This window comes from Micrococcus sp. Mcc89 (assembly GCF_024519795.1).
Lineage (GTDB): Bacteria > Actinomycetota > Actinomycetes > Actinomycetales > Micrococcaceae > Micrococcus > Micrococcus luteus.
Genome location: NZ_JALJRI010000015.1, coordinates 1 through 42,642 on the forward strand (window position 1 = coordinate 1; position 42,642 = coordinate 42,642).

The window sequence follows — 42,642 nt, forward strand, 5'->3', positions numbered from 1 at the left end:
CGCCGTCGGCGGACGGGTCGTCCACCCGGTCCACGGTGAAGCCGCGGTCGCGCAGCGTCTGGATCGCGCTCTCCACGGGTTGGCCCACGAGGCCCTCCGGGATGACGCCCTCCCCGGTGGAGACGGCCAGCGTGACGGTCTCACCGTGCCGCAGCGCCCCCACGGGGTTGATCTCCTCGACGGTGCCCTGCGGGCTCTGCGCGTCGCGGTCCTCCTCGCGCACCGCCAGGCCGAGGCCCTCGAGCTCGGTGCGCACCTCGCTCACGGGGCGACCCTTGTACGCCTCCGGGTCCACGTGCACGGACGACTCCTCCTGCGAAGTCGCCGGCGCCGAGCCGCCGACGCCGCGGCCACCCGTGAGCAGCGGCCACAGCAGCGCCCCCAGCAGGGCGAACACCACGAGCCCCAGCAGCGCCCACAGCGGCCAGCGGTTGGCGCGTCGCCGGCGGGCGGGCGCGGAGCCGCCCCCGGCGGGCGGGCCCGGGTCCACGACGTCGCCCGGGCGGGTCTGCTGGTCGCGCACGGCGGCGATCTCGTGGTCGCGCGTGCTCGCGCTCGCGGCGGCGCCGGCCGCACCGGCCGCGCCCACGGCCGCCGCACCGGCGGCGCCGGGGCCGCGGGCGTCGTCGTCGGTGCGGGGCTGGGCCGCGGTCACCGGCAGCGCCGCGGTGGCGGGGAAGCCGTCCGTCCGGGTGCCCTCGGCGCGGGGATGGGTGGTGCGCATGCCGTCGTAGTCCAGGGGGGCGGTCTCGGCGCCCGAGGGGTCGGCCACGCCCTGCTCCTCGAGGAAGGCGGCCAGGCCGGGCACGGCCTCCACCGCGCCGCGGGTGTCCTTGCGACGCAGCGCGTCGGCGGCCTCCGAGAGCGCGGTCGCGTCCGAGGGCCGCTCCTTGGGGTCCTTCGAGAGCATGCACATGATCAGGGCGCGCACCGGGGCCGGGACGGTGTCCGGCAGGGGCGGCGGGGTGTCGTTGACCTGGGCGAGGGCGATCGCGATCTGGGACTCGCCCGTGAACGGGCGATGCCCGGCGAGGGCCTCGTAGCCGATGATGCCCAGCGAGTAGAGGTCGGAGGAGCCGGTGGCCTGCTGCCCCGTGGCCTGCTCGGGCGCGAGGTACTGGGCGGTGCCCATCACCTGGCCGGTGGCCGTGAGCGGGACCTGGTCTGCCAGGCGCGCGATGCCGAAGTCCGTCACCTTCACCCGGCCGGTGGGCGTGATCATGAGGTTGCCGGGCTTGACGTCGCGGTGCACGAGCCCCTGGGCGTGGGCCGCCGAGAGCGCGGCCGCCGTCTGCGCGATGATCCGCAGGGTCCGCTCGGGGGAGAGCACCTTCTCCTTCTCGAGGATGGAGGACAGCGGCTGGCCCGGCACGAGCTCCATGACGAGGTAGGCGGAGCCCTTCTCCTCGCCGTAGTCGTAGACGTTGGCGACGCCGGGGTGGTTCAGCAGCGCGGTGTGCTGGGCCTCCGCCCGGAAGCGGCGCAGGAAGTTGGGGTCACCCGTGTACTCCTCCTTGAGGATCTTCACGGCGGTGATCCGGCCCAGGACCTTGTCCCGCGCCTTCCACACCTCGCCCATGCCGCCGATCGCGATGCGATCGGTCAACTGGTACCTGCCGCCGAGGGTGATGCCCGATGTCGGCCTCATTCCGTGACCACCGCTTCCATGATTGCCTTCATGCCACTGACGACTGTCTGATGTCCAACCCCCGGCGGCTCGTCCTCCACCACGATCGTCACGGCCGCCCGGGGGTTCTCGCTCGCGTCGAAGCCGGTGATCCAGGAGTGCACGTTGCCCGTGTCCCCGACCTCGGCCGTGCCCGACTTCGCCGCGATCCGCACCGTGTCCGACTGCACGGATCCCAGGATGCCGTCCTCCACCGCCGAGACCATCATGTCCGAGACCTGCCCGGCCACCTCGGGGGTCGTGGCCCGGCCGCGCTCACGGGGGCTGAACTCCTGCACCGTGGTGAGGTCCGAACGGCGGACCGCCTTGATCAGCTGCGGCTCCATGACCACGCCGTCGTTCGCGATGCCGGCGGCCACCATGGCCATCTGCAGCGCGGTGGCCTGCACGTCCCGCTGGCCGATCGAGGACTGCGCCAGCGCGGCGTCGTCCAGGTCGGAGGGGAACACGGAGCCGGTCACGGGCAGCGGGTAGTCGAAGGAGTCATTGAAGCCGAACCGCTCGGCGACCTCCCGGATCCGGTCCTGGCCCAGCTCGACGGCGGCCATGGCGAACGGCGTGTTGCAGGACTGCGCCAGCGCCCACGTGAGGGTCTGACGCCCCACGGTGTTGCACGGTGAGCCGTCGTAGTTGGGCAGCTCCGTGGTCGTGCCGGGCAGCGTCCACGCGGCGGGGATGTCCACCGTCCCGTCCGGGGTGTAGTCACCGGACTCGAGCATGGCCACCGCGTCGATCAGCTTGAACGTGGAGCCGGGGGACACGAGCTGCTCCGCGGCGCGGTTGAGGTACGCGCTGGCACCGGGGATCTGGTCGATCGCGGCCATGGCCGCCTGCGCCTCGGCCGGGCTGTGCGAGGAGAGCGCGTTGGAGTCGAAGCCCGGCTTCGACACCATGGCCAGGATCTCGCCCGTCGTCGGGTCCGTGACCACGGCGGAGGCGCGCACGCCGTCCGGGAGCGCGTCGTACGCCAGGCGCTGCAGCTCGGGGTCGATCGTCAGCTCCACCTGGTCGCCCTCAGGCGTGGCACCCGTGATGATCTCCATGGCGCGGTCCACGAACTGGGACGTGGGGGTGCCGGAGAGCTGCTCGTTCATGGCCGCCTCCAGCCCGTCGGTGCCGTAGGTGAGCGAGTAGAAGCCCGTGAGCGGGGCGTACAGCTCGGTCTCGTGGTAGACGCGCTGGTAGTGGTACGCGTCGCCGGAGGGGACGGACTCGGCGATCGGCTCGCCGTCCACGAGGATCGGCCCGCGCGGGGCGCCGAACTCCAGGAACATCTGCCGCGAGTTCAGGGCGTGCGTCTTGAGCTGGTCCGCGGCCAGCACCTGGATGACGGACGCGGCCAGCGCGAGCACCAGGATCATGGCCGCCATGACGGTCCACGTGCGTCGGATCGCCTCGTTCACCGCTCCTCACCTCCTCCCGGGGGCACGGCCGCCGCCGGGAGCGCCGTGCCGGGGTCGAGGTGGCCGGCGCCGGGCCCGGACGCGTTGACCATCCCGTCCACGACCACGGGACGGCGGGCGGCGTTCGAGATGCGCAGCACGAGCCCCACGATGATCCAGTTGGCCAGCAGCGACGAGCCGCCGGCGGCGAGGAACGGCGTCGTGAGGCCGGTGAGCGGCAGCACGAGGGTCACGCCGCCCATCACCACGAACACCTGCCACGCCATGGTGAAGGCCAGGCCGGAGGCGAGCACCTTGCCGAACGCGTCGCGCACGCCGAGGGCGGCGCGCATCATGCGGGTGACGAGCAGGAGGTACAGGACGAGCACGGCGGCCAGGCCCACGAAGCCGAGCTCCTCGCCGATGGCCGTGAGGATCATGTCCGAGAAGGACAGCGGCACCTGGGTGGGGTTGCCCGCGCCCAGGCCGGTGCCCATCAGCCCGCCTGAGGCCATCGCGAACAGGCCCTGGACCACCTGGTAGGAGCCGCCGAAGTCGCGATGGTAGATCTCGGGGTCGAAGGCCCTCAGCCAGATCTCGAACCTGGCGGTCACGTGCGGCATGAACAGGAACGCCAGCGCCGCGCCGAAGGCGATCAGGCCCAGGCCGAGGAGGATCCAGGAGGCGCGGGACGTGGCGATGTAGAGCATCGCCATGAACATGCCGAAGAACAGCAGGGCCGAGCCCAGGTCGCGCTGGAACACGAGCACGCCGAGCGCCAGGAGCCAGCCGGCCAGCAACGGGCCGAGGTCCCGGGCTCGGGGGAAGGTCACCGGGCCCACACGGCGGCCGGCCAGCAGGATCAGGTCGCGGTTCGCGGAGAGGTAGCCGGCGAAGAAGATGGCCAGCGTGATCTTGGCGATCTCGCCGGGCTGGAAGGTGCCGAATCCGACGTCGATCCAGATCCGCGCCCCGTACATGCTCAGGCCCAGCCCGGGCACGAGCGGCAGGAGCAGCAGCACGCCGGACGCGGCGAGGAACAGGTAGGGCCAGCGCCGCAGCACCCGGTGGTCGCGCACCAGGAACACCAGGGCGGAGGCCACCAGGACGGCCAGGACGGACCACACGAGCTGCGAGGTGGGGTTGGCCATCGCGGCGTCCTGGCTCAGCCGGTGGATCATGGCCAGGCCCAGCCCGTTGAGCAGGGCGGTGATCGGCAGCATGAACGGGTCCGCGTAGGGGGCCCGCAGCCGCAGGACCACGTGCAGCACGAGGGTGGCGGCGCCGAAGACGCCCAGCGGCACCCAGGCGGTGGAGTCCAGCGGGGCGTCCGTGCCGATCATGCCCAGCAGGTCCGCCCCCAGGGCGATGGCCAGGGCGGCCAGCAGCAGGACCAGTTCGATGTTCCGGCGCGGGCGTGCGGGGGAGATCACCTCGGTCACGGGGCCTCACCTCCCGTCGCGCTCGGGGACGACGCCGGGCTCGTCGGCGCGGCGGAGCCGGACGCGTCCGAGGGGCGGGCGGAGGACGACGACGGCGTCGTGCTCGGCCGGGCCCGCTCGGAGGGCTCACCGGCGGGGGCGGGGGCGTCCGGGTGCAGCGAGTCGCGCAGCTCGGCGACGATCTGCTCCGCGTGGTCCACGTCCCGGGCGGGCATGCCGGCGTTCACGCGGTCGCGTGCGTACGCGGGCAGCGCGTCCACCGGGAGGTCGGTCTGCCGGTCCACGTGGGACAGCTCGAGCGGGCCCAGCCGCTGGGAGACGCCCTTGAACACGGCGATCCGGCCGTCGTTGGCCCCCACGTAGTACTGCGTCTGGGTCCACAGGTAGCCCCACACGGCCACGGCCGCGAGGGTGAGGGCGAGCAGCGTGGTGAACACGGGGATGAACCAGCCGCGGCGGTACTGCACCGGGCGGTCGTCCTTCCCACGCCGCCGACGCGCGGCCCCGTCCTCGGAGCCGCCGGCGGGCCCGGAGGTCACCGGGGACGGGGTGGCGGCCGTGGTCGACGCCTCGGCGGCCTCGTCGGACGGGCGGTCGGCGGCGGTGGCGGCCGGTGTGGCGGCGGCGGAGGAGCCGGCCGCGGCCGCGGTGCCGCTCGGCGCGGCGGGCGGGGCGGACGCGTCCGGACGCGGGGCGGCGTCGGCGGCGGGGCCCGGCCCGTCGGTGAGGACGGCCGCGGTGCGCCGGGGACGGTTCTCCGGCACGGGCGTCTCGCCGAGCAGGGCGGCGGCGCGGCGGCGCGTGGAGCTGCGCGTGACCACGGGGATGCGATCGGTCTTCACGGCGTTGGAGGCCGCGCCGACGAGCAGGTGGGGCCGTGCGTCGAGGTCCTCGCGCAGCAGCAGGCCGGAGACCGGGCCGACCTCGGGCGGGTGGGCCGCGGCCAGGGCCTGCTCGGACAGGTGGACGTCCGGGACGGGGGCCAGCTCCTCCGCCGTGCCCTCCGCGATCTCGAACGCCACCACGGTCACGTTGTCCGGGGCGCCGCCCTTGAGGGTGAGGTCCACAAGGGTGTCGACGGCCTGGTTGAGAGCCTCCGAGTCCCGCAGCACCTCGTGGATCTTCTCGGGGGAGACCACGTCCGTGAGGCCGTCCGAGCAGAACAGCCAGCGCTCTCCGGGGGCGACGGGCACCTCGAACACATCCAGCTCGGGGGAGGCGTCCACGTCGCCGAGCACGCGCATGAGCACGTTCTTGTTCGGATGGAACGGGGCCTCCCCGGCCTCGAGGCGCCCCTCGTCCACGAGCTTCTGCACGAACGTGTGGTCCGTGGTGACCTGGCAGAACTCGCCGTCCGCGAGCCGGTAGGCCCGGGAGTCGCCGATGTGCGCCATGTGCAGCGTGGTCCCCGCGAGCAGGCCGGCGGTGCACGTGGTGCCCATGCCGGCGAGCTTGGGGTTGGCGTGCACCAGCTCGTTGAGGATCAGGTTGGCGTTCTGGATCTCGTCCGGCAGCACCGTGGCCGGGTCCTCGTAGCCCACCGCATCCAGCGGGGCCAGGTCCAGCACCGTGGACGCGCTCGCCACGTCGCCGCCCACGTGCCCGCCCATGCCGTCCGCGAGCACGGCCAGATGACGGCCCACGTAGGCGGAGTCGTCGTTCTTGGCACGGACGCGGCCGACGTCGGAGCGGGCGGCGTAGCGGAGGACGAGGGTCATGGGTCAGGCCTCGAGCTCCATGACGGTCTTGCCGATGCGGATGGCCGTGCCGGGGCCCACGGGCAGCGCGCGGGTCACGGGGGCGCCGTTCACGTAGGTGCCGTTCGTGGAGCCGAGGTCCTCGAGGAACCAGCGGGTGCCCTGCGGGAACAGCCGGGCGTGGCGGCCGGAGGCGTAGTCGTCCACGAGCACCAGGTCGGCGTCCTGGGCGCGGCCCATCAGCAGGGGACGGCCCTCCAGGGCGATGGTCTGCCCGGCCTTCGGACCCTCGACCACCCGCAGCGTGCGGGACAGCCGCGGGGCCGGCGTCGTCGGCGCGGACGCGGCGGGGGACGGCGTCGACGCGGGCGCGGGTCGGTCGGCCGCGGACGAGCCCGCCCCGGCGACCCCGGCCGCGGGCACCGCGGTGACCAGGCCGGCGTCGCGCTGGGCCTGCTGGAGGCGTGTCTTGTTGCGTCGGCCGACCACGAGGTCGCGGCCCTGCGCCATGACGATGGAGATGATCAGCACCCACAGGGCCAGCAGCAGGCCCATGCGGAGCACGGCGACGGCGAGCTCGCTCATGCGCGGCCCCCCGTCCCGCCGAAGAACAGCAGCTCGGTCTGGCCGACGGTCACCACGTCCCCGTCGCGCAGGGTGACGGAGCCGTCCACGCGGCGGCCGTTGACGAGCACGCCGTTGCGGCTGCCCAGGTCCAGGAGCGTGACCGTGGAGCCGACGGTGAGCAGGCGCAGGTGTTCGCGGGACACCGAGGAGTCCGGGATCACGAGGTCGGCACGCTCGGCCGAGCGGCCGAGGATGAGGTCGTCCCCGTCCAGGGGGAGCATGCGGCCGTCCAGCTCGAGGGCCGGCCCGGCGGGATCGGTCACGGGGCGGCCCATCACGACGGTCGGCTGGTCGGCATGGGCGGGGGCGGCGGGCGCGGTCGGGGCGGCGGCCCGGCGGGGCGCCGGACGGGGCCCGACGCGCGGGGCGGGGGAGGGCTTGCGGGGCGCGGCCGCCGGCAGGTCCTCGACCAGTCGGTCCGGCGCCGCGGCCGAGGCTCCCGGGCCGTGGGCGGTGGCGGGCGAGGCGCCGTCGTCGTGGGGGGCCGGGGCGGTGAGCGAGCCGTCGTCCAGGCGGGTGACGACGCGCAGGTCCCCGGCGCGCACGTCCGCGTCCGGGTGGAAGGCGACCCGGACCGTGCCGGGCAGCGCATAGCCCTGGGAGTCGGCGTGGCGGATGACCTCGTCGCACAGCTCGCTGGCGAGGGTGGACCCCCACGAGCGGGCGCGCTCGAAGTCGGCGGGGGAGAAGTGGACCACGTAGCTGTTGGGCGCGACCGTGTGGCCCTCGGACAGCGCGAACGACTCGTCGTCCATCGCCTGTCGCAGGGCCGAGGCGATCTCCACCGGCTTGACCGCCCGCGGACCGCCGGCCGAGAAGGCCGAGCGCACGGCCCGCTCCAGGCCGCGTTCGAGGTTGTCCAGAAGTCCCACGACGGGGCCCCTTTCCACAGTTGTCCGTCCCGATACTACGGGCCGGGCTGGGAGACCGCCGAGAACAGCGGGATTCTGCGGGGTGGAGCGCGGGTGGGAGAGGTGCCGGAGGGGCGAGCTGCCGGCGTGGCGGGGACGCGGGGGTGGGCGTCGGGGCCGATTTGCACGCCCGGGCGGGCGGGGGTTAGAGTATTCCTCGCTGCCTGTGACGGTCGCCGGATGCCCGGAGCCGAGAGCAGGAAGCCGCTCGCGCGAGTGGCGGAATTGGTAGACGCGCTGGCTTCAGGTGCCAGTGTTCGCAAGGACGTGGGGGTTCAAGTCCCCCCTCGCGCACCGAGGACGAAGGCCCCGGAACCGTGTGGTTCCGGGGCCTTCGGCGTTCCCGGGCTGGTCCCACTCGCCCGTTGGGGGCGGTTTCGGGCGGTATCCACGCCGAATACCGCCCGAAACCGCCCCCAAACGCCGCGGGGTGGGCCGGGTGCGGGGCCGCGCGCCCGACGCCGGCCCTCACGGCTTGACGCACACCACCGGGACGCGCGCCTCGAGGATGATCTGCTGCGCGGCCGATCCCAGCAGCAGCTTGCCCACGGGGGAGCGGTGCTTCACGCCCACGACGATCCGGCTCGCGCCCACGCGCTCGGCGTGCTCGAGCAGGTCGCCGACGGCGTCCCGGCCGCGCTCCTGGGCGTGCGCCACGGACGCGACGACGCCGGCCTCGCGCGCCTCCGCCTCGTCCGGCTCGGTCCCGTCGAGGGAGAACCAGACCACGTCCTCTCCGCGCAGGGCCGCCTCGGCCAGGGCGGCCCGCCAGGCCGCGGCGCTCTCGGGGGTGCTGGTTCCGGTGCTGATGATCGTCATGGGGACCACTGTGCGTCATGGACGCGGCCCCCGTCACCACCCGGGCCGATTGTCGTCGGCGACTCTGCGGACGCGGAGCGCACGCAGCCTCGTCGCGCTGTTACGGTGACCTCCACCACTCGCACCTGTCCCCGGCGCCACTCCCTGGCGGCGGGGTGTCTCTGTTAGGAACCGCCATGTCCTCCACCTCCCCCGACGGCCCCCCGCGCCGACGCACGGGGATCGGCCGGATCGTCTTCAGCGTGATCGCGGTGCTCACCGTGCTCGCGGCCTCCGCCTTCTCCATCCGCTCGGCCTCGGGAGGCAACGACATCCGCACCAACCTGACCCTCATCGCTCCCGCGGCCGCCGGCGGCGGCTGGGACTCGTTCCAGCGCGAGCTGCAGCAGACCATGCGCGTCAACGGGCTCGTGAACAACGTCCAGGTTGTCAACATCCCCGGCGCCGGTGGCACCATCGCCCTCGGTCAGCTGACCACGCTCGAGGACGCGAACAACCTCATGGTGGGCGGCACCGGCCAGATCGCCGCCCACGCGGCCCGTGGCACCGGCCCCGAGCTCTCCCAGGTCACCGCGGTCAGCCGCGTCGTCGAGGAGTACAGCCTCGTGGTGGTCCCGGCGGACTCGCCGTACCAGAGCATGGACGACCTGGTGACCGCCTGGCGCGCCGATCCCGCCCACGTGGCGTGGACCGGCGGCGGCTCCTTCGACCAGCTCGTCATGGCGGACATCGCCCGCACGGCCGACGTGCCGGTCGCGGACACCACCTACATCCCGTCCGACGGCGGCGGTGAGGCCATCCAGGCCCTGCTCAACGGCACCGCCCAGGCCTCCGCCGGCGGCTTCGCGGACATCTACCCGCAGGTCGAGGCCGGCCGACTGCGCGCCCTCGGCGTGGTGGCGGCCGAGCCGCTGGCCGGCGTCGAGGAGATCCCGACCCTGCGCTCCCAGGGCTACGACGTCACGCTCACCAACTGGCGCGCCCTGTTCGTGCCCCCGGGCGTCTCCGCGGAGGAGCGCACCGAGCTCGAGGCCCTCATCGCCGAGGCGGTCGACACCCCCGAGTGGAAGGAAGCGGTGCAGCGCAACTACTGGAACCCCGTGCCCCTCTCCGGCGCCGAACTCGAGGAGTTCATCGCCGCCGAGAAGGAGCGCATCGGCACGCTGACGGAGGAGATCAAGTGAGCCACGCATCCACCGTCCCCCCCGCCGCCGACGCCCCCTCCCGCTGGGGGCGCGCCGCCGGGCTCTCCGCGCTCGTCATGCCGGCCGTGCTGGCCGCGTTCAGCCTCTACCTGCTGCTGGGATCCCTGGCCATGGACACCGAGGGCGCCGACTTCCCCGGCCCGGACTTCTTCCCGCTGATCCTCGCGGTCGCGGGCCTCGTGATCGCCGCCGCGCTCGCAGTGGAGGTCGTGCGCGTGCGCCAGGCCCCCGAGGGTCAGGCCGACGCGGACGGCGAGGTCGGCCAGGCGGCCGGCCCGCTGACCCTGTTCCACTCGGACTTCGGTGCGCTGGCCTGGTGCTTCCTCGGCTTCCTCGCGTTCGCCGTCCTGCTGCCCTGGCTGGGGTGGATCCTCGCCGGGGCGCTGCTGTTCTGGTGCGTGACGCGCGCGTTCGGCGCCCCGCACCCCGTGTTCGACATCCTCGTCGCCCTGTTCGTCTCCTCGCTGGCCTACCTCGGCTTCGCGGTGGCCCTGGGCCTGACCCTGCCCTCGGGCATCCTGGGAGGTGGCTTCTGACATGGAGACCCTCGGACTCCTCATGGAGGGCTTCGCCGGAGCCCTCACCCCCATGAACCTGCTCTGGGTGGTGCTGGGCTGTCTGCTCGGCACCGCGGTCGGCGTGATGCCTGGACTGGGCTCCTCGATGGCCGTGGCCCTGCTGCTGCCCATGACCTTCGCCCTCGAGCCCACCGCCGCGTTCATCATGTTCTCCGGCGTGTACTTCGGCGGCCTCTTCGGCGACTCCACCATGGCCATCCTCATGAACACCCCCGGCCAGGCCTCGGCCATCGCCTCCACGTTCGAGGGCCACCGCATGGCCCAGGACGGCCGGGCGGCCCAGGCCCTGGCGACGGCGGCGCTCGGCGCCTTCATCGGCGGCATGGTGGCCTCGGTGTGCGTCGTGTTCCTCGCCCCCGTCCTGGCGGAGTTCTCCACGAGCTTCGGGCCCGCGGAGTACTTCGCGCTCGCGCTCTTCGCGTTCGTGGCCACCTCCTCGGTGGTCGCCGACTCGGTGCTGCGCGGCCTGGCCTCCCTGGTGCTGGGACTGGGCATCGCCGTCGTCGGGATCGATGCGGTGACCGGCACCGAGCGCTTCACGATGGGCTCCCCGCAGCTGTTCGACGGCATTCCGCTCGTGACCGTCACGGTGGCGATCCTCGCGCTCGGCGAGGTGTTCCACGTGGCCTCCCGGGTGCGCCGCGAGCACGAGGACCTGCGCATCCGTCGCACCGGCCGGCCGTGGCTGTCGGGCGCCGAGTTCCGCGAGGCCGCCCCGGCGTGGCTGCGCGGCACGGCGATCGGCCTGCCGTTCGGCATCGTGCCGGTGGGCGGCTCCGAGGTGCCGACGTTCCTGGCGTACTCGGCCGAGCGGCGCCTGGACCGGCGCCGGGCGCATCCGCAGTTCGGCCGCGGCGCGATCCGCGGGCTGGCGGCCCCCGAGGCCGCGGGCAACTCGACCACCGGCATGGCGATGGGTGCCCTGCTCACGCTCGGCCTGCCCGTCTCCGCGACGGCGGCCATCATGCTGGCGGCGTTCCGTCAGTACGGGCTGCAGCCCGGCCCGCTGCTGTTCGACCGCAGCCCGGACCTCGTGTGGGCGCTGCTGGCGAGCTTCTTCATCGCGATGATCGTGCTGCTGGCGATCAACCTGCCGTTCGCGCAGCTGTGGGCCAAGCTCCTGCTCATCCCGAAGCACTACCTCTACGCGGGGATCACGCTGTTCTGCGGGCTGGGCATCTACGCCACCACGGGCGCGGTGTTCGACCTGCTGATGCTCCTGGGGATCGGCGTGCTGGGCTTCCTGATGCGGCGGTACGGCTACCCGCTGGCCCCGCTGATGATCGGCATGGTGCTCGGCCCGCTCGCGGAGACCAGCCTGCGCGACGCCCTGCTCAGCTCGGTCGGCGACCCGGCCGTGCTCGCCTCCACCCCCATCACGTGGGTGATCTACGGGATCCTGGCGATCGTGCTGGCGTTCTCCGTGCGGGCCGCCGTCGTGCGCCGGACGCGTCAGGACGTGTGAGCGGAGGAGGGATCCACGTCCCCCGAGGCAACGCGGGTTGAGTTGTCACCGGTGTGCGGCCTCCGCACCCGTGACAACTCAACCCGCGTTTCTGGTGGGCGGCGGCCCCGCTCAGTAGTGGTACGTGTCCGACGGCGCCGTGATCGCGTTGTCCTGGTCCGGGTACCGCGTGGAGCGCACCCCGAACGCGGTGGCCAGCCCGAGGATCTTCTCCGCGCGCGCCTTGCGGGGCAGGTCGGAGCCGTTGCGGATCTCGCCGCCGTCGGCCTCGAAGTCCGCGAGGAACTCGTGGGCCCACGCCAGCTCCTCCTGGGACGGGCTGAGCCCCTCGTTCACGGCCGCGCACTGCTCCGGCGCGAGGCACAGCTTGCCGGTCATGCCGAACTCCGCGGTCACCGCCGTCGCCTCGGCGAGCTTCACGCCGGTGGAGCCCACGGTCGGCCCGTCGATCGCGCCCGGCAGCCCCGTGGCCCGCGCCGCGATCGTGAACTGGGACCGCGTGTACGCCAGCGCCTGCGGCGACTCGCCCAGGCCGGTGTCGCGGCGGAAGTCGCCGATCCCGAAGGCCAGCCGGAACGTGCCCTTCGCGGCGGCGATCGAGTCGATCCGCTGCAGCCCGCGCGCCGTCTCCACGAGCGCCACGACGGGCACCCCGGGCAGCCGCCGGGCGGTCTCGTTCACGTGGTCCGTGGACTCCACCATCGCCAGCACGACGCCGGCCAGGCCGCCCTCGGCGACCGGCCCGCCCAGGTGCGCGGGCAGGGCCGCGGCGAGCGCCTCGACGTCCTGCTCCCACCACCGCGAGCCGTAGCCGTTGAGCCGCACCCAGCCGGTGTGCCCGGAGGTCAGCCAGGCGACGGCGTCCCCGCGGGCCTGGTCCTTGTCCTTGGGGGCCACGGCGTCCTCGATGTCGAGGATGACGATGTCCGCGGCCGAGTCCTCGGCGGGCTGGAACCGTTCGGGCTGGGCGGCGTTGACCAGCAGCCAGGAGCGGGCGAGCTCCGGGTCGATGCGCTGGCCGGGCACGGGCTGGAACGCGGGGGAGGGGGTGATCGCGGCGGGCAGGGTCACGGTCATGAGGGGCTCCTTCACGGGGCTGGGGCGTCGGGCCGACGTCGCGGGCGGGGTGCCTCGCGCGGCGGACGGCCGGGGGCCGGACCAGGTGGGCCCTGAGCGAGCGGCGTCGGTTCGACGCCGAAGGGCGCCGCGGGTGTGCGGCGCGTCCACAGCACAGTACACGCCACCGTGTCCGACGTCACCCGGGTGGGCGTGGATCTCGGCTCAGAAGGGGTGACGGGTGCGGGGGGAGCGCGTAGCGTTCATCGGGGTCCGGACGACGTCGGCCGCGCAATGGGGCGCGGCCCTCCGCGCGTCGGTCGGGCCGCGACACATCCCTGCCCACCGGACCACGAGGACGCTCAATGACGAGGATCCCCGCCGAGGACGAGGCCGTGACGGCCCCGTCCTCCCCGCTCGACAACGCCCTGGCCCAGCTCTCCGCCGCCGTGAAGACGCTCGGCTACGACGAGGGCCTGCACCAGATGCTCGCCGCCCCCCGCCGCGAGATGGCCGTCTCCATCCCCCTGCGCCGCGACGACGGCTCCACCGAGGTGCTCCGCGGCTACCGCGTGCAGCACAACTTCTCCCGCGGCCCGGCCAAGGGCGGCGTGCGCTTCAGTCAGGACGTGGACCTGGACGAGGTCCGCGCGCTGGCCATGTGGATGACCTGGAAGTGCGCCCTGTTGGACGTGCCCTATGGCGGCGCCAAGGGCGGGGTGGCCATCGACCCCCGCCAGTACTCGAAGGCCGAGCTCGAGCGCGTCACCCGCCGCTACACCTCCGAGATCCAGCCGATCATCGGCCCCGAGGTGGACATCCCCGCCCCGGACGTGGGCACGGACGAGCAGACCATGGCCTGGATGATGGACACCTACTCGGTGAACGTCGGCCACACCACGCTCGGCGTGGTCACCGGCAAGCCCGTCTCGCTCGGCGGCTCGCTGGGCCGCGCCTCCGCCACCTCGGCGGGCGTGGTCCACGTGGCGCTCGCCGCGCTCGAGCACCTCGGCATCGAGCCGTCGCAGGCGACGGCGGCGGTCCAGGGCTTCGGCAAGGTCGGCGCCGGCACGGTCGAGCTGCTCGAGGCGGCCGGCGTGAAGGTCGTGGCCGTGTCCGACCAGTACGGCGCCGTGCGCGACGACGAGGGCCTGCACTACGACGCCCTGCAGAGGCAGCTCTGGGACACCGGCTCCGTGAAGGACACCCCCGGCACCGCGCCCATGGACGCGGACGAGCTGCTCGAGATGGACGTGGACCTCGTGGTCCCGGCCGCCGTGCAGTCCGTGCTGACCGAGGACAACGCCCCGCGCGTGCGCGCCCGGCTGGTCGTGGAGGGCGCCAACGGCCCCACCACGGGCGAGGCCGACCGCATCCTCTCCGAGAAGGGCGTCCTGGTCGTCCCGGACATCCTGGCCAACGCCGGCGGCGTGATCGTCTCCTACTTCGAGTGGGTCCAGGCGAACCAGGCCTACTGGTGGAGCCGCGAGGAGGTGGACGAGCGCCTGAAGCGGCGCATGGTCGCCGCGTGGCAGGCCGTGCTGGCCACCTCCGAGAGCCGCCGCGTGAGCCTGCGCGAGGCCGCCACCCTGACCGCCGTCCAGCGCGTGGCCGAGGCCCACCGCACCCGCGGCCTCTACCCGTGACGGGGGGCGGCCCCGCCGCCTGACCCCGTCCGGCCGCCCGAGCGCGGCCCCGCTGCCCGCCCGCGGGCCGACGGCCCGGAACCCCCGGAGGTTCCGGGCCGTCGTCGTGGGCGGACTCGTCCCTGATGTGCCCCCGGACCGTGACGTCCGTCTCTATTTCGAATTTTGACGATCAGGCGTGGACGGCCTGCCCGGATGATGTTTGAATTTGAAACAAGTTCGGAGGCCCAGGAGCCATCGCCCCCGCGACGGCCCACCCCGGACACACCAGACAGACCCGCTTCAGAAGGAGCACCCCATGCACGCCATCACCCCCGGAACCTGGAACCTGGACCCCGCGCACTCGGACGTCGACTTCGTCGTCCGCCACGCCGGCATCTCCAAGGTCCGCGGCACCTTCCACGCCGTGGAGGGCCAGCTCGTCATCGCCGAGCAGTTCACCCAGTCCTCCGTCGAGGTGACCGTCGACGTCGCCTCCATCAGCACCAAGAACGAGGGCCGCGACGCCCACCTGCGCTCCGCCGATTTCTTCGACGTGGAGCAGTTCCCCACCATGACCTTCCGCTCCACCGAGGTCCGCGGCGAGCCCGAGGAGTTCACCCTGGTCGGCGAGCTGACGCTGCACGGCGTCACCCAGACCGTGGAGCTCGAGGCTGAGTTCGGCGGCCAGGACAAGGATCCCTTCGGCGTGACCCGCGTGGGCTTCGAGGCCACGGGCGAGATCTCCCGCAAGGACTTCGGCCTGACCTGGAACGCGGCCACCGAGGCCGGCGGCCTCCTGGTCTCGGACAAGGTGAAGCTCGAGATCGGCGCCGCCTTCGTGCTGCCCGAGGCCGACGCCCAGGCCTGAGCCTGAGTCGACCTCGCGCGTCGAGACCGGGTCCCTCGATGAGGGGCCCGGTCTGCTCGTAGGGTGGGGCCCATGATGGCTTCGAAGACCCCGCACCAGAACGTCACGTTCGACCTGCCCACCAAGGACGCCGGCCAGGACGGCGACCGGACGGGCCACGGCTACCTCGCGCTGCCCGCCTCCGGGAAGGGCCCCGGCGTGATCGTGATCCAGGAGTGGTGGGGCCTGGTGGACCACATCAAGGATGTGTGCGACCGCCTCGCCGACCTCGGCTTCGTCGCGCTCGCCCCCGACCTCTACGGCGGCTGGATCGCCCACGACGGCGACGAGGCCGGCGAGATGATGCAGAACCTGCCCGCCGAGGAGGGCGCCCGCCAGCTGGCCGGCGCCGTCGACTGGCTGCTCGCCCGGGACGAGGTGACCTCGCAGACCGTGGGGGCGATCGGCTTCTGCATGGGCGGCGGCTTCGTGCTCGCCCTCGCGGCCCAGCAGGGCGACAGGGTCTCCGCCGCCGTGCCCTTCTACGGCGTGGGCCAGGGCGTGCCCGGCGACTTCTCCGGCGTCACCGCCGCCGTCCAGGGCCACTACGCCGAGCAGGACGATTCCTTCCCCGTCGAGGACGCGCGGCGGCAGGAGCAGCAGATCCGTGAGGAGTCCGGGGCCGACGTCACGTACTTCTACTACGACGCCCCGCACGCCTTCCACAACGACGAGAACCCCCAGGGCAACTACCGGCCCGAGGCCGCGGCCCTCGCCTGGGATCGCGCGGTCTCCTTCCTGAAGGAGAAGGTCCGCTGAGCGGCTCCCGTGGCGGCCGGGGTGGGAAGTCCCGCGCGAGCAGGGGCGGCCCCGCCCGGTCCACCCGCTTCGGCGGCGGGCGCGGCGTGGCCAAGGGCGTGAAGCCCGCGGGCCGTGCCGGGGGTGAGGGCCGGCGTCGTCCCGCGCCCGCGCCGCCGGCCGACCTGCCCGTCCCGCCCGAGACCCTCTTCCTGGCCACCATCCCCGGGGCCACGCCGTCCACGTGGGTGGAGCGGTTCACCACGCGCCAGCGCACGGTGCAGCTCGTCAACCACGACGACGCCGCCCAGCTGGCCCACCTCGCCCACGACGACGCCGGTCAGCCCCGCCACTTCCTGCCGCAGCTGGGCTACGTGCGGCGCCGACGCGACGTGTCCGCCGAGGAGTTCCTCCGCGCCGGCGGCGTCGAGCCGCGGCACGTGCACCTCGTGGGCGTGTACTCCGAGCTGCCGGTGATGTGCGTGGGCAGGGACCACCTGCTCGCCGCGTGGGACGTGGACGCGGACGGCCCCGTGCCGCCCGCCGAGCTCGACCCGGACGAGGAGCTGGATCCCGCCCGCTTCGCCCCGGCCCCCAGCGCAGAGCCGATGGACGCCGCCGAGCCGCCCGGCGCGGGCGAGCGGATGGCCCTGGAGATCGCCGCGTCCGGCGCCGGCCACGTCGTGCTGCCGATGTCCGTGGCCCGCATGTTCGGCCGCAAGGACGTGATCGTGCTGCCGCTGGCCTCCACCCTCGACGACACCGTGGGCCTGTCCCGCGCCGACCGCGAGGCCGCTGCCACGCGGTCCGCGCTCGCGGACGAGCAGGCGCGGGCCGAGGCGGAGGCGGGCGCCGCCGTCGTCGTCGACGGGCCGGATCCCGCGCGCCACGGCGACGACGACGCCCGCCACCCCGGCTGGGACGTCGCCCTGGCCTGGCTCAAGGCGGCCGACTCGGAGCTCGTGCAGGCGTTCGTGGGGGTGGCGCGCGGGCGGCGGGGCGCCAGCTCGCGCTGAGGGCGGGCGCCCGGACGTCGGGGCACGGATCGGGGGCGAGGTCATCAGCCGGACGCGCCGGGACGCGCCCCGGCGGGCCTGCCTATGCTCGGAATGACCCGCATCACACCAAGGAGGGCGCATGTCCGAGCATCAGCAGCACGTCGGTCGCCGGGACCCCCGGATCAGCGACGAGGCCATCGAGCGGGGCCGCCGCGCCCACGAGCTCGACCGCGCGCACGTGTTCCACTCGTGGAGCGCGCAGCGCGATCTGAATCCGATGACCATCCTCGACGCCGAGGGGTCGTGGGTGTGGGACGGCGAGGGTCGGCCCATGGTCGACTTCAGCGGGCAGCTCGTCTTCACGAACGTCGGCCACCGCCACCCGAAGATCGTGGCCGCGATCCGCGAACAGGCCGAGACGCTCGCCACCGTGGCCCCGCAGCACGTCAACGACGCCCGGTCCGAGGCGGCCCGGCTGATCACGGAGCGGCTGCCGGAGTCCATCAACCACGTGTTCTTCACGAACGCGGGCGCGGAGGCCAACGAGCACGCGGTGCGGATGGCACGCCTGCACACGGGCCGGCACAAGGTGCTCTCCGCGTACCTCTCGTACCACGGCGCCACGCGCCTGACGGCGAACCTGACCGGCTCCCTGCGGCGCGTGGGCTCGGACTCGGCGTCCGACGGCGTCGTGCACTTCCAGCCCGCGTACACGTACCGCTCCGCGTTCGGCTCGGAGAGCGACGAGCAGGAGGCCGAGAGCGCGCTGGCCCACCTGCGCGACGTGATCGAGCTCGAGGGCCCCTCCACCGTGGCCGCCGTGATCCTCGAGGCCGTCCCCGGCACCGCGGGCATCTTCCTGCCGCCGCCCGGCTACATGGCCGGCGTCAAGGAGCTGTGCCGTGAGCACGGGATCCTGCTGATCATCGACGAGGTCATGGTCGGCTTCGGCCGCGTGGGCGAGTGGTTCGGCCACCAGCTGACGGGCGTCACCCCGGACATCGTCACGTTCGCCAAGGGGGTCAACTCCGGGTATGTGCCGTTGGGCGGCGTCGCCATGAGCGACGACGTCTACGAGAGCTTCGCGACCACGCCCTACCCCGGCGGCCTGACCTACTCGGGCCACCCCCTCGCGTGCGCGGCCGCCGTCGCCGCGATCACCGCGATGGAGGAGGAGGGCATGGTCGCCCACGCGAAGCGCATCGGCGAGGAGGTCATCGGGCCGCGCCTGGCCGAGATCGCCGCGGCCCATCCGAGCGTGGGCGACGTGCGCGGCGCCGGCGCGTTCTGGGCCGTCGAGCTGGTGAAGGACCGGCAGACCCGGGAGCGGCTGGCCCCGCTCGGTCAGGTCGCGCCCGTGATGGGGCGGATGATGGCCGAGGCCAAGGACCGCGGGCTGCTGCTGTTCATGGCCGAGAACCGGTTCCACCTGTGCCCGCCGCTGAACATCTCGGACGAGGACCTGCGCTTCGGCCTCGACGTGCTCGACCAGGTCCTCGCCCTCGCCGACGAGGAGGTCGCGGCCGGCTGACGGGACCCGCCCCCCAGCCCCGCCCGGCCCCGCCCCAGTCCGCCCACCCCGCGTTTTCGAACGTGAAATGGGGGTTCTCAGCGCTTTCGGTCGTGAGATTGGCCCTATCTCACGACCGAAAGTGCGCGTGGCGCGGGGATGCGCGAGGCGGGGCGCCCGGGGCCGGGGTCAGCCGAGCCGGCCGGCCTCCGAGGCCTCGAACTGCTCCTCGTCCTCGGGCACCGGCTCGGTGCCGCGGGCGCGGGCGATCGCCGTCATGAGGTGGTACACCACCAGGGCGGCGACCGTGCCGAGCGTGATGCCGCCGAACACGAGCCCGCCGACCACGAGCTGGGGGTCGGCGATCGCGATGATCAGGCCCGCACCCGCCGTCATGAGGTTCACGGTGTTGGAGAAGTCCACGCGGTTCTGCACCCAGATGCGCACGCCCATCATGCCGATCATCCCGTAGAGGATGATGCCCGCGCCGCCGGCCACCCCGGCCGGGATGGTGGCGACGGCGGCCCCGAACTTCGGCAGGAACGCGAGGGCGATCGCGGTCAGGCCGGCCACCCAGTACGCCGCCGTCGAGTAGACGCGCGAGCTGGCCATCACGCCGATGTTCTCCGCATACGTGGTGGTGCCGACGCCGCCGCCCGCGCCGGAGAGCATGGTGGACAGGCCGTCCGCGATCAGGGCACGGCCGGTGAGCGGGTCCAGGTCGCGCCTGGTCATCAGCCCGACGGTCCTGACATGGCCGATGTTCTCCGCGACCAGCACGAGCACGACGGGCAGGAACAGGGGCAGCAGGTCCCAGCGCAGCTCCGGGCCGTGGAAGGGCGGCAGCCCGATCCAGGCGGCCTCCCCGACGGCGGCGAAGTCCACCTGGCCCTGCGCGAGGGCCAGCACGTAGCCCACCACGATGCCCACGAGGATGGACAGGCGGCCCAGGAGCCCCCGGAACGTCACGGCCGTGAGCACCACCGCCAGGGCCGTGCCGAACGTGGTGACCGGCACCTCCTGCATGGCCGTCGTCGTGGCGCCGGCGAGGTTGAGGCCGATCAGGGCCACGATCGTGCCCATCACCGCCGGCGGCATGAGCGCGTGGATCCACCCGGTGCCGGCGCGGTGCACGATCGCGCCGATCACCGTGAGCAGCAGGCCCGTCACCAGGATGCCGCCGAGCGCGGCCCCCGTGCCGCCGATCGCGGCGGCGGCCGTCAGGGGTGCGATGAACGCGAACGAGCTGCCCAGGTACGAGGGCAGGCGGTTGCCCGTGATGACCAGGAAGAGCAGGGTGCCCAGGCCGGAGAAGAGCAGCGCCGTCGTCGCGGGCATGCCGGTCAGGGCGGGCACGAGCACGGTGGCGCCGAACATGGCCATCACGTGCTGCACGCCGATGCCCACGGTCCGGGGCCAGCTCAGCCGCTCGTCCGGGGCGACGACGGTGCCCGGGGTGATGGTGCGGCCGTCGCCGTGGAGGCGCCAGCCGGGGCCGCGCGAGGGCCGGGTGGGGGTGGGGGACATGGCCGCCTGCCGAGGGGTCGGGGATGGGGGTGTCGGGCGTTTCTCGGGGGCCTGGAAGCCTGAGCACAGCCCCGGTTCCGCGCCGGTGATTAGGGTACCGTGGGGCGCGTGGCTCAGTACTGTGGTGTGATCGGAGAGGCGCTCGTCGACGTCGTGGTCTCGGACACCGCGACCCCCCGCGTGCACGTCGGGGGCAGCCCCCTGAACGTGGCCGTGGGCCTGAGTCGGCTGGAGCGGCCCGTCCTGTTCGCCGGCCGCCTCGGCCGCGATGCGCACGGGGACATGATCGCCTCGCACCTGCGGGAGAACGGCGTGCGCTGCCTGCTCGAGCCGGATGCCGCCGCCACCTCCGTGGCCACCGCCCGCCTGGACCCCACGGGCGCCGCCAGCTATGAGTTCGAGCTGGACTGGACGCTGCCGCCCGCCGCCGCGCTCGCCCGGGACTTCGACGACGCCGCCGGCGGCCCGCTGCACCACATGCATGCCGGCTCCATCGCCACCATGCTCGCCCCCGGCGACGCCGAGGTGATGGCCCTGCTCGAGCGGATCTCCGCGGTCACGACCATCAGCTACGACCCCAACGTGCGGCCCACGATCGTGCCGGACCGGGCGTTCGCCCGCGCCCGCGCGGAGGAGTCCGTGCGGCTGGCGGACGTGGTGCACGCCTCGGACGAGGACATCGCGTGGCTGTACCCGGACCGCCCGCTGCGCGAGTCGCTGCAGGCGTGGCAGCAGATGGGCCCGGCGTTCGTGGTGATGACCCGCGGCGCCGAGGACATCGTGGCCGTCACCGCGCACGGCGTGGTGGAGCGCCCGATCGTGCCCGTGGACGTCGCGGACACCGTGGGCGCCGGCGACTCGTTCACCGCCGCCCTGCTCGCCGCCCTCGACGACCGCTCCCTGCTCGGCGCCGCGAACCGCGGCCGCCTGCACGCGATGGACCCGGCCGACGTCGAGTCGGTGCTGATCTACGCCTCCCGCGCGTCGGCGATCACGGCCTCCCGCCCGGGGGCGGACCCGCCCACGCGGGCCGAGCTGGCGGACTGACCCCACGCCCTCCCGTCCCCGCACGAATCTGTTGCGCATCCGACCCTTCCGGCGGGCGGGGACGCCCCCAGAAGGGTCAGAGACGCAGACGATCCCGGCCGCCTCAGAGCAGGCCCAGCCCTCGCACGGCGTCGCGCTCGGCCTCCAGCTCGGCGACGGTCGCGGCCAGCCGCCCGCCCTCACCCGGCAGCACGGACTCGTCCGGCTCCAGCCCCGGCACGATCCGCCACGCGGTGCCGCCGTCGGAGGTCACGGGGAACGAGCTGATCAGCCCCTCCGGCACCCCGTAGGAGCCGTCCGAGACCACCGCGGCCGACGTCCGGCGCGGCGCACCGTCCGCGTCCACACCGGTGCCGAGGGTCCAGTCGCGCATGTGATCGATCGCCGCGGACGCCGCCGACGCCGCCGAGCTCGCCCCGCGCACCTCGATGATCTCCGCGCCCCGCCTCGCCACGCGCGGCACGAACTCCTCGCTCGCCCACACCGGGTCCACCACCTCGAGCGCCGGCCGCCACGTCCCGTCCACCCGCACGCGGGCGTGGGTGAGGTCCGGGAACTGGGTGGCGGAGTGGTTGCCCCAGATCGTCACGCCGGACACGTCCGTCACCGCGACGCCGGCCCGCGCGGCCAACTGCGCCACGGCCCGGTTGTGGTCCAGCCGGGTCAGCGCCGTGAAGCGCGCGGCCGGCACGTCCGGGGCGTGGGCGGCGGCGATCAGCGCGTTGGTGTTGGCCGGGTTCCCGACGACGACGACCCGCACGTCCTGCGCCGCGTGGTCGTTGATCGCCCGGCCCTGAGGCCCGAAGATCCCGCCGTTCGCCTCGAGCAGGTCGCCGCGCTCCATGCCCTTCGTGCGCGGCCGCGCGCCGACGAGCAGCGCGTGCTGGACCCCGTCGAAGGCGCGGGCCGGGTCGTCCGTGACCTCCACGTCGGCCAGCAGCGGGAAGGCCGCGTCGGCGAGCTCCATGGCGGTGCCCTCCGCGGCGCCCAGGGCGGCCGGGATCTCGAGCAGGCGCAGCCGGACCGGGGTGTCCGGGCCGAGCATCCCGCCGGCGGCGATGCGGAAGAGCAGCGCGTAGCCGATGTTGCCGGCGGCGCCGGTGACGGTGACCGTGCGGGGCGTCGTCGACGCGGGGTCCGGGGCGGTGTCCTGTGCGGTGGTCTGCTGTGCGGTGTCCACGCCCCCATCGTGCCCCCGCTCGCCCGCGGAGGACACCCCGGCCCGCCGCACGGCCCCGGCCTAGACTGAGCGCATGCCCGCCCTGCCCCTGCCCTCGCGCCGTCCGCGGATGATCGCGACGGACCTGGACGGCACCATCATCGGGTACCGGCACACGCGGTCGGGGCGCCTGAGCCCGCGCACCATCGCGGCGCTGCGGGACGCCCACGACGCCGGCGTCGAGGTGGTGTTCGTGACCGGCCGTCCCCTCCGCTGGCTCGGCCCGCTGAGCGCGCAGCTCGGCCCCGTCGGCCCGGTGATCTGCTCCAACGGCGCCGTCCTCGTGGACACCGCCACGGACGACGTCCTGATCGCCCACCCCATGCCCGTCGAGGCCGTGTGGACAGCCACGGACCGGCTGCGCGCCCTGGACCGCACCGTGTCCTTCGGCGCCGAGACCCTCGAGGGCTTCTTCTGGGAGCACGCGTTCTCCGAGCGCGCCGAGTTCCGGGCCGAGGTCCACGCGGCGGCCACGCTCGAGGCCGCGCTGCCGGGTCGGCTGGGCGTGGTGAAGCTGCTGGCCCGCTCGGACACCCTGGCCCCGGACGCCTTCCTCGCCGCGGCCCGCGCCGAGCTGGACGAGCTCGTGAGTGCCACGCACTCCGCGCCCGGCATCGCGCTCGTGGAGATGTCCGCCCCGGGCGTGCACAAGGCCGCGACCCTCGCCGAGTTCGCCGCGAGCCGGGGGGTCGCGCCGGTCGACGTCGTCGCGTTCGGGGACATGCCCAACGACCTGGAGATGCTCCAGTGGGCTGGTCTCGGCCTGGCCGTGGCCTCGGGCCATCCGTCGCTGCTGGCCGCGGCGGACGGCGTGGTCGGGGCGTGCGACGACGACGGGGTGGCCGCCACCGTCGAACGCCTGCTGGAGCTGCCCACGGACTGAGCCGCGGGCCGCCCCCGGCGGGTCAGAGGAACTCGTTCGGGTCGAACGCCTCGACGTCGATCACGCGCAGGCGCGGCAGGGACGAGTCGAACGCGCCCACCGCGTGCTCCAGGTCGAAGAACTCGACCCCGGGGATGCGGCGCAGCTCGTGGGAGAGGAACTCCTCGAAGCCCATGATCCCGGTGCGTCGGCCCGGCGTGGCCGCGAGGTCGGTGAGCTGGGGGGCGAAGTCGGCGTCGTGGCTGACGAGGATGACGTCGTCCTCCCGGCCCAGCAGCGCCTCCGCGGTGCGCTGGATGCCGATGTCCACGACCTTGCCCTCGCCCCGCAGCATGATCGGCTGGAAGCCGAGGGCGGTGAGCGCCTGGACGAACGGGATGGGGATCTCACCGTCGATGGCGAGGAAGAACAGGCCCTTGACCGGCTGGTCCCAGCGGTCCTCGAGGTAGCCGAGCAGGCGCTTCCAGCGTGGCCGCTCGTCGGGCTGGGGGCGCCGCTGCAGGATGGACGTGCCGAGGGTGGCGTCGATGTTCTCGCCGTCGATCAGCAGGTAGGTGGTTCGCTCGCTCACGCTCTCGAGGCTACCCGCTGGGGTGGACGTCGGTCAGCGCGCGCGGTCGAACGGGGCCGTCAGCAGGCGGACGACGCCCTCCAGCGGCCCCGCGCGGAACGGGCCGATACGCACGACGGCCCGCCACAGCAGCGGCAGCAGCAGCGCGCCGGCCACCAGCACGGCCAGGGTGAACCACGTGTCGTCCGCGCCGGTGGCGCTGCGCCACGGCCCGGGTCCGAGCCGCCGCACCCAGCCGAGGTACCACAGGTGCGCCACGTACACGGACAGCGTCATCGCGCCGGGCACGGCCAGCAGCCCGGCCCGCCGCGGCGCCAGGGCCGCGCACGCGCCGAGCACGATCAGCACGAGGCCCGTGTCCAGCAGGGCCTCCGCCGGGGTCGCCGTGTAGGGCACGGGGGCGGCGCCGGTCTGCGTCCGGGACAGGGCGAGCACGACGCCGGCCAGCGCGATCCCCCCGGCCGCCCAGGCGAGCCCCGTGAGCCGTGCGCGCCGGGCCGGGGCCGCCGTCGTCGTGCCGTGGACGGTGGCGACCAGCACCGCCCCCAGCAGCGCCCACGCGAGGAACAGGGGGAGACGGTACGGGCCGTCCGTGAGGAACGCGGAGACCCACGGGGTCAGCGTCGCGCGGCTCAGCCCGAGGGCCTGAGCGAGGGGGACGAGCCGGTCGACGACGTCGGCCGTCGGTGTGGCGGCGAGCAGGAGGCCGCCTCCGCCGGCCAGGACGGCGAGCACGAGGTGCGCGGCGAGGGGGAGGGCGGCCAGCAGCGCCATGATCACTGTGAGCACGGCCAGGTGTGCCAGCACGTTCACGACGGCTGCCCCGAAGTGCCCGGCCAGCCACACCGCCCCGCACAGGGCGGCCGCCCGCACGAGCGCGCGAGGCACGGCCCGGCCACGGCCCAGCCACTCCGCCTCGAGGCGCGCGCCCACGCCCACGAGCGCCGCGAACAGGGGCGCGGTGAGGTACTCGGAGAGGTGGAGCACCCCGCCCGGGCCGCCGGTGGGCGCCGTGTGGGCGACCATCATCGAGACCAGGGCCAGGCCGCGCGCGACGTCCACCCAGACCAGGCGGCTGCGTGCGGTGTGGGTGGCGGCGGGGACGTGGGACGAGCGGGCGGACACGGCGACCTCCGGGGTGGGGGACTCAGTCCAGGACGCGGGTCAGGTCGGCATCCTCGTAGCGGACCGGCTTCGAGCCGGTGACGAGCTTGTGGCCGAGCCACAGCGCGAGGAACAGGGGCAGGCCGATGTAGGCGCTGGCCACGGCCACGAGGTCTACGTCGCCCATGAACGCCTGGTAGTTCTGGCCGAGGATCACGACGGCGCACATGACCAGCGCGACGATCGGGCCCAGGGGGAACAGGAAGGCGCGGTAGGGCAGATCCTTCGGATCGTGGCCCTGCGCGACGTAGGCCTGCCGGAACCGGTAGTGGCTCCAGGCGATGCCCATCCACACGATGAACCCGGCCAGGCCCGAGGCGGAGACGAGCCACACGTAGGCGGCGCCGTCCCCGATGAACGTGGTCAGGAAGCACGCCGCGCCCACCGCGGTGGTGGCGTAGAGGGCGTTCATGGGCACGCCGCGCCGGTTCACCTTCGCCAGGAAGCGCGGGGCCTTCCCGGAGTCGGCCAGGGCCCAGAGCATGCGGGTGGAGGCGTACAGGCCCGAGTTGCCCGCGGAGAGGATGGCCGTGAGGATCACGGCGTTCATCACGGAGGCGGCGGCGAGCACGCCCGCGTTCTCGAAGACGAGCGTGAACGGGGAGATCGAGATGTCCTCGACGTCGCTGCCCAGCAGGTGGGGGCTGGTGTAGGGGATGAGGAAGCCGACGACGGTGATCGCACCGACGTAGAAGAGCAGGATGCGCACGAACACGGTGCGGATCGCCTTGGGCACGTTCTTCTCCGGGTCCTCGGCCTCGCCCGCGGCCACGCCGACCAGCTCGGTGCCCTGGAAGGAGAAGCCGGCCACCATGAAGATCGCCAGGATGCCGGCGCCGCCGCCCACGAAGGGGGCCTCGCCGTCGGTCCAGTTGTGGAAGCCGGGGGAGGAGCCGCCGAGGATGCCGACGATCATCAGGACGCCGAGCACCAGGAAGATCACCACGGTGGCGACCTTGATGAGCGAGAACCAGAACTCGCTCTCGCCGTAGGCGCGCGTGGAGAGGGCGTTGAGGCCGAAGAGCAGCGCGAGGAAGGTCGCGGACCAGATCCACGAGGGCACGTCCGGGAGCCAGTACCGCATGATCAGGGCCGCCGCGACGAGCTCGGCGGCCACCGTGATCGCCCAGTTGTACCAGTAGTTCCAGCCGATGGCGAAGCCGAACGAGGGGCTCACGAAGCGGGTCGAGTACTCCTCGAACGCGCCGGAGACCGGCAGGTACGTGGACATCTCACCGAGCGACTGCATCAGCAGGAACACCATGAAGCCGATGGCCACGTAGGCCGCAAGGGCGCCACCGGGGCCGGCGGTCGCGATGGTGTTGCCCGAGGCCACGAACAGGCCCGTGCCGATGGCGCCGCCCATCGCGATCATCGTCAGGTGCCGGGATTTGAGGGTGCGCCGCAGGGAGCCGCCCTCGGGGGTGATGTGGGCGGCGGAGGCGGGCGGCGTCGACGGGGACGTCCGGGGTGCGCTGTTGTCCACGGTGGCCTTTCGGTGGAGGAGCGGTCGGACGCGCGTCGAAGGCCGCGGCGTCCCACCCTGCTGCACGGTGGTAGAAGGGTATCCCGGCCGGGCGCGTCCGTCAGACGGCGGGGACGAGTTCGGCGCGCAGCGCCGCCGTGAACGCGTCCACGTCCTCCTCGGTCGTGTCGAAGCCGCACACCCAGCGCACCTCGCGGCGCGCCGCGTCCCAGTCGTAGAACCGGAAGCGGGCGCGCAGCCGGTCGGCCACGCCCTCGGGCAGGACGGCGAACACGGCGTTGGCGTCCGTGGCCTGCGTGAACTCGACGCCGGCCAGCGAGCCGTCGGCGACCCCCGCCTCGATGCCGGCGCGCAGCCGGGCGGCCATGGCGTTGGCGTGGCGGGCGGAGCGCAGGTACAGGTCGCCGTCGAACAGCGCGAGCAGCTGCGCCGAGACGAAGCGCATCTTCGAGGCCAGCTGCATCTGGTTCTTGCGCAGGTACACGAGGCCGTCCGCGGCGTCCGGGTCGAGCACGACGACGGCCTCGGCCAGCAGCGCCCCGTTCTTGGTGCCGCCGAGGGAGAGCACGTCCACGCCGACGTCGGTGGTGAAGGCGCGCAGCGGCAGGCCCAGGGAGGCCGCGGCATTGGCGATGCGGGCGCCGTCCATGTAGACGCGCATCCCGTGCTCGTGGGCGTAGTCCGTGATGGCCTTGACCTCGTCCGGGGTGTAGACCGTGCCGAGCTCGGTGGACTGGGTGAGGTAGACGACCAGGGGCTGGGCGCGGTGCTCGTCACCCCAGCCCCAGGCCTCGGCGGCGATCAGCTCGGGGGTGAGCTTGCCGTCGTCGGTGGCCACGGGCAGCAGCTTGATGCCGGCGGACTTCTCGGGCGCGCCGCCCTCGTCCACGTGGATGTGCGCGGTGTCCGCGCAGATCACCGCGCCCCAGCGGGGCAGCATGGCCTGGAGCCCGACGACGTTCGCCCCGGTGCCGTTGAACATCGGCCACACGGTGGCGTCCTCGCCGAAGTGCTGGGCCACGACCTCCTGGAGGCGGGCCGTGTACACGTCCTCGCCGTAGGCGACCTGGTGGCCCCCGTTGGCCTCGGCGATCGCCGCGAGCACCTCCGGGTGGACGCCGGAGTAGTTGTCCGAGGCGAAGCCCCGCTCCTGCGGATCGTGGATCCTCTGCATGTCAGTCCGTTCCCTTCTCCTGGAGCGTGAGGACGGCGTCGTTCAGCGCGCCCGCCTCAGCCTCCCACAGTCGCGTGTACTCCTCGGCCAGCCGTGCCTCGAGCCCGGCGAGGGAGGTCACGCGGAACACGACGGCCGCCGAGCGCAGCGGGGTCCCCGCGTCCCGGGCGGCCTTGGCCCAGCCCTGCGCGACCGCGCGGGTCCATGCCTCGCTCGCCGCCTTCACCGCGGCGTAGTTCGCGCCGCCGGCGAGCGGCCGGGTCACCGCCGGGGACGAGACGATCGCGAGGCGACCGGCGGACGAGGCCCGCAGGTCGTCGTCGAGGGCCCGGCTCACGTGCCGCAGCGCCGTGAACGAGGCCTCGAGGGCGCGGTAGTCCTCCTCGGACTGGCCGGCGAGGCCCCCGCCGCCGCGCCAGCCGCCCACCAGGTGGAGCAGGCCGTCGATCCGGGTGCCGCGGGCGTGCAGGTCCTCGACGAGGCCGCGGACGGCGGCCTCGTCCGTGAGGTCCAGGGCCGCGGTCTCGGCGCCGAGCGCGGCGAGGGGGGCGAGCTTCGCGGCGTCGCGCCCGGTCGCGACGACGTGCGCGCCGGCGTCGAGGAGCGTGCGGGCGGCGGCCCGGCCCGAGGCGCTCGTGGCGCCCGCGATCAGGACCGCGCGGTCGGTCAGGGCGGCCACGGGTCAGTCGCCCGTGCCGCGGATCCCGGCGGTGGACTCGATGACGCCGCGCATCTTCTTCTCAAGGGCCTCGAAGAACATGGACAGCGGGAACTCGTCGTCGAGCACGAGGTCGGTGTAGCCCTTGGGCGGGCCGGCGAGCACCTCGCGCGGCAGGCCCTGCGCCCAGACGGAGGCCGGGTGCGGGGTGACCACGGAGGCGACGAGCTCGTAGGCCTGGAGCCAGTGCACGGTCTTGGGGCGGTCGATGGACTCCCAGTAGAGCGTGTCGATGGCGTCGCCCAGCTCGACGACGGCGTCGGCGAGCCGGTCCCAGTCCACGCTGAGCTCGACGTCGCGCCACTGGATCACGTCCTTGCGGTGCAGCCAGGCGAAGAGCAGCTGGCCGCCGAGGCCGTCGTAGTTGCGGACGCGGGAGCCGGTGAGGGCGAAGCGGAAGACCCGGTCGAAGAGGACGGCATGCTGCACGAGCCCGGCGTGGCGGCGGGTCTGCTCCTCGAGCGCGGTGAGCTGCTCGCCGGCGGCGGCGCGCGCCGTGAGGCGGCGCTCGATCGCCACGCACTCGCGGAAGGCGGTCATGTCGCAGCGCATCTCCTCGAGCGTGTAGAGGAAGAAGGGCATGCGCTGCTTGATCATGAACGGGTCGAAGGGCAGATCGCCGCGCATGTGCGTGCGGTCGTGGATGAGGTCCCACATCACGAAGGTGCCCTCGGCGAGCTCCTGGCTGGAGAGCAGTTCGGCGAGCTCGGCCGGGAGCTCGAGTTGGGTGATCTCGGCGGCCGCGGTGACGACCCGGCGGAAGCGGGCGGCCTCGCGGTCCTGGAAGATGGCGCCCCACGTGAAGGTGGGGATCTCGCGCATGGCCACGGTCTCGGGGAAGAGCACGGCCGAGTTCGTGTCGTAGCCGGGGGTGAAGTCGATCAGGCGCAGGGAGACGAAGAGGCGGTTGCCGTAGTCGCCGGCCTCGAGTGCGGCGATGAACTCCGGCCAGATGGTCTCGACGACGAGGGCCTCCACGTGCCGGTCGGGGGAGCCGTTCTGCGTGTACATCGGGAAGACCACGAGGTGCCGGACGCCGTCGACGCGGTGCTCCTGCGGCTGGAAGGCGACGAGGGAGTCCAGGAAGTCGGGCTCGGCGAAGCCGCCGTCGGCCCAGCGGGCGAAGTCGCGGGGCAGGGCGGCGAGGTAGGCGGCGTCGTGCGGGAAGAGCGGGGCGAGCTCCTCGACGGCGGCGACGATGGTCTCCACGTGCTCGCGCGCGGCGGCGTGGTCCGCGGGGTCCGGGATGGAGCCGTCCTTGACCTGCAGGGGCTGGAGGGCGGTGGCGGCGGCCTTGAGGCGGAGCCAGGCCGGGTGGGTCTCGACGGTGCGCGCGTCGGCCGGGGTCTCCGGGACGACGACGTCGGTCCGGGCGGGCTGCAGAGCGGTGGACATGGAACCCCTCCTGAGGTCGAATCGCCGGAAAATATCCGGTGACGCGGATCACTTGCCGGAAGGGTTCCATGCGGGCACGGGGCTGTCAACCCGGCGGCCGGGGCCGGCTGATAGCGTGCCGCGCATGGACGACCCTGTCGATACGCGGCTCGCGGCCGCCGTCTCCCATGACCCGCGCGCCACGCTCGCCCAGCTCTCCGAGCGGGTCGGCCTGTCGACGTCCGCGGTGCAGGCGCGCCTGCGCCGGCTCGAGAGCACGGGCGTGATCACGGGCTACCGCGCGTTGCTCGACCCCGAGGCCGTGGGCAAGCCGCTCTCCGCCTTCATCGAGATCAGCCCGCTGGACCCGCGTCAGCCCGACGACGCCCCCGAGCTCCTCGAGTCCATCGCGGCGATCGAGGCGTGCCACTCCGTGGCCGGCGACGCCGCGTACATGCTCTTCGTCCGCGTCGGCTCCCCGCGGGAGCTCGAGGCGCTGGTGACGGAGATCCGCCAGACGGCGTCGGTGTCCACCCGGACCACCGTGGTGCTGCAGACCTTCTACGAGCACCGGCCCATGCTGGAGCTCCCGGTCGAGGACTGAGGGCGGGCGCTTCGGCCCCTCCGGTCACGCGAGAGGTCGGAATGAGGGCGGATCTGACGCTCATTCCGACCTCTCGCGTTCCCGGCTGCGGCAGCGGGCACTCGGCCGTCCGTCCCCGCTACGGTGATCCCGTGCGTCCGACCTCGCCCCGTCCCGCCCCCGCCTACCTCACCGACTCCGTCCCCGCCCGTCGCGGCCACCCGCTGGGGTTCGCGCACCGGGGCGCCGCCGTCGACCGGGAGAACTCCCTGGCCGCGTTCGTGGACGCCCACGCCGCCGGATTCACCTACCTCGAGCTGGACGTGCGCACCACGGCGGACGGCGAGCTCGTCGTGTTCCACGACGAGACCCTGGACCGCGTCAGCACGGGCCGCGGCCGGCTGCGCGACCACACGTGGGAGCGGCTGGAGGACGTCACGGTCGGCGGGGAGCCGCTGCTGCGCTTCACCGAACTGCTGACGGCACTCCCCGAAGCCCGCCTCAACGTGGACCTCAAGGACCGCGCGTCGGCCCCGGCCCTGGCCCGCATCCTCGCCGAGCACGGCGCCTGGGACCGCGTGCTCGTCGCCTCGTTCCACGACTCGCGGCGCCGCCTCTTCCGGCGCGCCCTCGCCCGCCTCGGCCACCCCGAGCGGGCGTACGGGCCGGAGCGGGTGGCGACGTCGGGCGGGGCGGCCGCCATCGCGGCGCTCGTGACGCTGGGCCCGCTGGGACTGACCCGCTGGCTGCGCCGGTACGCCCTCGACGTCGACTGCGTGCAGGTGCCCGTCCGGCACGGCCGCGTGCCCGTGGCCACCACCGACTTCGTGCGCCGCTGCCACGCGGCGGGCCTGCCGGTGCACGTGTGGGTCGTGGACGAGCCCGCGGAGATCGAGCGCCTGCTCGACCTCGGCGTCGACGGCGTCATGACCGACCGCGCCGACGTCCTCGCTGAGGTCTACGCCCGACGCGGCTTCTGGCCGCAGCGCTGATCCCCGCCCCCGGCCCGCGGCCCGCGGCCGACTTTCGAACGTGACATCGGGGCTATGGGCGCTTTCGAACGTGAGATAGGCCCCATCTCACGTTCGAAAGCGCGGGGCGCAGCGGGGCGCAGCCGGGCCCAGCCGGCCAGCCTCGCCCCCACCCCTCAGAGCATCTTCGGCAGCAGCGCCCGCTTCATCCGCCCGTACGGCGGGTACGCGGTCTTGAGCGTGTCCACCTGGTCCGACTTCGTGATGGACGGGCGCAGGTGGGAGAACGTCTCGAACCCGTGGATGCCGTGGTACACGCCCATCCCGGACGCGCCGATCCCGCCGAACGGCAGCGTCGCGATGCCGGCGTGCAGCAGGCCGACGTCGTAGCCGAGGCCGCCGGCCTGCACCTGGTCGTCGAACGCGCGGTGGTAGCTCGGCCGGTCCGTGAAGAGGTAGGCGGCCAGCGGGTGCGGGCGCTCCGCGATGAAGTCCAGGGCGTCCTGGAAGGTGTCCACGGTCAGCACGGGCAGGATCGGGCCGAACAGCTCCTCCTGCATGAGCGCGCCGTCGGGCCGCACGCCCGTCACCACGGTCGGCGCCATGTACCGTCCTGCCACATCCACGTCGCCGCCGACGAGCAGCTCGGCGCCGGCGTCGAGGTCCGTCTGGAGCATCTCCCGCAGCCGCTCCGCGTGCTCGGCGGAGATGAGCCGGCCGTAGTCCTTCGACGCGCGGGGGTCGTCGCCGTAGAACTCGCGCAGGGCGGCGGGGATCTCGGCGGTCACCTGGCGCAGCGCGGCCTCGCCGACGGCCAGCACGTAGTCCGGGGCCACGCACGTCTGGCCCGCGTTGGTGAACTTCGCCCATGCGATGCGGCGGGCCATCGCGCCCGTGTTCCGCGACGGCGTCACCACCGCCGGCGACTTGCCTCCCAGCTCGAGCGTCACGGGGGAGAGGGTCTTCGCCGCCGCCTCGTAGACGATCCGGCCCACGCGCTCCCCGCCGGTGTAGAGGATGTGGTCCCACGGCTCCGCCAGCAGCGCGGTGTTGCACTCCTTGCCGCCCGCCACCACGGAGACCAGCGCGGAGTCCAGGTACTGCGGCACCAGCTCCCGCAGCGCCGCCGCCGTGGCCGGGGCCTTCTCCGACGGGCTGAGCACCACCGTGTTGCCGGCCGCCAGCGCACCCACGACCGGGGCGAGCGCGAGCTGCACCGGGTAGTTCCACGCGCCGATGACCAGCACGAGACCCTTGGGCCGCGGCCTGACCTCCGCGCTCGCGGGCCGCAGGGCCAGCGGCAGCTTCACGGGCCGCGGCTCCATCCAGTCGGTCAGGTGCAGCAGCGCGTGGTCCACCTCGGAGCGCACCGAGACGATCTCCGTGATCAGGGCCTCGGTGGCCGGCTTGCCCAGGTCCGTGCCGAGCGCCGCGACGAACCGGTCCGCGTGCTCGGTCAGCATCCGCTTCAGGCCCTTGAGCTGGCGCACCCGCACCGCGCGCGGGTGGGCGGCGCGGGAGCGGGCGGCGGCGCGCAGCCGCTCGACGGCGGCCCGCGGCTCCTCGGGTCGGGGCCCGGCCGGCGCGATCGGCAGGGCCTCGGTGGGCAACGGCTCGCGGACCGGATCGTCGGCGGGGGAGTCGGGGGAGTCGGTGGTCAGACCGGGGGGCTGCGTGCTCATGCCGGCCACGCTACCGAGCGGCCCTGTGCGGCGGCAGGGCGGGGCGCCGTCGTCGTCCTCCGGCCGCTGGTGCCGCCCCGACGGGCGCCACGGCGTTTTCGTTCGGGAAACGGCGCACGCGCCCGGCCGTTTCCCGAACGAAAGCGGTGCGACACGCCGCCGTTTTCCGAACGAAAGCGGACGGGGGGGAGGGCTCAGCCGATGACCGCGTCCACCAGCTTCTGGGCCTCCGCCTGCACCTGCGTCAGGTGCTCGGGGCCACGGAAGGACTCCGCGTAGATCTTGTAGACGTCCTCGGTGCCGGAGGGCCGCGCCGCGAACCACGCGTGCTGCGTGACCACCTTGAGCCCGCCGATCGGGGCGTCGTTGCCCGGGGCGTTGGTCAGCGTCGCGAGGATGGTCTCGCCGGCCAGCTCGGTCACGGGGACGTCGTCGGGGGAGAGGGTCTTCAGCTTCGCCTTCTGCTCGGCGGTCGCGGGGGCGTCGATGCGCGCGTACGCCGGGTCGCCGTGCAGGGCGACGAGGTCGCGGTACCGCTCGGACGGGGACTGGCCCGTCACGGCGATGATCTCCGCGGCCAGCAGGCACAGCAGCAGCCCGTCCTTGTCCGTGGACCACGGGCTGCCGTCGAACTGCACGAAGGACGCGCCCGCGGACTCCTCGCCGCCGAACACGCCGGTGCCCGTCAGCAGGCCCGGCACGAACCACTTGAAGCCCACCGGCACCTCCACGAGCTCGCGGCCCAGATCCCCGGCCACGCGGTCGATCATCGAGGAGCTCACCAGGGTCTTGCCCACGCCCGCGCTCTGGGGCCACTGCTCGCGGTGGCGGTACAGGTAGTCGATGGCCACGGCGAGGTAGTGGTTCGGGTTCATCAGCCCGCCGTCGGGGGTGACGATCCCGTGCCGGTCCGCGTCGGCGTCGTTGCCGGTGGCGACGTCGAAGGGCGCCTGCCCGTCCGCGTCCGGGGTCATCCGCTCGATCAGCGAGGCCATCGCGTTCGGCGACGAGCAGTCCATGCGGATCTTGCCGTCCCAGTCCAGGGTCATGAACCCGAACCGCGGGTCCACCTCCGGGTTCACCACGGTCAGATCCAGCCCGTGGCGGTCGGCGATCTCGCCCCAGTACGCCACGGACGCCCCGCCCATGGGGTCGGCGCCGATGCGCACGCCCGCCTCGCGGATCGCCTCCACGTCGATCACCTGCGGCAGATCGGACACGTACCGGTCCAGGAAGTCGAAGCCGCCCAGCTTCGCGTGGCCGGCGACGTCGGCGCTCGCCACCCGGTGCACGCCCGCCAGCCCGGCGGCGAGCAGCTCGTTGGCGCGGTCGGCGATCCACGTGGTCGCCTCGGTGTCCGCGGGGCCGCCGTGGGGTGGGTTGTACTTGAAGCCGCCGTCCGCGGGCGGGTTGTGCGAGGGGGTGATCACGAGGCCGTCCACGAGGCCGGCGTTGTCCCCGTCCACCGCGAAGCCCGACGGCGACAGCTCGCGCCCGGCGTTCAGGTGCAGGATCGCGTGGGAGACGGCGGGGGTGGGCGTGTAGCCGCCGCGGGAGTCGACGAGCACCTCGACGTCGTTGCCCAGCAGCACCTCGACGGCGGTGTCCTGCGCGGGCCCGGACAGGGCGTGCGTGTCCCTGCCGACGAGGACCGGCCCCGTGATCCCGTGGTGCGCGCGGTACTCGACCACGGCCTGCGTGATGGCGGCGATGTGGTCGTCGTTGAACGAGGTCGTGAACGCGGAGCCGCGGTGGCCGGAGGTGCCGAACACGACCTTCTGCGCCGGGTCCGTCACGTCCGGGTGACCGGTGCGGTACGCCTCCAGGAGGGCGTCGACGTCGATGAGGTCCTGCGGCAGGGCGGGGGTGCCGGGACGCTCGGCGGCGGGCAGGGCGGCGGTGTTCTCGGTCATGTGCCACACCTTGGCACGGGCGGGCGGACGGGGGAAGACGCGCGGCCCACCGGGACGACGCCGGCGGTCACTCCCGGCAGCCGGCGCACAGCCCCCAGTAGTAGACCTCGGCCTCGTCGACCGCAAAGCCGTGGTCCTCGGGGGCGTCGAGGCACGGGGCGGAACCGGTGCGGCACGGCACGTCCACGACCGTGCCGCAGCCGCGGCACACGAGGTGGTGGTGGTTGTCGCCCGTGCAGATCTCGTAGCGGGCCGGGGAGCCGGCGGGCTGCAGGGAGCGCACGAGCCCGGCCTCGGTGAGCGCGTGGAGGCAGTCGTAGACGGCCTGGTGCGAGGTGCCGGGCAGGGCCCGACGCACGGCGGCCAGCACGGTGGACGCGTCCGCGTGGGGGTGGTCGGCGAGGGCGGTCAGCACCGCCAGGCGGGGGCGGGTCACGCGCAGGCCGACGCCGCGCAGCAGCGTGCGCTCGTCCTCGTCCTGCGTCGTGGTCTCCATGCCAGTCGATCCCATCCGGTTCTCTGGAACATGTCAAGAAAGAGCGGGCCGCTTCGCCCCCGGCGCACCGGCCATTCCCCGCCGTGCCCGTGCTGACTACGGTGAATCCTCGACCCCGGGGCGCACCGGCCCGGGCGCCGTCGACGAGGAGGTCCCCACCCATGGCCCAGCCCGAGCCCGTCCGTCTCGTCCCGGGTGGAGCCGTGGACCGCCCGGCCGAGCAGGCCCTCCTCGCGGCCGCCGCGGCCTGCGACGGGGACGTCGACGCGATGGTCGAGCTGCTCCGTGCGGCGTCCGGCGCCGCGTCCGACGAAGACGCCGCCCCGCTCGACCTGCCGCTGACCGGCGCGGGGCGCACCCGGGAGCAGTGGGAGCTACTCGCCTCCGTCGCCGCGCAGGACCTCTCGGCCGCCCGCGTGCTCGAGCCCCATCTGGACGCGCTCTCGATCCTGTCCCAGGCCGGCGTCCCCGCCCCGGCCGGGCTGCTCGGCGTCTACGCCTCCGAGTCCGGCGGCCGCACCCCCGCCCTGCGCCCCGTCCCGGACGGCCCCGACACCGCCTGGCTGCTCGACGGCGAGAAGCCGTGGTGCTCGCTCGCGGACCGGTGCGCGGCCGCCGTCGTGACCGGCCGGGAGGCGGACGGCACCCGCCGCGCCGTGCTCGTGGACCTGTCCCACCCCGGCGTGGCCGAGACCGACTCGGCCTGGCCCGCGCTCGGCCTCGCCCCGATCCGCACGGTGGGCCTGGCCTTCGACGCCGTCCCCGGCAACGCCGTCGGCGGCGCCGAGTGGTACCTGCGCCGGCCCGGCTTCGCGTGGGGCGGCATCGGCGTGGCGGCGGTGTGGTTCGGCGGCGCCGTCGGCATCGCCCGCACCCTGCGGAACGCCACCGCCGCCCGCGCGGCCGCCGAGGCCGAGGGCCGCGGACCGGGCCCGGACCAGATCGGCCAGGCCGCGCTCGGCCGCGTCGACCGGCTGCTCCACGCGATGGCCGCCCTGCTCGCCCGTGCCGCCGACGACGTGGACGCCGGCCGCCTGGACCACGGCCGCGGCATGGTCGAGGCCGACCGGATCCGCGGCACCGTGGCACAGCTGTGCACCGAGGTGATGGACGTCGTCGGGCAGGCCACCGGCCCCGGCCCGCTCACCGGCAGCGCCGCGCACGCCCGCGCCGTGGCCGACCTGCAGGTCTACCTGCGCCAGCACCACGGACACCGCGACGACGCCCGGCTGGGCGCCGCGCTCCTGACCGGCGAGACCGACGGCGGCTGGACGTGGTGAGCTTCTCCCACACCGACGACGGCACGTCCGAGGCGGCCTGGGCCGAGGGCGGCGTCGGCGAGCTGCCGGAGCTGCGCCTGCCCGTCTGGGACGCGCAGACGCTGCTGCTCGTGGCCGTGGCGCACCCGGACGACGAGACCCTCGCCGCCACCGGCCTGATCCGCTCCGCCCTGCGCGACGGGGCACGCGTGCACGTGCTGGTCGCCACCGCCGGCGAGGCCTCCCACCCGCACTCGCCCACGCACACGCCCGAGGACCTGGTCCGGCTGCGCCGGGACGAGATGGAGCACGCCCTCGACGCCCTCGCCGCCGGCCTGCCCGCCTCCGCAGGCCCCGGCTCCCCGGCGCGGGACCGGCTGACGTGGGCGTCCCTGGCCCTGCCCGACTCCGGCGTGGCCGAGCACGAGGACGCCGTGCGCGACGCCGTCGCCGCGGCCCTCGACGCCCACCCCGGCCCCGCCGTGCTCGCCTCCCACGACCCCGGCGACGGCCACGCGGACCACGAGGCCGTGGGCCGCGCCGTCGGCGCGGTCGCGGGCGAGTGCGACCTGCCGCTCTACGCCTTCCCCATCTGGTTCTGGCACTGGGCCGACCCGGCCGACCTGCCCGCCCGCCGCTACCGACGGCTGCCGCTCACCGACGACGACCGGGCCGCCCGCCGTGCCGCCCTCGACGCGCACGCCTCCCAGGTCCGGCCCCTCTCCGACGCGCCCGGCGACGAGGCGATCCTCGGCCCCGCCGTGCTCGCCCACCACGAGCGCCCGTTCGAGGCCCACCGCGTCTCCGGCCCCGACGACGCCGACGCCCACCGGGCCGCCGCCGTCTTCGACCGGCTCTACCGGGCCCAGGAGGACCCGTGGCGCTACCTCAGCTCGTCGTACGAGGCCCGCAAGCGGGCGCTCACCCTCGCCGCCCTGCCCCGGCCCCGCTACGGGACCGTGGTGGAGGCGGGCGCGTCCATCGGCGTGCTCACCGCGGACGTGGCCGCGCGCGCGGACCGCGTGGTCGGCCTCGAGGCGTCCCCCACCGCCGTCGAGCGCGCCGCCGCCCGGCTGGCCGGCGCGCCGCACGCCGAGGTGCGCCGAGCCGTGCTGCCCGCGGACTGGCCGGCCGACGTCGCCGGCGCGGACCTCGTGATCGCCTCTGAGATCGGCTACTTCCTGCAGCCCGAGGAGCTCGACGCGCTGATCGACGACGCCGACGCCGCGCTCGCCCCCGGCGGCGAGCTGCTGCTGTGTCACTGGCGCCACCCCATCGAGGGCTGGCCGCTGGACGGGGACGCCGTGCACGCGCGCGTCGCCGCCGACCCGCGCTGGCGGCTGCGCACCGAGCTCGTGGAGGACGACTTCCGGCTCAGCCTCCACGTGCGGGCCGCCGCCGCGACCCACGCCGTCGTCGTGGTGCCCGCCAAGGACGAGCAGGAGCGGCTGCCGGCCGCGCTCGCGGCCCTCACCGCCGCCCTGGACCGCTGGGAGGAGCACCACGCGCAGGGCACGGCCGCGGTCGTGGTCGCCGCGGACCGCTGCGACGACGCCACGGTGGCCGCCGCCCTCGAGGCCCGCGCCGCCGACCCGCGCATCCACGTCCTCGAACTGGGGGAGCCGACCGCCGGGCAGGCCGGCGTCGGGCGGGCCCGCCTCGAGGGCGCCCGCCGGGCCCGCGCGCTGTTCCCCGACGTGCCCGCCGAGCGCCTCTGGCTCGCCTCCACCGACGCGGACAGCCGCGTCCCCGCCGACTGGCTGCTGGCGCAGACCGTGGCCGCCGGCCGCGACGAGGCGCTCGTGCTGGGCACGGTGGACGTGCGCCAGGGGCCGCTGCGGCAGGCCTGGCTCCGCGGCTACCGGCACGAGGAGGGGCACGCGCACGTGCACGGGGCGAATCTGGGGCTGCCGTGGTCGCTGTATGAGGCCGTGGGCGGGTTCCCGCCGGTGGCCGAGCACGAGGACGTCGGTCTGGCCGAGGCCGTGCGGGCCCTGGCGGGGGAGCGCGACGGCGGTGACGGCCGCCGGGTGCGCGTGATCGCCACCGACACCACCCGCGTGCTCACCTCGTCCCGCCTGGAGGGGCGGACCCCCGGCGGGTTCTCCGGGTACCTCAAGGCGGTGGGCCGGCCCGGGTGAGGCCGGCCGGGGAGCAGGGGCGCGGGGCCGGGCCGGGTCCGGGGGGCACCGCCTAGACTCGGCACCGGACCGCGACGCCCCGAACCGGAAGGACCGTCATGACCGACCCCCACGCCTCCCACGACCCGCGCCGTGAGGCCGCCCGGCCGAGCTGGTACGGGTCCGAGGCCGGTGCGGGCTCCTCCGGCACCGGCTCCTCGGCCGCCGGCTGGCCCGCCGCCCCGACCGGCGACGCCGACCGCGCCGCCTGGGACCGGGCCCCCTCGTACGCCGAGCAGGAGGGGCAGACCCGCCCCGCCTACGGGCAGCCGTACGGCTACGGCCAGGACGCGAACACCGTCCCCGCCTACGGCTACGGGCAGGGCACGCCCGGCCACGGCTTCGGAGCCCCGCTGCAGCCCGGCCAGACCGACGGCGTCGGCCGCTCGGTGGCGTCCATGATCCTCGGCATCATCTCCGTGGTGGGCGGGTTCACGTTCCTCCTCCCGCCGATCGTGGGCGTGGTCCTCGGCCACATCGGCCTCAAGCGCGAGCCCCACGGCCGCGGCATGGCGATCGCCGGCCTCGTGATGAACTACGTGTCCCTCGCCCTGCTGCTGCTCGCCGTCGTGTTCCTCGTGATCCTGGTGATCGCCGGGATCTCCCTGGGCGACTACACCTCGACCTGACCGGCCGGCTCAGCCGGCCAGCAGCAGCTCGAGATGTGCGGCCAGGGCGAGCAGGGGCGCGGACGTGCCGGGCCGACCGATGAGCTGGACGGACCAGTTCAGGCCCCGCTCGTCCCGGAGCACGGGCACCGCGACCGCGGGCAGGCCGAGCACGTTGACCATCGAGGTGTAGGGCGTGAACGCGCACTGCGCCTCGTAGTTGGCCTCGGGCTCCATCGCCAGGAAGTGGCCGACCGGCGGGGGCGCGGTGGCCAGCACCGGGGTCATCACCACGTCGACGGCGGCGAACTGCGCCCGCACCCCGCGCGCCCACTCCTCGAGCCGGTGGGCGGCGTCGTCGAGCTCGGCGCGCCCTGCGGCCCGGGCCGTGCGCAGGAAGTGCGCGGCCACCGCGCCCACGTGGGCCTCGGCGTCCTCCGGCAGCGGCGCCCGGAGCAGTCCTGCGGTCCACACCGTGCGGAAGTCCCGGTGGTAGTCCTCGCCGTAGTAGGGGGAGAGGTCCTCGACCGCGTGGCCGCCCGCGTCCAGGGCGGCGGCGGCCTTCGTCAGGGCGGTGAGGGCGGGCCGGGCCAGGGAGATCTCGAGGTCGGAGGTGAAGGGCGAGGCCGTGGTGACGCCGATCCGGCGGACGTCGACGGCGCCCCCGGCCCGCGCGGTCTCCACGGTGCGGCGCAGGTCCGGCAGCACCCGGCCGGGCAGGCCCTCGGGGGAGAGCAGCACGTCGTAGAGCAGGGCGGCGTCCTCGACCGTGTGGGCCAGCGGGCCCGACACCGTGAGGTTGCGGACCGTGTCCGCGTGCTCGTCCATCGGCAGCTCCCCGCGGCCGGGCTTGAGGCCCACGAGCCCGCACGCGGCGGCGGGGATGCGGATGGACCCGCCCCCGTCCGAGCCCGGGGCGAACGGCAGGATCCCCGCGGCGACGGCGGCCGCGGCCCCGCCCGAGGAGCCACCCGCGGTGCGGGCGGGGTCCAGGGGGTTGCGGGCCGGCGCCGTGACGAGGTTCTCCGAGTAGGAGTCCAGGCCGAACTCGGGCACGGTCGTCTTGCCGAGGGTGACCGTGCCGGCCGCGCGCAGGCGGAGCGCGAGCGGGTCGTCCTGCGCGGCCGGCGGCGCATCGGCCAGCAGGGCGGAGCCGAACCGCGTGGGCATCCCGCGCACGTCGATCAGGTCCTTGTACGCCAGCGGAAGGCCGTGCAGGGAGGCGGGGGCGCCGTCGTCGTCCGGGGCGGGGGAGGTGCGCGGACCGGGCACGGCCCGGGGTGCGACGCGCGGGTGGGCCGCGTCCAGCTCGGCCGCACGGGTCCGGGCGCCCTCGGCGTCGAGGAGGGCGAACGCGCCGAGGTCCGCGTGGGCCTGGGCCGCGGCGAGGGCCGCCTCCGTGACCTCCCGGGCGCTCAGCGCCCCGGCGGCGAGGTCCTCCCGCAGGCGCACGGCCGAGCGGTCCAGGAGCCGGGCCGGGCCGGGGGCGGAGGGGGTGCGGTCGTCGTCGGCGGCGGGTGCGGCGTCGGAGGTCTGCATGCGGCCGAGCCTAACGGGCGTGGGCCGGGTCATGGACGGCGGGGCCTTCCTGGGACGTCCGGGCGGGTGGCTACGCTGAAGCCATGAGCGCCTTCGAGACCGTCGATGTGAACGAGATCCCCGCCGATGCGGCCATCCTGGACGTCCGCGAGGACGACGAGTGGGCCCTGGGCCGCGCCGCCGGCGCCCAGCACATCCCGCTGGGCCAGCTGCCGGACCGGCTCGAGGAGCTGGACCCGGACACGGACTACTACCTGATCTGCCGCACCGGCGGCCGCTCCGCCCGCGCCGCCGAGTTCATGACCGGCCGCGGCTACTCGGCCATCAACGTGGCCGGCGGCTCCGGCGCGTGGCTCGAGGCCGGCAAGCCGATGGAGGCCGACGGCGACGCCGAGCCCACCGTCAAGTGACGGGGACGGACTCCGCTGACGCGACGCCGTCGCGCCTGCGCTACGCCTTCCTCGGCCCGGCCGGCACCTTCACCGAGGCCGCCCTGCGCAAGGTGGCGGACCCGGCCGAGGCCGAGTTCGTGTCTGCGGGCTCCGTGCTGAGCGCCGTGGCGGCGCTGCGCAGGGGGGAGGTGGACCGCGCCGTCGTGCCCATCGAGAACTCGGTGGAGGGCGGCGTCTCCGCCACCGTGGACGAGATCGCCCTCGGGGAGACGCTGCAGATCCTCGCGGAGGTGCACGTGCCCATCAGCTTCGTGCTCGTGGGCCGGCCCGGCGTCGCGATCGAGGACGTGCGGCGCGTGACCACGCACCCCCACGCCTGGGCGCAGGTGCGCGGCTGGGCCGAGACGGCGCTGCCGGGCGTGGAGTTCACGCCCGCCCCGTCGACGGCGGCCGGGGCCGGCCTCGTGGCCCAGGGCGACTTCGACGCCGCCGTGTGCGCCCCGCTCGTGGCCGAGCAGACCGGGCTGCCGGTGCTCGCCGAGCGGATCGAGGACGTGCCGGGCGCCGTGACGCGCTTTGTGCTGCTCTCCCGGCCGACGGCCCTGCCCGCGCCCACGGGAGCGGACAAGACCACGCTGGTGGTGCCGCTGCCGGAGGACCGGCCCGGCGCCCTCGGGCAGATCCTGGCCGAGTTCACCACGCGCGGGGTGAACCTCTCCCGCATCGAGTCCCGGCCGACCGGCGAGGGCATCGGGCGGTACTTCTTCTCCCTCGACCTCGAGGGGCACCTGGCGGAGGCCCGCGTGGGTGATGCGCTCGCGGCCCTGTACCGGGAGTACCCCGACCTGCGGTTCCTGGGCTCCTACGCCCAGGCCGAGCCCGTGCCCACGAGGGTGCCGGCCGAGTTCACCGACGCCGCGTATCGCTCCGGCCGCGCCTGGGTGGAGTCCCTCCGCTCCCGCTGAGGCGGTGCAGCACTTTCGTTCGGGAAACGGCGGCCCCCGGGCCACTTTCGTTCGGGAAACGGCGGCCCCCGAGGGACTTTCGTTGACGAAACGGGAGGTTCCTAGGCCCCTTTCGTGGCCGAAACGGGACGATCACCACGACGACGGGCCGTCGTCGCGCTTCCCGTCCGCGCGTCGCCCCGGCGCCCGTTTCCCGAACGAAAGCGCTGGGGAAGCCGCCGTTTCCCGAACGAAAGTGCTG

Annotated in this window: 37 protein-coding genes and 1 tRNA gene; 18 read left to right on the plus strand and 20 right to left on the minus strand. The window is 74.4% G+C overall.

Annotation, left to right across the window (positions count from 1 at the left end):
* From NR072_RS01245 to NR072_RS01270, 6 genes are all read right to left on the minus strand, one after another.
* A partial coding sequence (locus NR072_RS01245) for a protein kinase (protein ID WP_256835878.1) occupies positions 1-1,648 on the minus strand: 1,648 nt, incomplete at its 3' end.
* A complete protein-coding gene (locus NR072_RS01250) occupies positions 1,645-3,090 on the minus strand; it encodes a penicillin-binding transpeptidase domain-containing protein (protein ID WP_256835880.1) in 1,446 nt (481 codons plus the stop codon). The genes NR072_RS01245 and NR072_RS01250, both read right to left, overlap by 4 nt.
* Entirely contained in the window at positions 3,087-4,511 is a 1,425-nt protein-coding gene (locus NR072_RS01255; protein ID WP_036314455.1) for an FtsW/RodA/SpoVE family cell cycle protein, read from the minus strand. The genes NR072_RS01250 and NR072_RS01255 overlap by 4 nt, the downstream gene beginning before the upstream one ends.
* Positions 4,508-6,229 (minus strand): PP2C family serine/threonine-protein phosphatase, encoded by a 1,722-nt coding sequence (locus tag NR072_RS01260; protein WP_256835882.1) that lies wholly within the window; start codon positions 6,227-6,229, stop codon positions 4,508-4,510. Before NR072_RS01260 ends, NR072_RS01255 begins: the two co-directional genes overlap by 4 nt.
* Before the next feature lie 3 nt (positions 6,230-6,232).
* Complete coding sequence (locus NR072_RS01265; RefSeq protein WP_041103487.1) at positions 6,233-6,793, minus strand: FHA domain-containing protein; 561 nt, start codon at positions 6,791-6,793, stop codon at positions 6,233-6,235.
* Complete coding sequence (locus tag NR072_RS01270) at positions 6,790-7,707, minus strand: DUF3662 and FHA domain-containing protein (RefSeq protein ID WP_256835885.1); 918 nt, start codon at positions 7,705-7,707, stop codon at positions 6,790-6,792. The genes NR072_RS01265 and NR072_RS01270 overlap by 4 nt, the downstream gene beginning before the upstream one ends.
* A gap of 249 nt (positions 7,708-7,956) precedes the next feature.
* Here NR072_RS01270 and NR072_RS01275 point away from each other — a divergent pair.
* Positions 7,957-8,040: transfer RNA gene (locus tag NR072_RS01275), tRNA-Leu, on the plus strand.
* Positions 8,041-8,214: 174 nt separating this feature from the next.
* On the opposite strand, the gene NR072_RS01280 is transcribed toward NR072_RS01275, so the two are convergent.
* Positions 8,215-8,565: a universal stress protein gene (locus NR072_RS01280; RefSeq protein ID WP_041103511.1), complete on the minus strand. Its 351-nt coding sequence runs from the start codon at positions 8,563-8,565 to the stop codon at positions 8,215-8,217.
* A gap of 176 nt (positions 8,566-8,741) precedes the next feature.
* Between NR072_RS01280 and NR072_RS01285 the strand changes: the two genes are divergently transcribed.
* From NR072_RS01285 to tctA, 3 genes are read left to right on the plus strand one after another with little or no spacing between them, the layout of a single operon-like run.
* Complete coding sequence (locus NR072_RS01285) at positions 8,742-9,749, plus strand: tripartite tricarboxylate transporter substrate binding protein (protein WP_221848121.1); 1,008 nt, start codon at positions 8,742-8,744, stop codon at positions 9,747-9,749.
* Positions 9,746-10,306 (plus strand): tripartite tricarboxylate transporter TctB family protein, encoded by a 561-nt coding sequence (locus tag NR072_RS01290; protein ID WP_115165582.1) that lies wholly within the window; start codon positions 9,746-9,748, stop codon positions 10,304-10,306. The genes NR072_RS01285 and NR072_RS01290 overlap by 4 nt, the downstream gene beginning before the upstream one ends.
* Position 10,307: 1 nt before the next feature.
* Positions 10,308-11,813, plus strand: coding sequence for a tripartite tricarboxylate transporter permease TctA (gene tctA / locus NR072_RS01295; RefSeq protein WP_256835892.1), 1,506 nt, complete (start codon positions 10,308-10,310; stop codon positions 11,811-11,813).
* A 111-nt stretch (positions 11,814-11,924) separates the two neighbouring features.
* On the opposite strand, the gene NR072_RS01300 is transcribed toward tctA, so the two are convergent.
* On the minus strand, positions 11,925-12,890 hold the full coding sequence (locus NR072_RS01300) for a CoA ester lyase (RefSeq protein WP_073116395.1): 966 nt from the start codon (positions 12,888-12,890) through the stop codon (positions 11,925-11,927).
* Positions 12,891-13,234: 344 nt separating this feature from the next.
* Here NR072_RS01300 and NR072_RS01305 point away from each other — a divergent pair, with 344 nt between their 5' ends.
* The 5 genes from NR072_RS01305 (at position 13,235) to NR072_RS01325 (ending at position 18,671) form a co-directional block, all read left to right on the plus strand.
* The gene (locus NR072_RS01305) at positions 13,235-14,515 is read left to right on the plus strand and encodes a Glu/Leu/Phe/Val dehydrogenase (protein ID WP_073116392.1); all 1,281 of its coding nucleotides are present in this window, start codon (positions 13,235-13,237) and stop codon (positions 14,513-14,515) included.
* Positions 14,516-14,813: 298 nt separating this feature from the next.
* Entirely contained in the window at positions 14,814-15,365 is a 552-nt protein-coding gene (locus NR072_RS01310) for a YceI family protein (protein WP_073116390.1), read from the plus strand.
* 72 nt (positions 15,366-15,437) lie between these two features.
* On the plus strand, positions 15,438-16,163 hold the full coding sequence (locus NR072_RS01315; protein WP_073116387.1) for a dienelactone hydrolase family protein: 726 nt from the start codon (positions 15,438-15,440) through the stop codon (positions 16,161-16,163).
* 86 nt (positions 16,164-16,249) lie between these two features.
* Positions 16,250-17,158, plus strand: coding sequence for a hypothetical protein (locus tag NR072_RS01320; protein WP_256835899.1), 909 nt, complete (start codon positions 16,250-16,252; stop codon positions 17,156-17,158).
* A 121-nt stretch (positions 17,159-17,279) separates the two neighbouring features.
* Positions 17,280-18,671, plus strand: coding sequence for an aspartate aminotransferase family protein (locus NR072_RS01325; protein WP_163721348.1), 1,392 nt, complete (start codon positions 17,280-17,282; stop codon positions 18,669-18,671).
* A 168-nt stretch (positions 18,672-18,839) separates the two neighbouring features.
* On the opposite strand, the gene NR072_RS01330 is transcribed toward NR072_RS01325, so the two are convergent.
* The gene (locus NR072_RS01330; protein ID WP_230278095.1) at positions 18,840-20,177 is read right to left on the minus strand and encodes a uracil-xanthine permease family protein; all 1,338 of its coding nucleotides are present in this window, start codon (positions 20,175-20,177) and stop codon (positions 18,840-18,842) included.
* A gap of 126 nt (positions 20,178-20,303) precedes the next feature.
* Here NR072_RS01330 and NR072_RS01335 point away from each other — a divergent pair, with 126 nt between their 5' ends.
* Positions 20,304-21,224 carry a carbohydrate kinase gene (locus NR072_RS01335; RefSeq protein WP_010079702.1) on the plus strand — a complete coding sequence of 307 codons (921 nt, stop codon included), beginning with the start codon at positions 20,304-20,306 and terminating at the stop codon, positions 21,222-21,224.
* A gap of 103 nt (positions 21,225-21,327) precedes the next feature.
* Here the strand turns inward: NR072_RS01335 and NR072_RS01340 are convergent, their stop codons facing one another.
* Positions 21,328-22,404 carry a malate dehydrogenase gene (locus tag NR072_RS01340; protein WP_049146380.1) on the minus strand — a complete coding sequence of 359 codons (1,077 nt, stop codon included), beginning with the start codon at positions 22,402-22,404 and terminating at the stop codon, positions 21,328-21,330.
* Between the two features lie 73 nt (positions 22,405-22,477).
* Here NR072_RS01340 and NR072_RS01345 point away from each other — a divergent pair, with 73 nt between their 5' ends.
* Complete coding sequence (locus tag NR072_RS01345; protein ID WP_036316534.1) at positions 22,478-23,326, plus strand: HAD family hydrolase; 849 nt, start codon at positions 22,478-22,480, stop codon at positions 23,324-23,326.
* A gap of 22 nt (positions 23,327-23,348) precedes the next feature.
* On the opposite strand, the gene NR072_RS01350 is transcribed toward NR072_RS01345, so the two are convergent.
* The 6 genes from NR072_RS01350 to NR072_RS01375 all read right to left on the minus strand — a co-directional run bounded on the left by NR072_RS01350 (position 23,349) and on the right by NR072_RS01375 (position 29,834).
* The gene (locus NR072_RS01350; RefSeq protein WP_063189174.1) at positions 23,349-23,897 is read right to left on the minus strand and encodes an NYN domain-containing protein; all 549 of its coding nucleotides are present in this window, start codon (positions 23,895-23,897) and stop codon (positions 23,349-23,351) included.
* Between the two features lie 33 nt (positions 23,898-23,930).
* Positions 23,931-25,022, minus strand: a complete 1,092-nt coding sequence (locus NR072_RS01355) for a hypothetical protein (protein WP_134377498.1) — start codon at positions 25,020-25,022, stop codon at positions 23,931-23,933.
* A 22-nt stretch (positions 25,023-25,044) separates the two neighbouring features.
* Positions 25,045-26,547 (minus strand): amino acid permease, encoded by a 1,503-nt coding sequence (locus NR072_RS01360; RefSeq protein WP_134377499.1) that lies wholly within the window; start codon positions 26,545-26,547, stop codon positions 25,045-25,047.
* A gap of 100 nt (positions 26,548-26,647) precedes the next feature.
* On the minus strand, positions 26,648-27,721 hold the full coding sequence (locus NR072_RS01365) for a low specificity L-threonine aldolase (protein WP_134377500.1): 1,074 nt from the start codon (positions 27,719-27,721) through the stop codon (positions 26,648-26,650).
* A gap of 1 nt (position 27,722) precedes the next feature.
* Positions 27,723-28,400 carry an SDR family oxidoreductase gene (locus NR072_RS01370; protein WP_134377501.1) on the minus strand — a complete coding sequence of 226 codons (678 nt, stop codon included), beginning with the start codon at positions 28,398-28,400 and terminating at the stop codon, positions 27,723-27,725.
* A 3-nt stretch (positions 28,401-28,403) separates the two neighbouring features.
* Positions 28,404-29,834, minus strand: a complete 1,431-nt coding sequence (locus tag NR072_RS01375; protein WP_134377502.1) for a DUF6421 family protein — start codon at positions 29,832-29,834, stop codon at positions 28,404-28,406.
* A gap of 124 nt (positions 29,835-29,958) precedes the next feature.
* Between NR072_RS01375 and NR072_RS01380 the strand changes: the two genes are divergently transcribed.
* Positions 29,959-30,417 (plus strand): Lrp/AsnC family transcriptional regulator, encoded by a 459-nt coding sequence (locus NR072_RS01380; RefSeq protein WP_134377503.1) that lies wholly within the window; start codon positions 29,959-29,961, stop codon positions 30,415-30,417.
* A gap of 131 nt (positions 30,418-30,548) precedes the next feature.
* Complete coding sequence (locus NR072_RS01385) at positions 30,549-31,388, plus strand: glycerophosphodiester phosphodiesterase (protein ID WP_256835904.1); 840 nt, start codon at positions 30,549-30,551, stop codon at positions 31,386-31,388.
* A 155-nt stretch (positions 31,389-31,543) separates the two neighbouring features.
* On the opposite strand, the gene NR072_RS01390 is transcribed toward NR072_RS01385, so the two are convergent.
* The 3 genes from NR072_RS01390 to NR072_RS01400 all read right to left on the minus strand — a co-directional run bounded on the left by NR072_RS01390 (position 31,544) and on the right by NR072_RS01400 (position 35,458).
* The gene (locus tag NR072_RS01390) at positions 31,544-33,049 is read right to left on the minus strand and encodes an aldehyde dehydrogenase family protein (protein ID WP_250203026.1); all 1,506 of its coding nucleotides are present in this window, start codon (positions 33,047-33,049) and stop codon (positions 31,544-31,546) included.
* A gap of 194 nt (positions 33,050-33,243) precedes the next feature.
* Entirely contained in the window at positions 33,244-34,962 is a 1,719-nt protein-coding gene (gene pgm / locus NR072_RS01395) for a phosphoglucomutase (alpha-D-glucose-1,6-bisphosphate-dependent) (RefSeq protein WP_144825554.1), read from the minus strand.
* 67 nt (positions 34,963-35,029) lie between these two features.
* Positions 35,030-35,458 carry a Fur family transcriptional regulator gene (locus tag NR072_RS01400; RefSeq protein ID WP_036337205.1) on the minus strand — a complete coding sequence of 143 codons (429 nt, stop codon included), beginning with the start codon at positions 35,456-35,458 and terminating at the stop codon, positions 35,030-35,032.
* A 161-nt stretch (positions 35,459-35,619) separates the two neighbouring features.
* Between NR072_RS01400 and NR072_RS01405 the strand changes: the two genes are divergently transcribed.
* From NR072_RS01405 to NR072_RS01415, 3 genes are all read left to right on the plus strand, one after another.
* The gene (locus tag NR072_RS01405; protein ID WP_101965661.1) at positions 35,620-36,738 is read left to right on the plus strand and encodes an acyl-CoA hydrolase; all 1,119 of its coding nucleotides are present in this window, start codon (positions 35,620-35,622) and stop codon (positions 36,736-36,738) included.
* Positions 36,735-38,858 (plus strand): PIG-L family deacetylase, encoded by a 2,124-nt coding sequence (locus NR072_RS01410; RefSeq protein WP_256835908.1) that lies wholly within the window; start codon positions 36,735-36,737, stop codon positions 38,856-38,858. The genes NR072_RS01405 and NR072_RS01410 overlap by 4 nt, the downstream gene beginning before the upstream one ends.
* A 98-nt stretch (positions 38,859-38,956) precedes the next feature.
* Positions 38,957-39,526 carry a DUF4190 domain-containing protein gene (locus tag NR072_RS01415; RefSeq protein WP_256835909.1) on the plus strand — a complete coding sequence of 190 codons (570 nt, stop codon included), beginning with the start codon at positions 38,957-38,959 and terminating at the stop codon, positions 39,524-39,526.
* Between the two features lie 9 nt (positions 39,527-39,535).
* Here NR072_RS01415 and NR072_RS01420 read toward each other — a convergent pair whose 3' ends face one another.
* On the minus strand, positions 39,536-41,044 hold the full coding sequence (locus NR072_RS01420; protein WP_145950727.1) for an amidase: 1,509 nt from the start codon (positions 41,042-41,044) through the stop codon (positions 39,536-39,538).
* 83 nt (positions 41,045-41,127) lie between these two features.
* On the opposite strand from NR072_RS01420, the gene NR072_RS01425 reads away from it, so the two are divergent.
* Positions 41,128-41,454, plus strand: coding sequence for a rhodanese-like domain-containing protein (locus tag NR072_RS01425; RefSeq protein WP_010079684.1), 327 nt, complete (start codon positions 41,128-41,130; stop codon positions 41,452-41,454).
* Positions 41,451-42,401 (plus strand): prephenate dehydratase, encoded by a 951-nt coding sequence (gene pheA / locus NR072_RS01430; protein ID WP_020625278.1) that lies wholly within the window; start codon positions 41,451-41,453, stop codon positions 42,399-42,401. Before NR072_RS01425 ends, pheA begins: the two co-directional genes overlap by 4 nt.
* Positions 42,402-42,642 lie beyond the last annotated feature (241 nt).

Excerpts from the sequence above, each read along its gene's own strand:
- NR072_RS01260 (WP_256835882.1), bottom strand. The coding sequence starts at position 6,229 with ATGACCCTCGTCCTCCGCTACGCCGCCCGCTCCGACGTCGGCCGCGTC.
- NR072_RS01265 (WP_041103487.1), bottom strand. The coding sequence starts at position 6,793 with ATGAGCGAGCTCGCCGTCGCCGTGCTCCGCATGGGCCTGCTGCTGGCC.
- NR072_RS01280 (WP_041103511.1), bottom strand. The coding sequence starts at position 8,565 with ATGACGATCATCAGCACCGGAACCAGCACCCCCGAGAGCGCCGCGGCC.
- NR072_RS01285 (WP_221848121.1), top strand. The coding sequence starts at position 8,742 with ATGTCCTCCACCTCCCCCGACGGCCCCCCGCGCCGACGCACGGGGATC.
- tctA (WP_256835892.1), top strand. The coding sequence starts at position 10,308 with ATGGAGACCCTCGGACTCCTCATGGAGGGCTTCGCCGGAGCCCTCACC.
- NR072_RS01300 (WP_073116395.1), bottom strand. The coding sequence starts at position 12,890 with ATGACCGTGACCCTGCCCGCCGCGATCACCCCCTCCCCCGCGTTCCAG.
- NR072_RS01305 (WP_073116392.1), top strand. The coding sequence starts at position 13,235 with ATGACGAGGATCCCCGCCGAGGACGAGGCCGTGACGGCCCCGTCCTCC.
- NR072_RS01310 (WP_073116390.1), top strand. The coding sequence starts at position 14,814 with ATGCACGCCATCACCCCCGGAACCTGGAACCTGGACCCCGCGCACTCG.
- NR072_RS01315 (WP_073116387.1), top strand. The coding sequence starts at position 15,438 with ATGATGGCTTCGAAGACCCCGCACCAGAACGTCACGTTCGACCTGCCC.
- NR072_RS01325 (WP_163721348.1), top strand. The coding sequence starts at position 17,280 with ATGTCCGAGCATCAGCAGCACGTCGGTCGCCGGGACCCCCGGATCAGC.
- NR072_RS01330 (WP_230278095.1), bottom strand. The coding sequence starts at position 20,177 with ATGTCCCCCACCCCCACCCGGCCCTCGCGCGGCCCCGGCTGGCGCCTC.
- NR072_RS01345 (WP_036316534.1), top strand. The coding sequence starts at position 22,478 with ATGCCCGCCCTGCCCCTGCCCTCGCGCCGTCCGCGGATGATCGCGACG.
- NR072_RS01365 (WP_134377500.1), bottom strand. The coding sequence starts at position 27,721 with ATGCAGAGGATCCACGATCCGCAGGAGCGGGGCTTCGCCTCGGACAAC.
- NR072_RS01375 (WP_134377502.1), bottom strand. The coding sequence starts at position 29,834 with ATGTCCACCGCTCTGCAGCCCGCCCGGACCGACGTCGTCGTCCCGGAG.
- NR072_RS01380 (WP_134377503.1), top strand. The coding sequence starts at position 29,959 with ATGGACGACCCTGTCGATACGCGGCTCGCGGCCGCCGTCTCCCATGAC.
- NR072_RS01390 (WP_250203026.1), bottom strand. The coding sequence starts at position 33,049 with ATGAGCACGCAGCCCCCCGGTCTGACCACCGACTCCCCCGACTCCCCC.
- pgm (WP_144825554.1), bottom strand. The coding sequence starts at position 34,962 with ATGACCGAGAACACCGCCGCCCTGCCCGCCGCCGAGCGTCCCGGCACC.
- NR072_RS01400 (WP_036337205.1), bottom strand. The coding sequence starts at position 35,458 with ATGGAGACCACGACGCAGGACGAGGACGAGCGCACGCTGCTGCGCGGC.
- NR072_RS01405 (WP_101965661.1), top strand. The coding sequence starts at position 35,620 with ATGGCCCAGCCCGAGCCCGTCCGTCTCGTCCCGGGTGGAGCCGTGGAC.
- NR072_RS01415 (WP_256835909.1), top strand. The coding sequence starts at position 38,957 with ATGACCGACCCCCACGCCTCCCACGACCCGCGCCGTGAGGCCGCCCGG.
- NR072_RS01420 (WP_145950727.1), bottom strand. The coding sequence starts at position 41,044 with ATGCAGACCTCCGACGCCGCACCCGCCGCCGACGACGACCGCACCCCC.
- NR072_RS01425 (WP_010079684.1), top strand. The coding sequence starts at position 41,128 with ATGAGCGCCTTCGAGACCGTCGATGTGAACGAGATCCCCGCCGATGCG.